The organism is Rhodococcus sp. UNC363MFTsu5.1, assembly GCF_000686785.1.
Classification (GTDB): Bacteria; Actinomycetota; Actinomycetes; order Mycobacteriales; family Mycobacteriaceae; genus Rhodococcus_G; species Rhodococcus_G maanshanensis.
Genome location: NZ_JMLO01000006.1, coordinates 1 through 51,359, shown reverse-complemented (window position 1 = coordinate 51,359; position 51,359 = coordinate 1). Strand labels below are relative to the sequence as shown.

Sequence of the window (51,359 nt, the reverse complement as noted above, 5' to 3'; positions counted from 1 at the left end):
CAGGGCCGCGACGGCGAGGATGCGCATGGGCTCACCGTAGCCCCAGATCGGCCGGGTGAGCGTCAGGCCAGTGCCCAGGCGACGAGCGCGATGGCGGGGATCGAGGCCAGGGTGGTGACGAGGGCGGTGTCCCGCGCGAGCACCGTGCCACGCTGGTAGCGGCTCGCGTACACGAACACGTTCTGCGCGGTCGGCAGCGCGGAGACGACCACGACGGCGAACAGGTCGTGGCCGTCGAGGCCGAGCAGGAAGCGGGCCATCAGGTACGCCAACACCGGTTGCACCAGGATCTTGAGCACCGAGGCGAGGGCGATCTCGCGGCGGGGACTGACGCCGCGCTGGAGCACCCGGACTCCGTACAGCGACAACCCGAAGGCCAGCAGCGCCCCAGGCACGGAGGCCCCGCCGATGATCCGGAACGGCTGGATCAGCGATTCCGGTAGCGTCCAGCCGGCGATGGCGACCACGAGTCCGGCGATCCCGGCGACCACGATGGGGTTGAGGAATGGGGTGATGAGCGTGTCGCGGATCGAGGTGCCCTTGCGGGTGGTCGCCAGGTCGAGCGCGGTCAGCGCGATCGGGGAGTACACCACGATCTGGAACAGCAGCAGCGGTGCCACGAACGACGCGTCGCCGAGCACGAACACCGAGATCGGGATGCCCAGGTTGGCGGAGTTCACGTAGGAGGCGGCCAGCGCGCCGATCGTGGATTCGGGCAGTGGCCTGCGCAGCCAGCCGAGCGCGATCGCCAGGTACACGCCGCCGACCACGAAGGCCGTGGCCGCGGCCACCGCGAGGGTGGGGGAGAAGACCGTCGCCAGATCGGCGGTGGCGAGGGTGTCGAAGAGCAGCGCGGGGGTGGCGACGAAGAACACCAACCGACCGAGCACGAACTCGCCGTGCTCGCCGAGCACCCGCGTCCGGCCCAGGATGTAGCCGATGGCGATGACGACGAAGATGACCGTGAAGCCCGCGAACACGCCCGACACTAGCTGTGACCCCGTCGGGGAAAATACTGCACTACCTGGTCTTTCTATTGAGCGGTGGAGGTGGTCCGCGCTTCGGCAACGGCGGGCGTCTGGTCGCCGGTCCCGACGTGGTCCCGACTCAGCACCGCATCGATGGCGGTCCGTGTGCGTTCATCCTCCCCTGGCCACATGTGTGCGTAGATCTCGAGGGTCGTCGAGGCAGACGCGTGGCCGAGTCGTGCCTGGACGGTCTTCACGCTCGCGCCCGAGTAGATGAGGGTCGACGCGTAGAAGTGGCGGAGGCTGTGCCAGGTCACCGCTTCATCGAGTCCGCACCGGTCGCGAAGGGACCGGACCGAGTAGGCGACCGTCGACGCGGTCCACATGCCACCGCGAGAGGTCCGGAAGATCGGCGCCGATCGATCCGCGCTTGGGCGGTCGGCCAGCTCCTCGGCGAGCACGTCGATCGCGATCTGCGGGAGCGGAAGCACGCGCTTCGACGCGGGGGTCTTCAACCGGCCCCATTCGAACGACGCCGTCCGCGCCGTCGACTGTTCGGTGATTGACGCCTCCTTGCGCAGGAAGTCGATCGACCGAATTCGCAGCCCCGCGATCTCGCCAGCACGAAGGCCCGTGGCAGCGCCCACGATGATCATGCGCGCGAGGGTCGGGTGCGCCGGAACCCAGTCCTTGCCCCCCAGCCGTCCGACTCGCGCCGCCTCGGCCATCGCGTGCACCTGGCTCGCCGTGACCAGCTCGTCGGCCGTAACTGCCCGCGCCTTCTCTCGGCGGGTCGCCCTCACGTTCTCGCAGGGCGACTTGTGGAGGAGGCCATCCGCGACAGCCATCGCCATGCAGCCCGCGAACTGCCCGGCCCAGGTGGCGACAGTGGTATCGGCCAGCCCTTCGCATCCTCGCACCCATGGCCGACCGTTCCGCAGCGCGTGATGCCACTCGCGTACATCGGAGGGCCGCAATGCTGAGATCTGCGCGCGCTCGAGGCGTCCGAGGTTCTTCCCGACGCGGGCCCGGATTCGGCGGGTTCCGTCTGATTGGGCGGCAGCCTCCCAATGTGCCCAGAGCTGGCCGACCGTGACCTCCCCCGCCTTCGGGTCGATCCAGTCGCCGACCCGCACCTCGCGCTCGCGCTCGGCAGTCCAGGCCTTCGCGTCCTTCTCGCGCTCGAAGGTCTTGCTCCGCTCGGAGCCGTCGGTCCCGACATACCGCGCGACCCAGCGGACTTTCCCGTTTCGAATGCGCTTCTGCGGCTTCATCTTCTGCCATTCCTGTCATGAATCAGCGGTCCGTCGAGCCCCTCGGGCGGAAGGGCTGCCTGGTTCGGGTCTCGAGGCGGCCACTACGGCTGCCTGCGCACCATCTCGTCGTTCAGGTACTTCCGCTCCAAAGGGGTGAGGGACTGAATCCGAACTGTGAGCATCGCGACGTCACACCACAGTTCGCCGGCCGCTTCGCTGCCGACGCGCCAGCGGGTCCAGGCCAGCGCATCGACTAGGTCCTCGATCGGGATGAGCCGGCGCGCGGCGATCTCGTCAACAGCGCGTTCTTCGCGAGCGTCGTCTGTGTCGGCCGAGCACACGGAGCCCCGCTCTTGATGGACCAGCTCGTGCGTCAGTGTTGATCGCCTGCCTGCCTGGTCAAGGTCTCGGTGGAGGTAGATCCCGTGCTGCGTCCACGCTCCCTTAAGGGTGCCGGGCAAGGGGTATCTGCATGTCACAGATACCTCGGGGTAGTGATCTCTGAGGCGTCGCCATGGGTGCCATCTGGTCAACTCGACACCCTGATCATGGCCACCGACAGCTGAATCGGTGTCATTCTCTCCCGGCTCTACCACCCCTGATCCCCTCACCGTTAGGCCCCTGACTCAGGCCCTTCGTCGTCTGGGTAGTCCTCGGGGTTTGGCGCCTTCGGTCGCAGGCTTGCCTGATCATCCGAAACTCGCCGCGCCGCAAGGAGTTCCCGCTCGTCGAATGGCGGCATTCCATCCGGGCCAAGCTTGGAATCGTCGGCAACGTCAAGGCTTCGAACGTTGTTATTTCGTGTCAAGGACGTGACGTTATCGGGATACCTGCCGGCCGCCGCGTTGCCGAGAATCATCACGACCTCGGTCATCACCTGATTCCTTGGCGGCTGGGGGATCGCTTGGATCAGGGGGGCTATCACGGCGATCCACTCCGCAACCCAGTCCGGGAAGTTGTCCATCGGGTTGGGGCCGAGGTCCAGGGCGACCATCAGCTTGCGCAGATTCGCGGCTTGCGGAATCAGCCTCCCCGACTCGATGTTGCCGACCGTCTTGAGTGAAACGCCAGACATGTCCGCGACGTCTCGCTGAGTGAGGCCCCGGGCGACTCGTGCGGGCTTGATTTTCGCGGCCCATGCGGCGCGAGCCTTCTCATCCATGCGGATTCCGAAAATGGATTCTTGCTCATCTCCATGGTTCGACATGGGTAAGAACGTACCAGTCTTACCGACTTGAGCAAAGATCTGCCCGCAACACCGGGTATGCAGTTGCTAGTTATGAGTAAGAGTGCCTACTGTCTTGCGCATGACCTACACACCGAGCACCGGGCAATCGATCCGGCACTTCCGCTCCGCTGCGGGTCTCACCATCGAACAGCTTGCCGCCTCCGCGGAGGTCAGTCCCGCGTATCTCTCGCGAGTCGAGAACGGGAAGTCGAGGCCGTCCGATCGGTGGGTCGCAGTGGTCATGACGGAGATCAGCGGCGCGCTTTCGCGCAAGGCCGAGAAGGACGCGCAATCGCTAGGCGCAACGGCATGAGCGCGGCGTACGTCTCCGTGAAGGAGCTGGCCGAGAAGTGGGGGTGCCATCCCGCGGCCATCTACAAGCAGGTGGATGGTGGCCGACTTGCAGCCCTCCGGATCGGCCAGACGATCCGGATCCCTCTCACTGCAGTCGCGGACTTCGAACGCGCCAACACCACTGGCCAGGCCGAGTCGTCGACTCGTCGACGCGCATGAAAAAGCCGCCAGCTGCGGCAACAGCTGACGGCCATCGAATCCCCACGAAAGGAATCTGATGTCGAATCCTACGGCACTCATGAACGCCCGCCTGATCGTCGGCGGCCCGACGCTGGTCGTGCTGTCCGCCGTCGACGCGCTGCTCTGTCTAGCGCAGCAGGCCGTCGCCACTCTGGTCCGTGCTCTCCTCGCGCAGCTGGCGGTGCAGGGATGAGCGCGCCCCGGGTGTTCCTCACCGCGCTGTCGATGCTGATCCTCGGCTTGACCGGCGCCGCCTGGCTGATCCAGTTGGCGGCGTCGTGAGTGCCCGCAACCTCCCTGCTGCTCGCGGCCTCGCCCCGCAGAGCGCAGGGTCGCCGGCCCCGCGCGACGGCACGGAAGCCACGGCGCGCGGGGCCACCTAATCCGCCGGTGGCGGCGAGCAGAAGTGGAATCCTGCCCGGCCCGATGCCGGAATCGCCGCCACCGGTCATCCACCACCCACACCCACATCGAACGCGGGCCGCTGTCCGTGCGCCCCGTCGTACCCAAAACCAGGAGAAATCCATGATCACCACCACTCTGCAGGGCGGGACCACCGTCCAGAAGCTCTACGAGCGTGAGGGACTCGAGCTGCCCGTGAAGCGTCCCGTTCAGCACCGCGCGGGCGTCCCGGTCCGCATCTTCCTGCTCGCCGCGACGACCGAGGCGGCGGCGGCATGAGCGCCCCCGCGATCTCCCTCGCCGGGTTCGCCGCCGCGCTCGACGAGCAGGCCGCCAGCCTCGGCGAGGCGGGCGTCGATGGCAGCGAGGACTACATGTTTCGGAGCGAGTCGCTCGCCCTCGCGAAGCTGTCCGCCGAGACCGCGCTGGCGCTGGCCGACCGGCAGGCGCAGATCGACGAGCAGGAGGCACCACCGGCGGCCGACGGCACGCTCGGCCAGGTCCGGGATTACGCGAACGCCCTCTCCGAGTGCGGCGACCAGTTCGGTCGCCACGCCGGACGGGTCATCCTCGACATCCTGGGCGGTGGCCAGTGAACGCCCGCGCGTACTGGGCGTGGCTGCGCGCCTACGTGATCAGCACGCCGATGCTGCTGAGCTACGCCATCGGCGGCGGGATGTTCGGCGCCCCGCTCTACTTCGCGGCGGGTGGTCGGTGATGGCCGCCGAGTGGCAGGAGCGCGCGAAGTGCCGCGGCCAGGACCCCGAGCGCTGGGCGACGGCGAACCTCCCGAGCGCCTCGCGCCGGGCCATGGCCGCGCTCATGCAGTGCGACGGCTGCGCGGTGTGGCGTGAGTGCGGGTTCGCGGCCCTCGAGATGACCGACTTCAACGGGATGGTTGTTGCAGGCGTCGCATTCCCCGAGGGCACCAACAAGATCCGGCACGCGCGGAAGGTTCTGCGCGTCCGGCTCGGACTGCCGGCCACTGAGCCGCGAGCGGAGATGCCAAATCACTGCGCCGACTGTGAGCGCCCGCTCGTTGCGTACAGGGCCACGAAGCTGCCGAAGGCGCACGCCCGCTACCACGGCCATGGCCTCTGTGTGGGCTGCTACAGCGCGAAGCGCCGGGGGGTGGCTGCCTGATGGACGCCGAGGACATTGCACTCACCGCGGCCGAGAACCTGGGTCAGCTCGACGGGCACGAGGGCTGGCGGCCGGTCGCTGCCGATCAGCACGCAGTCGCGCACCAGCGCGGCATCTCGAATGCGTACATCGAGGTCGTCGACCGTGAGACCGGCGAGACCGGGCAGGTCTACCTCTACGCCAGGCGGAAGCCGACCGGGCCGCCGGTGTTCGACGACGGCGCCGCTGCCGACCGGGCGCACGACGCCGCGGTGGCTGACGAACTGGGGGCGCTCTGATGTGGGGCCTGTTGACGGCCGACGTGCCGACGCAGTGGGGCACCTTCGCCACCGGCCTGGCCGTGCAGGTCATCGAGACCGACGCGGACACCCGGGTGGTCGTGCTCTCAGAGCTGCGAGCCCGCCGCCTGACGGCCCGGGTGCCCCGCGACGGCGTGCTGACGGGGGTGGCCTGATGCGCGACACCTTGTTCCCGAGCTGCGTCATCCCCGGATGCAGCAACCCGGTGTCCCGGTCGAACGAGCCATGCGGCCAGTGCAAGACCGCGTTCGGCGAGTACCTGCGCCCCGGCGGCGAGGAGCTGACCGACGAGCAGATCGAGGAGCGCGACACCGCGGTCCGTCAGACCTACGAGAGGAGGGGATTCGCGTGATCACCGATGCGCAGCGCCGACTCCTGGGCGAGCTGGCCCCGTGGCAGGTTCTTGCCCTCGCCGACGCTCCCGACTACTGGTGCCGCGAGATCCGCGACAGCCAGGGCGGCGGCACCGTTCGCGGCGAATGGCCGGACGGATCGTGCCGCCAGACCTACACGTGGGGCATTGCCGTCACCGCCGATGGCGACTACGTCCGCGCCCGCAAGAGAAGCGATCCGGCGCACGCCGCGACGCTCACCTGGGCGCAGATCGCGGGTTGGGTCGAGTCCCTCCCCACGGAGCTGCGGGCCGAGGCGCGGCGGCACCGCAAGTCAGATCCCGGCACCGGGGCCCGTGTCGCCGCGCTCATCCTGGCGCCGCCGAGCGCGGCCCCGGCGCCCAGCGAACAACTCGGTCTGTTCGAGGCGGTGGCCTGATGCCCATCACCCTCGCTCAGGCCCGCGACAACCGCGGCGAACTGGTCGCCTACCGCAGCCCTGCGACCCGCGAGATCACCGAGCACGGCCGCATCGCGGGGGTCGCGGGCCGAATGGTGCTCGTGCGCTACAGGTCCAGCCCTGACCCGATCCTGACCCACCCCGACAACCTCGAACTGATCGGAGACACGAATGCCTGATGTCGACCTCAAGCCCGGATCGCCCGAGTGGCTTCGCACGGTCACCGCGTCGAAGATCCCCGTCATCCTCGGCGTCTCGCGCTACAAGAGCCAGTACACCCTCTGGCACGAGATGGCCGGCCTGCTCGAGCCGGAGCCGATCAGCCAGCAGACGCAGGAGCTGTTCGACTACGGCCATGCCGCCGAGGTCGCGGCCGCCGAGTTCTGGAAGTGGCGCAACCCCGGATGGCGCCTGAGTCAGCGCGAGGTCCAGTACAGCCGCGACGACCTCCCGTTCCCGAACGCGGCCACGCTCGACCGCCGGGCCAGCCGCGGCCGCTCGCGGAAGGCGGTCGAGGTCAAGACTGCCGAGTCGCTCGAGGAATGGGGCGACGACGGATCCGGCGAGATGCCGGCCGACTATGCCGCGCAGGTCATCTGGCAGCAGTACCTGAGCGGGTTCACTGATCCGGCCGACCTGGTGCTGTGGCCGACCTTTGGCCGACCTCGGATCTACACCGTCGAGTTCTCCGAGGTCCGCGCTGAGGCGATCGTCGCGAAGGCCTCGGCCTGGACGGCCAGCCTCGCGGCCGGTACGCCGCCGCCGCTCGACACCACGATCAGCTGCTACGAGACCGTGCGCCGCCTGCACCCCGACATCGAGCGAGATCGCGAGGTCGAGATCTCCCCGGACCTCGCGGCCCGGTACCTGACCGCCAACGCCGATCGCAAGGTCATCGACGTCGAGGAGCGCGGCACGAAGACCGAGGTGCTCTCCGAGATGGGCCAGGCCCAGTACGCGACCTGTCAGGGCTACCGCATCGCGGACCGCCGAAACGCCAAGGGCGGCACCGTCGCCCTCTACGCCAACACGAAAACCGACTTCCTGGAAGGGATCCCCGCATGACCAGCAACGAAATCGCACCCCTGACCGAGGGTGACATTCTGCCCGCTGGCGCCAGCCTCGCTGTGACGCCGGATGCCGCGGGCGCCATTGGCCAGCTGATGCAGCACGCACAGGCGATGGACATCGCGTACAAGCTCGCCGAGAGCATGTGCAAGACAGCCCTCGTCCCGGCGATCTACCGCGGAAAGCCGGAGGACGGCACGGCCGCGATCCTCTACGGCGCCGAGCTCGGCCTGAACCCCATCCAGTCACTGCAGCAGATCTTCGTTGTGCACGGCTCGCCCGCGATCTACGCCCGCACCATGGTGGCGCTGCTCAAGACCCGTGGATTCCTCCTCGAGACCGTCGCGACCGCAGACGACTCGGTCACCGTACGCGGCACTGACCCGAGTACCGGCCAGGTCGAGGAATCCACGTGGACGTACGAGCGGGCACGCAAGGCCGGATACACCACGAACAAGAAGTACGACACCGACCCGCAGGCGATGCTCTACGCGAAGGCCGCGACCGAGGTCTGCCGAAAGATTGCGCCCGACGTGCTGCTCGGCATCGCGCACACCCGCGAGGAGCTCGAGCTCGAACCTATCCGCGCGACCGTCGAGCGGGTCACCCCGACGAAGCGCGGCGTCGCGGCGCTCGACGCGGCGCTCGGCATCGCGGCCCCGGCCGCCGATCCGGAGCCTGCCTCGGATTCAGGCGCAAAAGTGGACATCGCGCAGGCCAGCGAGCCGGAGCCCGAGGTCGCGATGGCCACCCCGGAGCAGCAGAAGCGCGTCGGCGAGCTGCTGACCGCGGAGAAGCTCGACACCCGCAAGCAGAAGCTCGACTACCTCGAGGGGCAGTTCGGGCGGAAATTCACCTCCGCAGCGAACCTCACCGCCGCCGAGGCCGATCAGCTGATCGCGTTCCTCGCGGACGCCCAGGCCGCCGACGCGCAGGCGCAGCAGTGAGCGGGGCTGACCTCGGCCCGGTGATTCACCGCGTCACGATCCCCGTCGCCGATCGGCAGCTCGTCGCGATCCATGCGGGTGGGCAGGTGCTGTCCGTCGCGCCCACCCGCGATGGCGGCAGCGACCACGTCGACCTGTGGTTCACCACGTACCCGGCCGAGGACCGCGGCGACCAGCGCTGGATCCACATCGCCGGGACCGGCCACCACCGACCGCCTGGCCGATTCGTCGGCACGGTCGTCACGCCGTCCGGCCTTGTCTGGCACGTGTTCGAGGGCGATCCCTTCCAGGCCTGAACTGACAGCCAGCAAACCCCAACCAACAGAAGGAGATTCAACGTGACCCAGCCCATGATCGACTCCGCTCGCCTGCAGTTCTCCGGCCTGTCCGCCGAGGACTTCGAGGACGTGCCCGCGATCGGCGAGCAGCGCACGTACACCATCCTCGCGACCTGCCAGTCGCACAACGAGCGCGCGATGGCGAACGAGGGCACGCGAAAGTCCGTGAACATGAAGGTCGTCCGCGTGCTGTCCGGTGTCGACCACACGATCGACGACGAGCCGGAGGAGGAGCCGAGCCTGTTCGGCTCGGACGGCGGCAGCTCGGTCGACGACGAGCCCGAATCGATCGGCGACATCATCGGCGGGGCCGAGGCGTTCCAGGGCCCGACCTTTTCCGCTGGCGACGAGTGAGTCGCTCGGCAATCGCAACGCTCGCCCCCGCGCTGGCTACGGCCAGCGCGGGGGTGGCGTTCGCGAACTTCGTGTTCACCAGCTGGGTCGTCGAGGCCCTCGAAAAGCACGCATCCCGAATGGAGGCCCGATCGTGAACGGACCCGACCCGCTCAAGGAACTGCAGGCGCTCAAGTCGAAACTCGCCCGCGCGGTCGAGCTGGCTGACGAATGGACCCGAACCGGACACAAGGTGCGCACCCGCTGCGCCCGCGACCTCTATCGAGTGCTGAAGAGCGAGGCCCGATGATCACCGTCCTCTGCTGCCGCGGCATCGGCGAGCCACTGCAGAACACCATGCTCTCGGGCGTCACGCGGCGGCTCGACCCCGCCCGGTTCCGGGCGCGTGAGGTGCCCTGGCTCGCCGAGTATGGCCCGGCACCCCGCCCCGGCGGCGCCGCGTTCGAGGCATCGCTCTCGCGCGGTAAGGCGCTGCTGCTCAATATGATCAACGACGACCCGTACCCGGTTGTGCTGCTCGGCTACTCCGGTGGGGCGGCACTGGCCGGCCACGTCGGTGCCGAGATCGGGCGCGGCCTGCACCCGGGTCTCGACGTCCGCGGCGTGGGCCTCGTCTCCGATCCGTTCCGCTCACCGCTCAACGGCGGCCCGGCCGACAGCATGGGCGTCGCCGGTGCGCGGCCTGTCCTCGCGCGGTTCCCGGTCTGGCAGGTCGCCGACCCGGCTGACGTCATCTGCTGCTGTCCGCCCGACTCGCCGCTGCGCACCTTCGCAGACCAGACCGCGGCGTTCTCGCTCGTCGACCCCGGCGCGTGGGGCATGGACCTGCTCGACCGCGCTCGGCGCACACGCTGGCAGCCCTCTGGCGGGTTCGTCTGGCAGGACCCGCTCGCCCCGTTCCGGCGCGCGGCCCAGGCCGTGCGTGACGCCGAGGGGTACCTGTTCCGCGGCGACCACACCGGCTACGGCGTACGGCGCGCGCCCGGGTCGCACCTGACCTACCTCGACCAGCTGGCCGACAACATCATGAGGAGCGTCCGATGAGCGAGACCATCGAGATCACCGCTGATGAGTACCGCACCGCCGCGAAGGTGCTTCGGACGCATGGATCACGGGAATTGGGCCGCCGCGTCGAGATTGTGACCTGGTGCGAGCGGCTGGCTGACGAAGTCGATGCCGTCCAGGCCCGGGGCGCCCTCGTCGATGAACTGTTCGCCGTGTACCGCAATGAGGTAGCCGGCCACGAGATGGACCCGGCGACCGCGACGCGGGATGGCCTTCACGCGGTTCTCGAGCACGTACAGCCGATCGCCAAATGGCTGGCCGCCGAGAAGGTCTGGGAGGCAACCCGCCTGGTTCGCCCGGTCGACATCTTCCCTGGCGACGATTCGCCGTGGTCCATCGTCCCCCTCGGCATCGCCGTCGGCCCAGTGCGGTCGATGATCGCGGCGATCGGGGGCCGATTGAATGAGCAGCTCGGCGCCGACGGGTACCGGGTGAGCATCGCACTCGACGAGCCGCACCCGCCGGGAACCTGCGGCGCGAACTCTACCGACGACCCGGCTCGCCCGTGGGCGTGCACGCTCCCCGCCGGGCACAACTGTGCGCACGAGGCGCTGACGACCGGTGGCCGCCTGTGTCGCCGTTGGGGCCGTGACTGGCCCAGCCTCGACCTGGTGCCTGGTGGTGTGATCCAGGTCAGGGATCGGTTCGGGTCCGCGTGTGACCGAAGCGACGAGCAGCCCGGCGGCTGGGCATGGATGGATGGGTCCGACCAGGGAAGGCCCGTCGCCGGGCCGTCGGCGCCATACGGCCCGTTCACCGAGGTGGTGTCCTGATGCCGCTCCCGACCTGCATCCGCTGCGGCCGCCCGATCAACGCGCACGGCCGCGTGTGCTGCGACTGCCTGCAGGCGCAGGCCCGCGAACCAAACCGAAGGAAGGAGGCACACGATGGCGCGTAGTCACGGCCGGATTCAGTTCGGTCTGTTCAACAATCGCGAGTTCCGGGCGCTGTCGCCGGGCGCTCAGCGCACGTACATGGTCCTGTTCGGGCAGAAGGACGTCAACAACGCGGGCGTCCTGCCGCTGATGCCCTCGCGGTGGGCTCGCTACTGCGAGGGCCTCACCGAGGCGGACGTCTGGGCCGATCTCGCCGAGCTGCAGGCTGCCCGGTTCATCTACTTCGACACCGATTCTGACGAGCTGCTGATCCGATCGTTCATCCGCGGCGACGGCATCGAGAAGCAGCCGAACGTGCTCAAGAACGCGCTCAAGTGCGCCGAGTTGATCGACTCTCCGCTGCTGCGCCAGGTGCTCGCGGCAGAGCTCAGGAAGCTCCGCCGGAAGGACGCGGACGCCGTCGCGGACATGATCGAACCCGACCCTTCGGGAAGGGTTTCCGAACCGTTCCCGAACCCTTCGGAAACCCTTCCCGAACCCTTGAACCCTTCGCGAACCCCTCGCGAACCCCGCGGGGTAGGGGAAGGGGAAGAGGTTCTCTTACGTACTGCAGATGAAGAGTTGGGGGGTCGCGCGCGCGTACACACGCACACGCGCGAGGCGCAACCACCCACCCCCCACTGCCCGAAGCACCCCCAGGGCACCGACGCCCCGTGCCGCGCCTGCGGCGCCGCCCGGCAGGCGCGAGAGGCGTGGGACCTCACCGAGTCCCGCCGCCGCATCGAGGTCCAGCGCGCCGAACGCGAGAAGCGCGTCGAGGCGGCCAAGCAGGCGATTGCCGCATGCGCGCTGTGCGACGACGAGGGTTACGCCGGAACCACTGTCTGCGACCACGACCCGGACGTCGCTGAGCGCAACCGCCGGGGGAGCGCGCTCGTCCGGGCCGCGCTGGCGCAGTCGAGTACCCAGAACGCGACCGAAGGAGTCGACTAGTGAGCACCATCGTCGGACTCGATCCGAGCCTCACGGCCGCTGGGATCGCCGTGATCAAGCAACCCCAGCACGCGGATACCCCGAACCGCCCCCGGCTCGTCACCGTGGGCACCAGCGGCCAGAACGGCGACACTCTGGCCGAGCGCAGCATCCGCGTCGGGCGCCAGGCTGAGAACATCCTGCGGGCCATGCCCGCGACGGTCTGCCTCGTGATGATCGAGGCACTGCCGCTCATGCCGCCGAAGCACACGAAGCTGTTCCAGGAGCGGGCCGCGCTGGTGCACCGCGTCGTTGAGTACCTCGCGAAGCGCCGAATCCCGGTCGTCGACGTCAGCGTGACCACGGTCAAGCTCTGGGCCACTGGTGACGGGCACGCATCGAAGACCGCGGTGCTCGAGTCGATGCAGGCGCTCTGGCCGCACGCCGCGATCGGCGACAACGACAACAAATCCGACGCGCTCGCGCTCGCCACAATCGGCGCGCAGCGGCTCGGGTGGTACGAGCCCGAGCTGCCGCACCACATCGAACCGCGCGTGAATTGGCCTGCGGGGGTGCGCCGATGAGCGCGATCGACTGCCACAACTGCGGCCGCGTCGTCGCCGACGGCTACGAGCTGTGCACGCTGTGCGCCGACGCGCTCCATCGAGAGCTGCTCACCGTGCCGGGTCTCGTTGCGGACCTGACCGTCACCCGGGCCCGCCTCGACCGCATGAGCCGCGGGCGGGTCGGCGGCAAGAGCTCCGAGACCGCGCTGCCTGTGCGCCTCGACCGGTTCGACGGGCTGCCGACGCAGCGATCCCTCAACCACCTGACGCTCATCGTCGGCACCTGGGCCCGCCTCGCCGCCGACCACACCGGCCAGGCCGACGACCTCGACGCCGCGCTCGACAGCCGCGGCCTGCGGCAGCTCGTGCACAACCGTCGCGACGGCAGGTTCGACCGGGCCGCCCTGGCGACCGAGGGCGCGTACGACGTCGAGTTGGCGGCCCTCTGGCTCGCGTGCTGCGGAGGCGACTTGCGTGCCGTCCCGGATGCCCGCGCCATGCACGACGAGATTGCCGACGCGCTCGCCTCCGCGCGCCGCGTCGTCGACCGACGGCCTGAGCTTGCCTACCGCGGGCAGTGCAGTGCGATCGTCGCCCAGCCCGACAGCACGCGCGGCCTGTGCGGCGCCGACCTATACGTCGAAGATGGCGACGGGTACCTCACGTGCCACTTATGCGGCGCGAGCCATGACGTGCGGACGCTGACGCGGGATGCGCTCGGCGCCATCGAGAACCGGCTCTTCACCATCGCCGAGCTCGAGCGCGTGCTGCGCGAGCTCGGCGAGCCGGTGCCGGCCGGGACGATGCGCTCATGGCTCAGTCGCGGGCAGCTACGACCTCGGGCGTGGCGGCAGGTGGATGGGAGTGAGTCGGAGTTCTGGGTTCGGCGGTCCGACCCGCCGTTGTTCCGGCTCAGCGATGTGCGAGGACTTCGTGCGGGGTGAGTGTCAGAACGGATGGAACAGATTCACAACGGTCAGTACGCCCACCAGGGCAAAGAAGGCCTGGAGAGCCACATACCCAATGTCGCCAGGGCTGGCCTGCGACAACCACTCGCGAAAGTACGCGAATCGCCCTCGACCGTGTGCGGTGTTGAGCTTCTTCAGCTTCGCCAGCTCCGTCCGAATCGAGCTATCGACTACGCGCTCGGCATCCAGTGAGGGCTCGCCGTCGGCGGTGCTCGAATCCAGTTCCGCCCGGATGTCGACCAGCATCTTTAGGTTCTCGTGGGGCGACTTGCGGCCATTTCGAGTTGCCACCAGTCCGGCGATGCCTGCAGCAATGACGACGGCGATCGGGGCGGCAATTGTCGGCCATGAGAATTGGGTAGCCGCGGCGGCTGCTTCTGCATGAATCACAGAGACATCATGCCCAACTCGCCAGAAGATCCGCCTGACTTGAAAACGTCCTGACCTGCATGCAACACTGTTCTGCAGTGGGAGCCAGTGTGTCTACTTCCTGATTCCATCATCGATCTTCATGCTCACGCCCGTTTCGGAGCTGTGTACTTGTTAACATCCGGGCGGTGATTCTCGCTCAAGTCGCTCAAGTCGCAACTGTTGCTGCAGGCCCCTGGTGGGGAACGGCCATCATTGCCGGGATAGCCACTTTGGCTGGCGGTCTGATAACTGTCTCGGTTCAGTCGATCATCGAGTGGCGCAAGGGCCGTCGGGAGCACCATCGCCGTTGGGAAGATCAGACGCTGCAAGTGTCACTAAAGTTCCTTGATGTCATGGAGTTGATGGCGCCGCACTCGCGGTATCACCCGAACGACCTCGAAGCGGTTCGACGTACCACCTTCGACGGGGCTGAAGCCATGAAGCAGGCGGAAGACCATCTACGACACCTGCGCATAGTTGCACCAAGAATGCTCTACGACCGCGCCTCTAACCTCAGCTATGCAGCATTCGCGTTCATGGTCGAACCGTTGGATGACAAGCGGTGGAACAGTCAGGTGTACAAGGACTTACGGGATGCCTACGACGAATTTTTCACCGAGATAAAGGGCAACCTGAGGACTCGCAAGGGGCGCGGTATGAAGAAGAGCGAGAAGCTCATCAACATGCGTGGGAGTGTCGGCGGACAGACTCCGACGATTAGCACGCCGACCTAGTTAGCGTCCAGGTTCACCGGCTCGGAGGTGGTTTCGGATGATGACCCCCGAGGAGCAGCTCGAAGACCTCCACTTGCAGCGCCACCGGGCGCAAGCCAACGTGATCGTGTTGACCGAGCAGATCGACTACATCCTCGACCAGATCACCGCGCGAGATCGGCGCGTCCGATGATCGGCGTCGCTTGGCTGTTCGTCACGATCATCCGGATGTTCCTCGGCTTGTCGCACTGATGCCGACCGCACCGCCCCGTGCCTGCCCGAAGTGCATGCGCGCGCACAGCAACCCGCGAGGATGCCCGCGGTGCCGTCCGGCCTGGCAAGGCTCGAGCTACGGCACGAGCGGCACGAGCCGGCGCCAGCAGCGCATGCGCGCCGAGCAGCTCGCCGCGCACCCGTTCTGCCAGTGGCCCGGGTGCCGGCGCCTCGCCGTGACCGCTGACCACATCGTCAACCTCGCGGCTGGCGGCGAGAAGTACGACCCGGCCAACCTGCAGAGCCTCTGCAAGGCCCACCACGACGCCAAGACGCAGGCCGAGGCGCAGGCCGCGCGCCGCCGCGACGATCCCGCCCCGTTCTAGGGGGTAGGGGGTCGAAATCTCTGCAGCATGAGGGGCGAAGCCCGGCGCGGTAACTCGACTTTTTCGCGCTCAGGTTCGCGCTCATGGGGGGTATCCCCACGAAGGGGGGTCATCATGCCCGGTCCCGCTGCGGCTCCGCCCGCACTCAAGCTGCTCGGCGGGCGCTCCGAGGGCCGCGACTCCGGCGGCCGCGTCGTCACGCCGCCGCCGGACTTCCGCCGCATCCCGCCGAAGCCGCCGACCTGGCTCTCGCGCGAAGCGAAGGCCGAGTGGAAGCGCATCGTCCCCGGCCTGTCTCGGCTCGACCTGACGAAGGAAGAGGACCGCGGCTCGCTGACCGCGTACTGCGAGACCTGGGCGACCTACGTCGACGCGATCCGGCAGGTCCGGCGCGACGGGATCGTCGTCGAGAACCGCTCGATTCGGAAGGACGGGACCGAGTCGATATGGAAGACAAAGAATCCCGCGATGGCGGTCGCCGAGCGCGCATCTCAGCAGCTCCGCGCGTGGGCGTCCGAGTTCGGCCTGACGCCATCCTCCGAGGGCAAGCTGTCGGCGGCGTTCGGCGCCGTCGAGGGGACACCCGATGACGAAGGCAACCCGTTCGCCTGAGCTCGAGCTGTACGACGCCGAGGAACTCGAGCGGCTGAAGATCTCGCCCGAGGTCGGCTACTACCTCGCGACGCGCGGGATCCCGCTGCCAGACTGCCCGCCGCTGATCAAGACGCCCGAGCCGCGCGAAGAGCCCGGCGCCCGGTTCGACCCGAGCCGAGTTGACGCGGTGCTCAAGGTGTTCAAGCTGCTGCGGCACACGAAGGGCCGTCTCGCAGGCCAGCCGCTGAATCCGGATCCGTGGCAGATCGCGTACATCCTCGCGCCGGTGTTCGGGTGGGTCCGGTTCGACGAGGACGTGCAGGCGTACGTGCGGATCATCCGCACCGCGTACGTTGACCTGCCGCGCAAGAACGGCAAGAGCACGCTCGCCGGTGGCATCGGCGTGTACCTCACCTGCGCCGACGGAGAGGCCGGCGCACAAGTGATCGCCGCGGCGACGCGGAAGGAACAGGCCGGGTTCGTCTTCGATCCGATCAAGCTCATTTGCGAGAAGTCGCCCGCGCTTCGGCCGTACGTGAAGACGCTCGCGTCGAAGATCGTGCACCCGAAGTCCGGCAGCTACTTCCAGGCCGTCGCGTCCGCGGGCGACGCGCAGCACGGTGCCGACCTGCATGGCGGGATCGTCGACGAGCTGCACCTGCACAAGACCTACGACCTCGTCGAGGCGATCGAGACCGGCACCGGCTCGCGGTCTCAGCCGCTGCTCGTGTTCATCACCACGGCCGACGCCGGAAAGCGGCACACGCCGTATGACCGCAAACGCACGATGGTCGAGCAGCTGGCGCGCGGCGCGCTGGCCGATCCTTCGACCTACGGCGTCGTGTTCGCCGCCCCGGCCGACATGGACCCATTCAGCGAAGAGGCGCAGCGCGCGGCGAACCCGGGCTACGGCGTCTCACCGACGCGCTCATACCTGCGCGACGCGGCCACGAAGGCGCGGAACTCCCCCGCGGATCTCGCCTCGTACCTGCGCCTGCACCTGGGCCAGCGGACGAAGCAGTCTGAGAAGTACATCGACCTCACCGCGTGGGATCGCAACGCGTCGATGATCGACGAGGCGCGGCTCGAGGGTCGGGCATGCTTCGGCGGCCTCGACCTCGCGTCGGTCTCGGACATCACGGCACTGTGCTGGCTGTTCCCTGACGCCGAGCGCGGCGGGTATGACGCGCTATGGCGGCTATGGACGCCGGAGGAAAACGTCGAGGCGCTCGACAAGCGGACCGCGGGCGAGGCCAGCGTTTGGGTGCGGAAGGGATTCCTGACCGCGACGCCCGGCAACGTCATGGACTACGACTACATCGAATCCGTCGTGAAGGCAGACGCGAAGAGGTTCGCCGTCCAGGAAGTCGCCTACGACCGCTGGAACGCCTCGCAGCTCGTGAACAACCTCGTCGCCGAGGAAATCCCAATGGTCCAAATGGGCCAGGGGTTCGCGTCGCTGTCGGCTCCGACGAAAGAGCTGCAGCGGCTCGTGCTGCTCGGCACCGAGGAGAAACCGATGCTGCGGCACGGCGGTCACCCGGTGCTGCGGTGGATGGTCGACAACCTCGCGGTCGCGATGGACGCGGCCGAGAACGTGAAGCCGGACAAGGCGAACGCCGCCGACAAGATCGACGGCGTCGCTGCACTGATCAACGCGCTCGGCCGCGCCACCGGCGGCGAAGGCCAGACCGAAAGCGCATACGACGACCACGACCTGATGGTCGTCTGACGGAGGGGATCCCATGATCGCTGTCGCGATTTCTGTCGCCGTTCTCGCCCTCGTGGCCACGGCCAGTGGCGCGGTGCTCTACGGCCGCCGACTGCGTATCCGGCGCCGCGCGCTGGTCTCGCTGAAGACGGGCAACGCAGTCTCGGGCGTGATCATCCGCGGCTCCGGCCGCTGGGTCGTCGTCGCCGATGCCATGGTGCACGACCGCGACGCGAGCGCGCCGACGCCCGCCGACGGCGAGATCTGGATCGAGCGGGCAAACGTCGACTACGTCCAGGCAATCGGGGGTGACCGATGAGCTTCGTCGTCTCCGAGGGCGCCGTTCGCGGCCTCTCGCGCCCCGACCTGCCCGGCATGCCGCGGCTGCAGATCTCCGACTCGCTGTCGATGGCGTACGAGGAGATCTGGCGCAAGCAGCCAGCGGTGCGCACCGCGGTCACATTCCTGGCCCGGAACATCGCGCAACTCGGGCTCCACTCATTCCGCCGCGAGGGTGACACGGATCGCAAGCGGCTCACTGATCACCCCCTTCCGCTGCTCATCGGCAAGCCGAACATGTGGACCACGAGATACCGGCTGATGAGCGGTCTCGTGCACGATCTCGGGATCTACGACCGGGCGTTCTGGCAGAAGGTCAAGACGTCCGACGGAGGCCTCGGCCTGATCCGGCTGCCGCCGTCGGCGGTCACACCGAAGGGCGACGACTGGCTGACCCCGCAGACGTTCGAGGTCAAGGGCAGCAAGGGCACTCGAGAGATGTCCGCCGACCAGCTCATCTACTTCCGCGGGTACGCGCCGAACGACGACTTCGGCACGTCGCCGATCGAGGCCCTTCGTCAGATCCTCGCCGAGGAGTGGCATTCGAGCCGCTCCCGCGAGCAGACGCTGCGCAACGGCGCCCGGCTCTCCGGATACCTGCAGCGGCCGACGGGCGCCCCGCGGTGGGAGTCCGAGACCCGCGATCGGTTCCGTGAGTCGTGGAGGGCGCAGTACACCGGCGACGGCCCGGCGGCCGGTGGGACGCCGATCCTCGAAGACGGGATGACGTTCAATCCCGTCTCGCAGACATCGGAGCAGCTGCAGTACGTCGAGGCGCGCAAGCTCACTCGCGAGGAGGTCGCGGCGGCGTACTTCATCCCGCCGCCCATGGTCGGCCTACTCGACAATGCGACGTTCTCGAACATCACCGAGCAACACAAGATGCTCTATCAGGACACGCTCGGCCCCTGGCTGACGATGATCGCCGACGAGCTCGCGCTGCAGCTGATCCCGGACCTGCCGGACAGCGGTCGCGTGTACGTCGAGTTCAACCTCGCAGAGAAGCTGACCGGCTCGTTCGAGACCCGGTCCGACTCGATGTTCCGGGCCGCTGGCGCGCCGTGGCTGACGGTCAACGAAATCCGGGCCATGGACAACCGACCGCCGATCGACGGCGGCGACGTCCTCGTCCGGCCCCTGAACGTCACGCAAAACGGTGACGACAAACCGATCCCGGCCGCACCGGGAGACGACCCCGCTCCCGAGGAGGGCTGATGCTCACCAAGAACGCCTTCGCCAACATCAAGGCTGGCCCGGATGACGGGCTCGCCGAGGGCGAGTTCATCGGCTACGCCAGCGTGTTCGGCAACGTCGACAGCTACGGCGACGTCGTCATGCCGGGCGCCTTCGCCGCCGACCTCGAGCGCTGGGCGGCGAAGGGTGACCCGATTCCCGCACTGTTCGGCCACAACATGAGCGACCCCGACTACAACATCGGCGAGGTGCTCGCGGCCGAGGAGGACGAGATCGGGCTCAAGGTCCACGTCCGCCTCGACCTCGAGGCCCCGAAGGCCGCCCAGGTCTACCGGCTCCTCAAGGGTCGGCGGGTCAACCAAATGTCCTTCGCGTACGACGTCATTGCTGGCGGGTACGAGAAGCGCAAGAAGGACGACAGCGAAGAGTCCGAGGAGTTCTACGCACTCCGCGAGCTCAAGCTGTACGAAGTGTCCGTGGTGCCGATCGGCGCCAATCAGGAGACCTCGATCCTCGACGTGAAGTCGATTCCCAGCGTGGCGGAACGAGTCGCCACTGACCTAAAGGCCGGCCGAGTGATCTCGGCCAAGAACGAGGGCGAGCTCCGCACCGCGCATGAAGCGCTCGGTCGCGTGCTGTCCGTCCTCGACAGCGACGAGGAGAAGGCCAGCGGTACGGGTCCGTCTCGGAAGGGCGGCACTGATCCTGCCGCCGACGAGGCCAGCCTCAATCCGTCCGTCGATCCCTCGGCAGTGCTGGATGCGCTCGCCCTCGAGATCGAGCTGAGCGCGTAAACCACCCCTCCGAGAAAGGAACTCATCACCATGATGACGAAGACGAAGCTGGCCGACCTGCAGACCGCTGCACTGAAGGCCACCGACAACGCTCGCACGATCGCCGAGAAGCAGGACGGCAGCCCGAGCGAGTGGGCCGAGCAGGTGCTCACCGACTACAACGCCGAGATGCAGAAGGCCCGCGACCTGCTCGAGCAGATCAAGGTCGGCAAGCGGGACCTCGAGATCCTCGACGAGGCAAAGGGCCTCGCCGCCGAGATCGGCACCCCCGCCGCCGCCGACCTCGACGCGCAGGGCAATCAGCCGGTCCGCGAGCGCGTGAAGTCCCTCGGCCTGCAGGTCGTCGACTCGCTCGCGTTCAAGAACGCGATGGCGCCGTTCAAGGACGGTCGGATCCCTGAGGGGTCGCGCGTCCACTCCGCGCCGATCGACGTGAAGGGCCTGTTCGTCGGCGGCACCGACACCAGCGCGGGCGCGTTCGTCGTCAACGAGCAGTCCGGCATCGTGGAGTCGCTCGGCCGCAAGCCGCTGACGATCCGCGATCTCGTCTCGGTGCGCCGCACCGGCTCCGACGCCGTCGAGTACGTGGCGCAGACGTCGCACACCAACGCCGCCGCGGTGGTCGCCGAGGCCACCAGCTCGGCCGCGCCGACCGCCCCCGGCTCCGCGGGCGCCCTGGTGCTGAACGCGAACGGCGGCTACAAGCCCGAGGGCTCGTGGGCGTACGAGCGCAAGGTCGCCAACGTCAAGACGATCGCCGAGTGGGTGCCCGCGACCAAGCGCGCCCTCGCCGACGTCGCCGCGCTCGAGGGCCTGATCAACGACGAGCTGCGCCTCGACATCGCCGAGGCCGAGGAGGCGCAGATCCTCAACGGCAACGGCACCGGCGAGAACTTCACCGGCATCAACCAGTGGTCCGGCGTGCAGACCCAGGCGTTCTCGACCGACCTGTTCGAGTCGATCCGCAAGGGCATCACCAAGGCCCGCACCGTGGGCCGTGTGAACCCGACCGCGATCGTGGTGAACCCCCTCGACGCCGAGGCGATCGACCTCGCGAAGGACCTGAACGGCGCCTACCGCTACGGCGGGCCGCAGACCCTCGGACAGCGCTCCGTGTGGAGCCTGCCTGTCGTCGAGTCCGAGACCCAGGCCGCGGGCGAGGTGCTGCTCGGCGACTTCTCGAAGGCGGTCATCTGGGATCGGGAGCAGACCTCGGTGACCGTGACCGACTCGCACGCGGATTTCTTCATCCGCAACATGGTCGCGATCCTCGCCGAGGAGCGGCTCGCCTTCGCCGTCACCCGCCCGACCGCGTTCGTCAAGGTCGACGTCACCGCCTGACCCGAGCTGACCGATTGACCGCGACCCGGTGCACCGCGCACCGGGTCGCGGTCGTTCACGGAGGAGATCACCAATGCTGAAGATCTACGCAACCGAGATCCACGGCCACGCGACCACCATCCAGCTCAGCGACGAGGACGCGGAGCGGCGCGGGCTCACCGAAGCGGACACGGTCGAAGCTCGCGAGGCAGCAGCAGCCGAGCAGGCCGAGGCCGAGCGAGCGGCGGCGGCCGAGGCTGAAGCAGCGAAGGCGGCAGCCGAGCAGGCCGACACAGAGAAGGCTGCCGCGGCCGCGAACAAGGCCAAGACGCCCGCGAACAAGGCGGCACCGGAGTGACCGCGCCGCCCGAGCCTGAGATCGTCACCCCCGAGGAGCTGGCCGCGTTCCAGGCTGAGGACGGAATCGACGAGCTCAGCCTCGCGGCGGCAATCTCGGAGGTCCGCGGCTACTGCGGATGGCACATCGCGCCGCAGCGAACCGAGGCCCTGACCCTCGACGGGCCGGGTCTCTCGCTGCTGCTGCTGCCGACGATGCAGGTCGCCGAACTCGACAAGGTCGTCGAGAACGGAGTCGAGCTCGCGGCGGGCGCGTTCGAGTGGTCAGCGAAGGGCATGCTGCGGAAGCGGTCTGGCTGGACTGACCGCTGGCGCAGCATCGAGGTCACGCTGACGCACGGCTACGCCAAGGCACCGGCCGAGCTGATCCGGCTCATCCTCGCCGCCGCGACCGCGCAGATCGACGACGGCGCAGCCGGGTCGGCCGAGAAGGTCGGCCCGTTCGAGTTCTCCGTCGCGCAGCTGCAGCCGCATCAACTCGCGATCCTCAATCGCTACCGGCTCGGCTGGGGCGCGTGATGGCCGCCGAGAAGGTGACGCGGATCCGCACAACACCCGGCGGCTGGGACTCGAACCTAGACCCGGTGCCGTCGACCGAATCGTCATTGCCGATCCGCGCACTCGGCATCGAGCCGGGCCTATCGGAAGAGCTGGCCGAGTTCGGCCGTGACGGCGAACGGATCGAGTTCACGATCTACCTGCGCCGCGGCGCGGACATCACGAACGGCGACGAGCTCATCGTTCGTGGTGACCGATTCGCGGTGCGCGTCGTCGACTGGCGATCACCAAGGACCCGCCGAGGCGGTCTGGTCGCACTCGCATCCCTCGGAAGGGGGTAGCCATGGCGAAGCCATTTCGCCTCAACCGCGCGGGGGTCGGCAAGATCCTCAAGTCGGACGAGGTCACCAGCATGGCGACCGGAGTCGCCGAGCAGGTCGGCGCCGCGGTCCGGACTCAGGTTGGCCCGGATGTCCTGGTCCGGGTCGATCCGTACACGACCGACCGAGGCGCCGCCGCGGTGGTCATCGCGGATCAGCACGGCGCCGCGATGCAGGCCAGCGACGGCGCGCTGTCGAAGGCTGCGGCCGCGGTCGGGCTCACGGTGACGTCGAAGTGAAGGCGCTCCGGAAGCCAAGGGACGCAACGGTACCGATCAAGGACTTTCTGATCGGGCGCATCGCCACGCTGCCAGCGCCCGGCGCGGCGGTCGGTCTCAGTCTGCCGCCGGACTGGACGCCGACGAGTCGGCCCGCGGTGGTCGTGTTCGACGACGGCGGGCCGCAGATATGGCCGGTGGCGACGAAGCCGCAGATCCGCGTCACTGTGTGGGCCGACGGCCGCACGCGGGCGCGGGACCTCGCGGGCATGTGTATGGGCTGGCTGCTCGCGCTGCGAGTGCCCGGCGTGAAGGTCTCTCCCGGGTCGGCGCTGATCGACGCGAGAGACCCGAAGAACGGCGGCGTCATGGCGAGCTTCACCGTCAACGCCACCGTCCGAACAACCAACTTCTGAGCGGTCACATCGTGACCCCAAACCCTGTGAGAGGGGTGCATTTTCATGGCTACAGTCAATGCTGACGCCACGCGGATCTGGGACGGGGCCGAGACCTACGTCATCCCCGTGGCCGATGTCCCGAACGGCGACATCGCGCCCTACGTCCCGGCCTCCGTCAACGCCACGATCGACCCGAAGTGGCTCTTCGTCGGCCTGCAGGACGCCGACGCCGGTGTGCCGATCACGCCTGAGCTCGAGATCGTCCACTTCGACGGGTTCGGGCACCCGCGGTACCGGTCCAAGGCGCGCCGCGGCTCGGTCACGACCGGGTTCACCGCGTTCGAAGACAACGCGGTCACGCGCAAGTTCGTACTGCCCGGCTCGGCAGGGAACCGCATCGGCGCGCCGAAGGGCACGCGGTTCTTCGTGCTGTACCGGTTCGAGGACGAGGGCTACGTTGACATTCTCGTCACGCCGCGCCCCGCGCTCTTCGAGCTGTCCTCGCACAGCGGCAAGACCGAGGCCGGGCAGGAGTCGTACGAGATGACCTGCCACCACGCCAACGACGCGAACGGCGACGTGTTCATCCGCGTCGAGACCGCGGCCACGGCGCCCGTGGATGACCTCGTCATCACCACGACGTCCCTTCCGGCGGGTGTCATCGGCACTCCGTACTCGCAGACGCTGACCGCGACCGGTGGCACCGGAGCGAAGACGTGGACCAAGACGGGCACCCTGCCCACCGGCCTGGCGCTCTCCACTGCTGGTGTCCTCTCCGGCACGCCGACCGCGGCGGGCACGCCGAGCATCACCTTCACGGTCACCGACTCGGCCACCCCAACGGCGGACACCGCCAGCAAGTCGATCACCGTCACGGTGACCGCCTGATCTCCGGCCGCCCGCGGACGTGCAGCCCGCGGGCGGCCGGTTCCACCGCTGCACCCAGCTGCACAGGAGGCATCCCATGCCCCGAGTTCCCAGCGACGCTGAGATTGCCGCGACCGCAGAGCGTCTCGGTCTCCCCGCAGTCACGCCGCGCGACCGCGCGAAGGTCGCGAAGACGATCCAGCTCGCGCCGCAGATCGATGCCGAAGACCGGGCCGCCGAAGTGTCGGCGGCCGACTTCGCCGAGTCGATCGCTGCCGCGCACACCAGCCTGCGCGACGCAGGCCTCCCCGAACACGCCGCCGCGCTCGTGGCGGCAGCAATCGCGCCCGACGTCTGGCGCACGACCCAAGGAGCTGCACATGCCCGTTGACGACTTCGAGACCTTCGCAGAGCAGGACAACGAGACCGAGGCGGCCGACGCCGGTTCCGAGATCGAGCCGAACCGGGCCGCGCGCCGCAAGAAGAACCGCGGCAAGGGTAAGGGCGCGACGATCCCCGCGAATGCCCCTGAGCCGCAGGATCATCTCGCGAAGCAGGCGGCGCGGGTCGCCGAGGCGCCCGGCACCGCGACCATCGTCCTGACCCTGTGGGGCGAGGAGATCCGGATCGAGCAATCGGAGCTCCTCAACTCGTGGGACTGGCAAGTCGGCGCGATTCAGAAGAACCTTCTGATGATGGTCAAGGGCCTACTCGGCGACCGCCGGTTCCTGTGGTTCACGACCCGCGCGCAGGCCGACGGCAAGACGCCGATCGAGGCGGCATCCGAGGTGATGGAGCTCTTCAGCAAGGCGACGGGGCTCGGCTCCGCGGGAAAATAGTCGGCCTGCTCGAGCTGCTGCAGACGAAGGGCGACCCGATCGAGGCGGACCTGCGTCGCTTCCATCGGGTCGACCTTCGTGATCTGTGGCGCCCCGACGGCGGGCCATCGCAGCTGACTCTGCGCCTGCTGTACGTCCTGATCCGGCATCTGCCAGCCGACTCCGCTCTCGCGATCGACGACAACGGCGGACGGCATCCCTGGTCGATCACCGACCACCTTCTCGCCGACCTCTGGGAGCAGAAGGCGAACGCAGGGCGTGGCCGCAATAAGCCGCGCATCCACAACCCCCGGCGCATGGAGATGGCCAAGCGTCAAAACGCCCGTAGCCGCGAGGCCAAGCGGGGCGCGTTCGAGCGCTCGAAAGCGCGACGGGCGCGGGAACTCGGCACAACCGAATAGGAGGGCTGGCCCGTGGAAACAATCGGCTGGGCAGCACTGCAGATCATCCCCGCGATGCGCGGTGTCGAAGGGCAGATGACCGGGCAGCTCGCCGGGCCGATGAAGTCGGCCGGCCAGCGGGCAGGTAAGGACGCAGGCGACGCGATCGCGGCCGGGCTCGCGGCGGCGAAGGGCGCGGTCGACAAGGCCGCGACCGACCTCGCGAAGTCGCAGGACAAGGTCGCCGACGCAGCGGGCAAGGTCCGCGTCGCCGAGGCCGCGCTGCTCGAGCTGCGCGAGAAGGGCATCACCGACGGCGCCCGGCTCACCAGGGCGACTGAGGCGCTCGAGTCCGCGCGTCGTAAGGAAGCCGCAACGACCCGCGACGCCGAGGCGGCGGCCGGAAAGCTGGCCGACGCCCAGAAGCGTGCGACCGACGCTGCTGATGACGGGGCGGGCAAGGTCTCCCGCTTCGGCGGCGCGTTCGATGGATTCGGCGGGAAGGTCAAGTCGGGCGCCGACGACCTGGGCAAGTTCGCGATCGCCGCCGCAGGTATCGGCGGCGCGGTGGCCCTCGGCATGCAGGCGTTCGACAACATGGACGTCGAGTCCAAGCTCGCCGCGCAGCTCGGCGCCACCGGCGACCTTGCGGCCAAGTACGGCGACCAGACCGGGAACCTGTGGAAGCAGGGCGTCGCCGGTTCGATGGATGAAGCTGCCGCGGCCATCGGCGCCGTTGCGACCACGTTCACTTGGGCTGGCGCCGAGGGTGAGAAGGCGACCGATCAGATCGCGGCTTCCGCGCTGAACTTCTCGAAGGTCTTCGGCACCGACGTCAACGAGGCTGTCCAGGCTACCTCGCAGCTCGTGACGAACGGGCTGGCGAAGGACAGCACCGAGGCGTTCGACCTCATGACGACCGCGTTCCAGCGCGTCTCCCCGGCGATGCGCGACGAGCTGCCAGAGATCCTCAACGAGTACGGCACCAACTTCCGGGCGCTCGGGTTCGACGGCGAAGAGGCGTTCGACGTCCTCGTAAGCGCCGCCGACAAGGGCAAGTTCGCCCTCGACAAGACCGGCGACGCGCTCAAGGAATTCACGATCCGTGGCTCCGACATGTCCAAGGCATCCGCCGAGGCGTACAAGGCGATCGGCCTCGATGCCGAAGACATGTCGAACATGGTCGCGATGGGCGGCAAGGATGCGCAGAATGCCTTGCAGGAGACCGCGAAAGGGCTTCTGAACATCGAGATGCCAGCGGATCGGGCAAACGCTGCGATCGCGCTGTTCGGCACACCGCTGGAAGACCTGTCCGTCGATCAGATCCCGATGTTCCTCGAGGGCCTGACTGGCGCCGAAGACCGAATGGCTGGCTTCGCGGGATCGTCGCAGCAGATGAGCGACACCCTCAACTCTGGCCCGAATCACGCGATGACCCAGTTGAAGAACACCATTCAAGGCGGACTGACCGACGCGCTCGGTTCTATCGCGACTTGGATGATGGACAACCAGGGGCCGACGCAGGCAATGGCCATCGCGCTCGGCCTGCTGGCGGCCGGGTTCGTCACGTACAAGGCTGTGCTCATCGGGCAGCAGGCGGCGACCGTCATCGCCACCGCGTCACAGTGGGCGCTCAACGCTGCTATGACCGCCAACCCGATCGGCGCGATCATCGTCGCCGTGACAGCGCTCGTCGCTGGTCTCGTGTGGTTCTTCACCCAGACCGAGCTCGGGCAGCAGATCGTCACCGGCGCGTGGAACGCGATCAAGGCCGGATGGGATTGGATGTGGAATGCGGTATCCGTGGGCATCGATGCCTTCGGCGCCGGGCTCGGCTGGATCGGAACGAAGGCGGGCGAGGCGAAGGACTGGGTCGTCGGCAAGTTCGACGAGCTCGTCGGGTTCGTCACCGGACTGCCGGGCCGGATCGGCTCGGCCGCGTCGGGCATGTGGGACGGCATCACGAACGCTTTCAAGTCCGCGCTGAACTGGGTCATCCAGCGCTGGAACAGTTTTCGGCTCAGTTTCGACTTCACGATTCCGGTCATCAACAAGCGGATTCAGCTGTCCCTCGACACGCCGGATCTGCCGCTACTCCGTGACGGCGGCACCATCGCGGGCCGCACCGCAGACGGGCAGCTATGGGGTCCGGGCGATGGACGCTCGGACAGCATCGTTGGCGTCAACGCCGCGGGCATCCCGGTCGTCCGGGTCGCCGACGGCGAAGGGATCGTTCGCGAAGACGTGATGAGCAACGGCGGCGCCGCGATCGTTGCGGCGCTGAACGCTGGGCAGCTCACCGGCCTCAAGGACGGCGGCGTAATCGGGAGCCTGACGTCGCTCGCAGCCGAGCGGTTCCCGGCGCTGCAGGTGACCGACACCTTGCGACCCGGGGCGAACGACTTCCACGGAGCCGGGAAGGCGGTCGACTTCTCGAACGGCTCAGGCAACACCGACGAGGAGCTCGGGTTCGCGAACTTCCTCGCCGACCACTATCAGAGTCAGTTGCGAGAGCTGATCTACGACGACCCGCGGTTCAACCGCCAGATCAAGGACGGCCAGATCGTGCCGGACTCGTTCTACGCGGCGGCCGGTGACCATACCAACCACGTGCACGCGGCGGCGGATGAGCCACTGGCCGAACCGAAGCCGCTGACGCCGGAGGTCATCACCGTCGCCCCGGGCCAGACCGGACCGGCGCCAGGGTGGGGCCCGACGGGGCCGGGCGCGTTGGGGCCGGGGACGTCGACCACGACGACCACGACGCCGACGACGGAGGTCGAAAAGACCTTCTCGGCTCGCGACCGATGGAAGTCGATGTTCACCGATGTCGCGGGCGTCTGGGCGGACGCGTCGACCGAGATCTTCGGGCTCGGCGACTGGCTCGACCTGGCCGACCGCTACACGATCAAGGCGGGCAGCACGACGAGCACCAGCACCACGGCCAACCCGGCACTGCCAGGCACCGCGGGCCAGATGCCCGGCGTCGACCTCCCCACATCCGCGATGGAGTCGGCGATCGACCCGAACGCAGCGCCCCAGGCGGGGCCGGGCGGGCGGGCCGGTGCGGACCTGTACGCCTACGAGATCGCCCGAGCCGCCAGCGAGAAGGGCCTCGGCGAAGCGGCCGCTGTGATCGGCGAGGCGACCGCTCTCGTCGAGGCGGGTGACCCGCTGAAGATGTGGGCGAACAACGCGGTGCCCGAGTCGCTGAGCTTCCCGCATGACGCGGTCGGCTCGGACTATGACTCGGTCGGGCTGTTCCAGCAGCGCAACAACGGCGCATGGGGGACGGTCGCGCAACGGATGTCTGCGTTCGACTCGGCGCTGATGTTCTTCGAGCAGTTCCCGGCCGACTGGCAGTCGATGGACCCGGGCGCCGTGGCGCAGTCTGTGCAGCGCTCCGCGTTCCCGGCGAAGTACGGCCAGATGCTCGGCCGCGGTCAGGCTCTGGTCGACGAGACGGGGCTGTTCGACAACGGCGGGTGGCTGATGCCCGGGCAGCTGGGTTTCAACGGCCTGACCGAGCCTGAGCCGATCCTCGAGGGCTCGCAGTGGCGAATCGCCGAGGCGAACATCAACAAGGTCGACGAGCTCGTCGGCGCCGGTGCCGGTGTCGGCGGTGGCGGTCCGCGCGTCCAGATCATCAACAACAACCACCAGACGATCGCCGATCAGGCGTCGTGGCAACGAGATCAGGCAGAGCGGCAGAGCATCGCCATTCTGCGGTACGGGGGTGGCAATGCTTGACATCGCGCTCATCGGAGCCAACGAGAAGAGGCTCGACCTCGTTGGGCGCAACGCCGGTCGCCAGGGTGTCATCCTGGCGGCCGGCCAGCTCAAGGGCATCTACGGTGCCCCGATCCTGGGTGACTGGCGGCGAGCCGCGCGGCAGCGTGGCGGCACGTTCAAGGGCCGCAACTACGCATGGCGCGACCTCGCGCTCGGAATGCACCTGTTCGGCGACGACAACCCGAACGGGATCGAGTGGCTCGACAGCCTGCTCGACCAGATGATCACCGACACCCCGGACGAGTGGGATCCGAACGAGCAGCTCGCGCGGCTCGTCATCAAGTCGAAGCGGGACACGCGGCGGCTGTTCATCCAGCGGCACGACGACACGGATTTTGATCCCGAGTTCGACCCGACCATGGAGGACGAGCAGTACGAGAACCCGATCTACAAGGTCCGGGCCGGGATGCCCTTCTGGGAGGGCCGCGAGAAGCTCACGTTCTTCGAGGGCTCCGGCACCTCGGGGTCTGGGTTCATCGAGGTCTCGAATCCGTCGCCGCTGGTGATGTTTCAGGCATGGTCGCTGACCCGGGCGCAGTGGAACATCCCGGATCCGTCGTGGATCGGACCGAAGGGCAGGCGCGTGCCGGGCGGCGAGTTCGGCAACCGCGTCGTCGAGCTCCTGCCGATCGACTCCGCGCACGCCGGTGCCCGCATCAACTACGACCCGATGCGGCTGATGCTCGAATCCTGGTCCGGGACCAACCTTCTCGGCGAGAACGGCGGCCGAGATTTCTTCATGCACAAAATTCCGCCGTACACGCCGAAGACCCTGCTGCCGATCTCGTACACCGGCGCACCGTCCGGCGTCGGTGCGCGTGCCGAGCTACGCCAACCGCGTCTCTGGCCGAAACCGTGGGGAGGTGAACTGATTTGACCGCAACCGTCGACTTCAGCCTGAGTCTCGCCGAGCAATGCGCGGCGATTTGGGAGGCCACCGACCGGGCGCACGACGACCTTGAGCGCATGCGCCGCGTGCCGCCGCTGGTCCGGCTCTGGACCGGCGGCAACGCCGACCTCGCGCACCTCGTCGAGTGCGAGAACAAGGCGCGATGGGAAGACCCGGACAACGACACCGGGCCGGGCGTCCTGAAGATGGACTTCTCGCTTCCGCAGGCTCAGTGGCTCAACGACATGTATGGCCGCATCAAGCGCGGCGAGAAGCGCAACGTGCTCGTCTCGATGGACTACATGGGCAACCGATGGTCAGGCCTGCTCGAAGAGGTCTCGGTCGACACCGACGAGCTCGGCTACTCGGAACTGACCGCGACGTTCCTCTCTGATTTCGAGCAGCTGAAGACAAAACTGCTGTGGGCCACGCCGACCATGCCCGCAATCTTCCAGCCGATCAAGGTCTTTGGGCTTGCGGGCCCGGCTCCATGGGTCTGCGAGGCCGCGCTCCACATCAACCTCGTTCGCGAGAACTCCTCGCTGCTGACGTTCCCCGATGACCCGATGAATCCCTCGTCGTGGTGGACCGGCTACGACATGGCGAATTGGACCGTCGTCGTGAAGCCGACCAGCTTCATGGAGTGGATGTCCAGGGGCGTCCCCTGGGCGATCCTGACGTCACGGTTCAAGTACTGGCACGAGGCCGCGCAGAGCATCCTCGCGGATGCCGAGCTCTCGCTGCGGTGGCGCCGGTGGTTTACCGGCGACCCGCCGCCGTGGCCCGGCGCGAAGGTCCGCCACGGCGCTCTCGTCGTGTGGATCGAGGACAAGTCCGGCGTCGAGGCGGGCACTGCCAACGGCGGCACGCTGTTCGACGGCCTGTTCCGCACGATCCGCCAGTACACCGAGGACTTCGTCGAGAACCTCGAGGAGCAGATCACCGACATGCCGGTGGTCGCCGACTACCGGATCCCCGGCAAGCGACTGACCGACGCGCGGGTTCCGTACGTCTATTACCCGCCGGACAGCCCGGGCGTGCGCAGGTCGAGCTTCAAGCAGCGACCGGCGCGCGCGGTGCAGCTGGTCACCGGCGGCCACTCGATGCCCGGCGTCAACGAGACCATGAGCGCGCTCACGCAGGGAATCTTCGACATCGTCGGCAACGCTCTGCAGATCGGCTCGATCGGCGGCTCGATTGACGCGATGCTGAAACCGTTCTACGAGGACTGCGTAGCCGGAGACACGATCATCCACGGGCCGGACGGCGACGAGCGTATCGACGTCCTCGCGGCACGCGGGCGACCGTTCCGCGTCTGGTCGCTGACGCCCGACGGGCACAGGGTGCCTGCGACGGCGATCCTTGCCTTCAAGAAGGGCCGGACCGAGCTGTTCGAGTACGTCCTCGACGACGGCCGAGCGATCAAGGCCACGCACCAGCACCGCTTTCTGACCCGCGAAGGGTTCATGCGGGGGTCAGCGGTCGTCGTCGGAACGGAGATCGCGACGGTCGATCACGATGACCTGCCCCGGCGGGCGATCGAGGTCGCAGCGGTCAAGGTCGAGGATGCCCAGTACGAGAACCTCCGCGAGACGTCCGCGCTCACCTTCCGCAAGGTCGTGTCAGTGCAGTCGGTCGGCATTGACGACTTCTACGACATGCATGTCCCAGGATGGGAGAACTACTCGGCCAACGGTTTCTGGAACCACAACACGATCCTCGCGTGGATCGCGGTAAAGCTGTTCCAGCGCGCCCAGGTCTCGGGCGACTTCCGCTACTTCGAGTACTTCATCGCCAGCGCCGGGAAGGCGTACACCCTCGATTCGCTGATGGTGCTGCGCGCGGGCGCGTTCGAGACGCGAACGATCTTCTCTGGCTCGATGGAGATCACCAACGCCGCGCCGTACGCGATTGGCGCGTCCGGCGTCGGGCACTTCGACAAGGGCGACCGCGTCGCGACGCGGATCCCGGGCGACCTGACCCGGCGCATTCACGTCGAGCGCGTCTCGAAGACCGTCCTCGAGTGGGATCCCGACAAGTTCCCCGAGTACGAGATCGTGCTCGGCGGCGAACGGCTGCAAGAGGATCCGCTCGCGCGGCTGATGCGCCATATCGACAAAGCTCGATCTGACCTCAAGGAAGCGGGGGTGTTCTGATGCAGCCCGACGATATTCCGCAGCGCGCGAACTGCGACCTCGACGACCCGGAAGAGATGTTCTGGTGGATGTTCGTCAGCCTGCCCGAGCTCAAGGGCGCGCTCGCGATGCTGCCGTTCGCGTACTACCGGCTCGCATCGAAACGCATGCACGACTGCGGCGCCCGGCTCAAGTGCGACAACTGCGGCCACATGGCCGAGCCGACGATCAAGCTGCGGCTGCCGCAGACCGAGGCGCACTGGATGACCGGCGCAGGCAAATGGGTGCCGATCGACGAGCCGGACCCCGGGGAGCTCACCGAGGACGAGCTCGTTCGGAAGATGCCGCCGGAACTGCGGTCTCGACTCGATGCTGCGCTCGACAGAGTCCGCGCCGAGGAAGCCATGCAGCACAACACAAACGAGGAGAACCGATGACTCAGAAGCAGTTGCCCTATGACCGCAACATCGTGCCGCAGGAGACGGGCTACAACTGCGGTCCGGCGTCGGCGCAGATCGTCCTCAACTCCCGCGGCATCCGCGTCGACGAGACGCAGCTGGCCCGCGAGATCGGCACCACGTGGAACGGAACCGACTTCGTCGGCCTGATCGAGCGGGTGCTCGACGAGCGCGTGCCCGAGGCCCGGTACACGTCGGTGCAGATGCCGAACGACCCGCCGACCGGCGCGCAGTGCAATCGCCTGTGGCGAGACATCCTCCGGTCGATCGACGGCGGATATGGCGTCATCGTGAACATCGTTGCGCCGCCGTCGAACTACCCGCGAGGCGTAAACGGATCCGTGTCGCCCGCATACGGCGGCGGCACCGTCTACCACTACATGACCGTCATGGGCTACGACGACGCCACCCGTGCCGTCTGGATCGCCGATTCCGGCTTCCGCCCATTCGGCTACTGGATGAGCTTCGACCAGCTCACCACCCTGATCCCACCGAAGGGCTACGCGTACGCCGACGTAGACCCCGCACCCAACCAGGAGGACGACATGACCCAGCAGCAGTTCGACACCCTCAACGGCAAGCTCGACGCGATCCTCCGGCAGCTCGGCCCATGGGGTCAGCTCGGCACCAACGACGAGGGGGAGCCGCTGACCCTCGTCGATGCGCTCGCAAAGCACACCGCGGGCGGTACCAAGTGATGTGGACCAAGGGGTTCTGGCAGGACGCGTCCGAGCGCGCAATGAAGACCGGCGCGCAGGTGCTTCTCGCGCTGCTGACCGTCGGCACGACCGTCCTGGACCTCGACTGGGGTTCCGCGCTGTCGGTATCCGGCACGGCGGCGATGGTGTCGATCCTGACGTCCATCGTGTCGGCAGGCTTCGGCGATCCCAACTCGCCATCCCTGCTTCCTTCTCGCAGCGAGGGGTAGCGGGTGGCGTGGCTCCCCGCGCTGCTCGCCGCGCTCGGCGTCATTCTCGGCGCTGGCCTCGGCGCGCTCGTGGGAGGACTCTTCGTGCGCCGCCGGAACAACTCCGAGGCGGGAAAGTTGGACTCCGAGGCGGGCAAGCTCGGGGCCGAGGCGGCACAGATCATCGCCAACGCCGCGGCCGGGCTCGTCGCACCTCTCGGTGAGCGCGTCGGGGTGCTCGAGCGGCAAGTCGCAGCACTCGAAACGGAGAACGCCGCGACGGCCGCGTCGTTGGCGAACTCGATCCGCGAGGGCGAGCACACCCGATCGCTACTCGACTCGGCGGTCGGCTTCATTCGCACATTGATGACGTGGATCGAACGGCATGTACCCGGCGTACTGGCGCCTGAGATTCCTCCCGAGTTGCGAGATGAGGTGCGATCCGATGGCTGACTCTCTCCCCGAACGCACACCGGCGGGCACGCTCAACGGCCTCGGCGGCATCGCGGCGTGGTCACAGAAGACCGAAGCGCAGTATCGGTCCGAGCAGCGCGGACGCATCGAGGTGAAGGCCAACCCGATCGCCGCGTTCGTCGGCAGCATCACGAACGCGCTGCTCGGCATCTTCAATCCGAACGGTCACTTCGCCGGAATCGGACAGTGGGCGCAGGCGAAGCAGGAGGACATTGCCACCCTGCAGGACAAGACGCAGAAGCTCGAGGGCGTCGTCGGCTACTGCCACACGTATTCGCTCGGCGGCTCATCGAACGCGATCGCGGGCGACATCCGCATTCCGATCGACAGACAGATCGGCCCGATCGTTGGCGCCACGATCGCGAACGGCGCGATCTACCTGAGCAGCAAAGGTCTCTGGGTCGCCGATGCGCAGCTGTCGGCCGAGGGATACACATCCCTCGGTTCGACGTACATGAACATTCAGATCCGCGTCTACGCCCCGAACGGGACGCTGCACGCGCAGCGGATCGCGGAGGCCGACACGAGCAGCCGAGAGTCCCTGGTCGTCCATGTGCCGTTTGTGGTCCCGTCCGCGGGCTACTACGTCGAACTGTGGGGCAATGCAGCGTTCGGTCGCGGCAGCCGCGGCGGAAGCGTCTGGAACGGCATGTCAGTCGAGAAGCGAAGCACGGAGACATCGTGACCAAAGAATCCCCGATGAGGAGCATCGACGTCTCGACCATGACCGACGACGAGATCGTCGCTCACGCACACGAACTCATCGCAGAAGCGCGCGTGCCCGACGCCGATCCGGCACCGCTGATCGCCGCACTACGCAACGCCTCGGCCCGCGCGCAAGCACTCGAGGACCCCTACTGGCGGGACCTGACGAACAAAGCCGCGGCCGAGCACCGCGAAGACACCTGGGAGGCGCCATGACCATCATCACCGAGGACTTCGCCGACGCGGCACTCGCCGCAGACGAGGTGCGAGCGTCGTTCTACGGCGTGCCGCTCCGCGTCCAATCTGACGGGACGGGGGTGATCACTCCGACGCCTGTCGTCGTCTACTCCGTCGGCGGAACGATCACCTCGCCCCAGCTGGACCCCGGCCCGATGCGCGTCGAGATCGACGCCGAGGGCTGGTACCAGGTCTACGACGTGATGATCCCCGAGACGGGCACGCATCGACTCTTCGAGCTCGAAGAGATCATCATCGCCGAGCACAAGGTGATCGTGAAGGGCGACAAGGGCGACGTCGGCGCGGGAGTGAATCTCGCTGGCACCGTGGCGAACTACGTCGAACTGGCGGCCATCTCCCTCGGCCCGGCCGACGCGGGCACCGCGTACGTCAACAACGACGACGGCCTGCTCTACGTCTGGTCGGGCAGCGCGTGGCCGGCCAACGGCGCTGGCGCCCCATTCCGAGGGCTCCGAGGCAAGTCCCTCGCGTCGGTCGCGATCCAGGGGAACAAGCTGCTGTTCGGCCTCGATGACTCGACAGCGCTCGGCTCAGTCACTGTCCCGGCGCTGGCGCAGGCCGCGACGGATGCGACGGCCGCGAACGCAGCGAAGACCGCCGCTCAGGGCGCGCAGGCGGCAGCGGAGACCGCGGCCGCGAACGCGGATGCAGATCGGATCGCGGCCGAGTCGTCGAAGACCGCGGCCGCCGGTTCCGCCAGTGCGGCAGCCGGGTCGGCGACGGCGGCGGACTCGTCGAAGACCGCCGCGGCCGGGTCGGCGACGGCGGCGGCGGGCTCAGCGACGGCGGCGGCCGCATCGCAAGGCGCGGTGGACACTGCCAAGAGTCAGGTCGACACGGCCCTCGCTGCCGCGCAGGGGGCGCGCGATGACGCCCTCGATCACAAGGTCGCCGCGGAGACCAGCGCCAACACTGCGACCGTGAAGGCGAACGCCGCGGCGCAGTCGGCTGTCGACGCCGACGCGGCCCGGGTGCTCGCCCAGCAGGCCGCCGCGGATGCCCAGAGCGCTGGCGGCGTCGCGACGACTCGCAAGGTCGAGGGCACGGGCGACCTCGTCGGCGGTGGCGACCTGTCCGCGGACCGCACGCTCGATCTGACCTCCGCGGCGAAGGTGAAGCTCGAGAAGGGCGGCACGTCATCGCAGCCCGGTCACACGCACGCGGTGACGGACGTTGTCGGCCTGGCTGAGGAACTGGGCTCAGCGTTGATGGCCAAGGCCGACCTCATCGACGGCAAGATCCCGACCTCGCAGATCCCGGCCATCGCCACCACCGCGACCATCGTCGTGGCGACCGCGGCCGCGCGGCTCGCGCTGACCGCCGCGCAGGTGCAATCCGACGACCGTGTCGTGCAGACGAACAACCCTGGCCGGGGCACCTACTTCCTGACCGGCACCGACCGGACCCAGGAATCGTCGTGGACGCTCGCGGTCGCGCCTACCGACGTCGTGCAATCGGTGAACGGGCAGAGCGGCGTCGTGGTGCTCGGCAAGGGCGACGTAGGGCTCGGCAACGCCGACAACACGTCCGACGCGAACAAGCCCGTGAGCACAGCCCAGGCGACCGCCCTCGCGGGCAAGGTCGCCAACGCAGCAGGCAAGACCATCACCATCTGGGAGGGCACCCAGGCCGCCTACGACGCGCTGCCCTCGGCAACGAAGAACGCCGTCGGCTTCATCGGGCACATCCGCTGATGGGCATCCAGATCGGCACAGGCAGTGCGGCGGACACGCTGAAGAAGGTCATGGTCGGCACCGGGTCTGCTGCGGTCGCAGTGCGGAAGATCATGGTTGGCACCGGCTCGGCCGCCATCCAGGTCTGGGCCGACACGGTCCCGATGGGCATGGACAAGTCCGGCAACCAGTCAGGGATCGCTCGGTCCGTCTGGACCCTGGTCACAGGCTGGGGAGTCCGAGCGGGGCGCCCCGACACGGTTATCGCGTCGAACGGACTGCAGGTCAAGGCAGGTACCTACGACATCGATGGATTGATCACGTACGTGAGCAACGACCGTCGCCGGTGGGTCCGGGTCTATCAGAACTCGACTCTCCTGTGGGAGGTGAGCATCGGCGGCACATTCGTGACCAGCATCCCCATCACGGGCGCCGGGCTGAGCTCGGTGGCGTGCGGGGAAGGTGATCTCCTGACGGTGGAGGTCATGAACGACGGCGGCACCGACGCAGTCGCTGGCGGCACGAATACCTACCTGACCGCCACGCCGGTGTAGGGAACCGCGCCGCGGCCCGGTGCGTCCAACCCTGCATGAGTCCAGTCGAGCTCGTCCTGCTCGCGGAGCTGCACGCCGACGGTGACCCCGTCGTGCTCACCGCGGCCCGGCGTGACCCTGAGTGTGCTCGGGTGCTTACCGCACTCGATATGGTTACTGCTGCGCTACAACTGTTGCAGCGCACCAGGTAGGCCTTCACGATCACTCGGACGTGCGATCATCGTGCTCATGTCGACCGAGAAGTCTGAGCCTAAGTCCGTGTTCGTGATCTCGCAGATTGGTAGTCCGGGTACCGAGGTTCACGCGGAGGCGCTATTGACCCTGAACTACGTGATCAGGAAGGCGCTTCCGAAGCCTGAATGGGACGTCGTCAGGGCCGATGAGGAGGCCTCGCCGGATTCGATTGGTCAGAAGGTCATTGACCGCGTGATTACGTCTGATCTGATTGTCGCCGACCTGACTGGTCACAACCCGAACGTGTTCTACGAGCTCGCAGTTGCGCATTGCTTCAAGAAGCCGGTGGTGTTGCTCAATGGTGATGGGAAGCAGATTCCATTCGACATTACGGACCAACGAGCGATTCGCTACACACTTTCGGATCCCGCTTCCGTAGATGCGGCCCAGAAGAACCTGTTGAGGTCTGCGATTGCAGCGTTGGACAAGCCCGAGGCTCTGGTGACGCCCCTGACACAGTACGAGGCGGTCCAGGCGATCTCACAGAAGGCGGCAGATGGCGACCCGTCTGCGTTGGCCGACATTCTCGAGAATTTCGGCGGGAGGCTCGCCCAAATCGAGCGTAACCAGCGTGATCAAGGTCAGATGCTCGCCGCGAGTTCTGCTCCGTCCAGGCCGCCTCTGCGCCTTCGCAATGAGTCGGCTCGGTTCCTCGAAACGGATATTGATCGCTTGAATTTCGAAATCCATAGCCTTCGTCGACAGGCCGACTCGGATCGCAATACCCTCACCGCAGAGGAATACGTGGCCCTCGAGGCGGACATCAAGGCACTTAAGGACCGCCGCAGCACGCTCATTCGGGAACTTAAGAACGAGCAGGGCATGACGGTTGACCGGGTCAACGTGGGCTGAGAGGCCGTGGCGCGGGCCGGCGCTTCCCTCGCCGGCCCGCGCAACCGACCCTAGCAACTATCGAACGGCTGTGCGAATAGATCTAGTCTGAAGGCATGGCTGTGCACGTCGAGCCCGCGCCGACCCACTGCCCGAACGGGCACCGTCTCGGCCCGCGGCGGTGCCTGGTCGGCTGGGAGCAATGCGGGTGCGCCGATGCCCGCCGCGGTGGGCACCGAACCCACTTCTGCCGCACGTGCGGGGTCACCATCCGGACGCCGCCGTGCGCCGGGCCGCGGCCGCAGGGCGCGCGGTGGAACGTGGAGTAGGAGACGGCCGTGCTGGCGTGGGTGCGGCTCGCGTCACGTCGATATGAGAATGGGCCTCGCCGCCCGCGGGTGGGGGGGCGGCGAGGCCCCGCCGCTGGATGAGAGCCGGTGCGGCGAGGTAGAACGGTAGGCGGCCCCCGCGCTGAGCCGCCGCGATACTCAGCAAGTTCTCAGGAAGCACCCCGCGGCGGACGGCAGGGGTTGGGAGCTGGCGGCCCCGTCGACGGGTTCGCCTTCCGTTACCGCTCGGTATGGCTCTGGGAGATGTGTTCCCGTAGGCGGTGCAGGAACCTCTCGCGATGTCCGCGGAGCAGCTCCGCCTCGGCTGCATCGATGGCTTCCTCGTGTTGCTCGACTCGGCGTAGTTCGAGTGCGCGTGTGACGCGCGCCGGGGCGGTCTGGTCGCGCAGTCGGCAGGCTCGAGTGGTGGCCGACTCGTCATGGAGTAGGTGGGCGGCCGCGCGATCGCAGTCGATGAGGATTCGCTCGTATCCCAGACGCAGCGCGGACTCTTCGGGGAGTCGCACGATGGCGACATCCTCGATCAGCTGCGGCGGGAGGCGTGCGAGCCGGTAGTTGAATCGGGCCATCGCCAGAGGGAGGCCGAGCACGTGCTTGATCGTATCGGTGGCGCGGTGAGAGAAAAGGCCTCGCCACCCACCCCTTGCGATGTGTGGCGAGGCCTCCGCGCCGCTGGCTGGGACCGGTGCGGCGAGGCAGAAGGGTAGGCGACCTACCTCACGGCGCGCGACGATACTCAGTGAATTCTCAGAAAGCGCGTCGCGGGCGGCGAACGCCGCTCCCGCCGCTCTTGCGACCGCCGCGAGCGCAGGTGCAGCCTGGTTCCCGGGCCACGCGTGCGCGGCGCTAACCCTTCGGTCGTGCGCGCCTTTCGAGAGGCCGCCGGCGTACGTCACGGGCGTCGACGGCCTCGCCCATGAAACGAGCCCCGCCGGATTTCACGCATCCGGCGGGGCTCGTGTGCCACACACAGGGGGATGGGAGTGGCACATTCAGGAAGTCGAGGATCCAGGGCATCACGTTACCGCCGTGCGCCGGAGCGCGGCCGCAAGGTGCGCGGTGGAACACTTGGCTTGGGTAGCGTCGCGCCTATGCAGATTGCCCTACTCTCCGGAGCCTTTGCGTTGACTGGTGTGCTGATTGCTCAGTGCATCGTGCTCCTCCTGGCCCGGAGGACTGACCGTCGACGATCCGATCCGGAACTGCTCAAGCAGTGCGCGAAGTTCAGCTCAGCCGCAGGCAGGTTCAAACGAGACATCTCGACCAAGCCTCGCGAAGACTGGGACTTTGGCGCCCTAGACATGCTCGAAGATGCATCGGACAGTATCGACATCATCGGCACTCCCGAGATTGAACGCGCAGCCGAACGACTGATCGGCTATGTGCCGCTCGTATTGGAGCCTGAGGTCTATGGCGTTGACCCGAAAGATGCTCGCCGCGGGATCTATGATGCTCATCGAGAGTTCACCGGCGCGGTGCGAAAGTACTTCCACAAGCCGCCCAAGGTGTACATGGCAGTTCCAATAATCGAACGCCCGAATTCGTCTGGTCAGAAGCAGCTTCAGGCTGACTAGGCCTCGAGCAGATCCGTCCGTGCGCCGCGGCCCGGCCGGTGCGCGTTCCATTCGTCGATCGTCTCGGGCAGCCAGCCGCGCGTGGTGCCGCGCGGCAGGCTCCCGTCTTCGTTGACCGGCCCGACGATGACGTCCGGTTCGGGCAGCTTGTACCGGCTCAGTGCGCCAGGCTCCACGCCGATCCGCTCGGCGAACTGGGCTCGGGACAGGTAGACGCGCGGCTTACGCATGGCGGTGGCGCAGCCGGTTCGTGGCCATGTAGCCGACGATCCCAGTCCACACGAGCCAGAGCGGCCACGGGGCCGACACGATGAGCAGCACGCCCGCCGTGCCGATCGTGGCCACGACGTCGTAGTTCCTTCTGAGCATTGGTTTCTCCTTGCCCGGTTGTTCTCTATGGTGGACTCTTGAGGGGGACCGGGGCGCCTCTTACGCCCCGGTCCCGTCTCAGGTCAGCGTTTCCGCTGGCGGTGTTTCGGCTGCCGCTTGGGCTTGACCTTGCGATTCTGGATCACGGTCACGATGTTCGCGATCAGCGACGCCGTCGCGATGATCAGGCCCCAGTGGCTTTCTTTCATCCGCACCTCCTCTCTGTTGTTGTACCCATGACTTTACATCATGAAGAATCAAGGTTCAACACTTTGAGAGTGTAAAGTTCGGCGCGAGATGTGATGTGCTGCAATGAGAAATGCCCCGGCCGGTGGCCGGGTCGTCGTCACTGTCCGGCTAGCCGGAAATGACTTCCCAGCGCGCCTGCTCGGCTTCCGCGGACGGGAGCCCGTTCCAGAGGTGCATCTTGAACGTGCCGTCCTTCACCTTGACGTCATTGACGGCCTCACCGCCCTCGATCTGATAGCTCTCGACCCACATCGCTTCTGTGGTGGCTCCGAGGGGCGAGGCCTTCACGGCCTTCGCGAAGTCGGTGGCGAGCGGGCGAAGCTGGTCGGCTGTCGTGACGTCCGGTGCGCAGACGTCGACCGCGACGCCGACGCCGCCGTCCATCGTCGTGACCCTGCCCGCGACGATCGTCGCCCCGTTCGGCAACGAAACGGGCGTGACGGCGGCTGCGAGGTCTGCGTTCTCGATTGGCTTCGCCGTCGGGCACGCGGAGGGCGGTGCGGTGGCGTCGCTGGTGCTCGACGAGCAGCCGGCAAGCAGGAGCGCGGCCGGAAGGGCAAGAGCTGCGAGGGTTCGCTTCATGCCCGTATCCCTACCAGACGAGACCCGGTGAAGCGGGAACGATCGAGCCGGTCCCGGTCTGGTCCCGACTCAGCGGCGGTAGCGCTCCAACTGGGGCGAACCATGCAAGCCATCAAACATACGTTGAACTGCGGATACGGTCGGGCGGCAGCGTGCGCCGGGTCATCGCCAAGATGACCGTGAAGCCCGCGAACACACCTGACACCCCGCGGACCTCCTCGTAGAACCCGCAAGAGTCTAGTCGCTAGCCAGGCGAAGAACTCCGGTGCGCCTCGAGGGCCCGGCCAGGGAGTGCATCATTGATCCACCCGTCGAGAGGAGTGCCGACCATGCGAGCCTTCCGTGTCGCGCGCAGAGGAGCCGTGGCGGTGGTGATCCTGGCCGGCCTGGTCGCCTGCTCCTCGGACGGCGGCGGGACCGCGGTGCCCGAGCCGTCGGCGGCGCGGTCGTCCCCCGCGGCGACGTCCGAGGCGACCCCCTCCGCGGCCCCCGGCCCGCAGCCCGCCGACTCGTACACCGCGACCACGAGCAGGTCGACCGGCGACACCGGGCGCGTCCAGTACGACGTCACGCTCCCGCGGATCGAGGGCGGGAATCCCGCGGTGGCCGCCGAGTTCAACGAATCCGTCGCGGCGGCGTTGCAGGACCAGATCGACGGTCCCGGCGACGAACGGTTCACGCTGACGGGCAGGGAGGCGTTCGCCCGGGTCGGGGGACGGGTGGTCAGCGGCCTGCTGGTGACCTCGTGGAATGCCAACCCGCCTGGGGCGCACCCCACCCCGCTGGTCGCCACGGTGGTCGTCGGCGCGGACGATGCCGAGCCGATCACGCTGTCGGCGCTGTTCCCCGACCTGCAGGCCGGGCTGAGCCGGCTCTCCGAGGAGTCCGCGCGGCTGCTGCCGGCCACCGCGGCCGGAGCCGAATTCGAGCGCGAGGGGATCGAGCCGACCGAGCTCAACTTCGCGAACTGGCTGCCGACGCCCGCAGGCATGGAGATCCATTTCTCGGACTACCAGGTGGGCCCGCACGCGATCGGGCTCGTGGTGATCACGGTGCCGTGGGACCGGCTGGCCGATGTCATCGCGCCGGAGCAACTCGAGGTGGTCCGCAGCTGACCGTCGAGTGTGCGGTTGTCGGGGCAAACGCCGAGAGGGAGCGTGGGTAGCTGCACACTCGGCGAGGCGCCCGGGAACGCAGAAGGCCGCGCAGTCCTTGCGGACTGCGCGGCCTCGGCTTCTGCGCTGACTACCGGCTGGTGCTGGTGAACGGCAGCAGGGCCATCTCGCGGGCGTTCTTCACCGCGACGGCCACCTGGCGCTGCTGCTGCGGGGTCAGGCCCGTGACGCGACGGCTGCGGATCTTGCCGCGGTCGGAGATGAACGTGCGGAGCAGGTTCACGTCCTTGTAGTCGACGTGCGTGATCTTCGCCGCGAAGAGCGGGTTCTTCTTGGGCTTGCGACCCGCGTCAGCGCCGCGCGGCTTCTTGGACGGGGCTCTCTTGACTGCCATTGCTTCCCTTACGGCTCGAATTACCAGCTGGACTTGCGGACGCCTGGCAGTTCCCCACGATGGGCCATTTCGCGCACACGCACACGAGACAGGCCGAACTTCCGTAGGTGACCTCGCGGACGTCCGTCCGCAGCGTCACGATTTCGCAATCGTACCGGACTCGCATCGCGTGGCAGACGCTGCAGGGCGGCGCGGGCGCTCGCACGCTCCTCGGCGCTGTTCGACGGTCGCCGGATGATCTCCTTCAGCTCGGCCCTGCGCTCCGCGAACCGGGCGACCACGAGCTTGCGCTGCTCGTTCCTTGCGATCTTGGACTTCTTGGCCATGCCTAGCGCTCTTCCCTGAAATCGACGTGCCTGCGGACCACCGGGTCGTACTTGCGGAGCACCATCCGGTCCGGGTCGTTGCGGCGGTTCTTGCGGGTCACGTAGGTGTATCCGGTGCCTGCGGTGGACTTGAGCTTCACGATCGGACGGATCTCATTGCGTGCCATCAGACCTTTCCTCCCCGTGCGCGGATCCGGGCCACGACGGCCTCGATGCCGTCCCTGTCGATGGTCTTGATGCCCTTTGCGGAGACGGTCAGCGTGATGCGCCTGCCCTCGCCGGCCAGGTAATACGTCTTCTTCTGGATGTTCGGGTCCCACCGGCGGTTGGTCCGCGTGTGGGAGTGGGACACGGACTTACCGAAACCCGGTTTGCGTCCGGTCACCTGGCAGTGCGCCGACATGGCGTTCCTCCTGAGCCCTCTCGCATAGAGATGACAATCATTTTCGACAACAGCGTGAGTTCACTGTAGCGTTGCCAGCAGCTAATGACAATCGTTATCGAAAGAGGTGTTGAGGTGAGTGATCGGCGGACGCCGCTCGTTCTGGTGTCGGGGTGGTCGGACGCCGTCGACGCCACCACGCGTGCCCTGCTGGGCGAAGGGACGGTGCTGGTCCATCACGACCTCGGGCACCTGCGCGAGGGCGTCCTGCGCCGCACGGTCACCGGGACAGACGGCATCGCCAGGACCCACATCCTCGAGCTCGCCCACGGCTGCGTCTCCTGCACGCTCCGCGAGGACCTGCTGCCGCTGCTGCGCCGCCTGCACGCCCGCAGCTCGGTCCGGCGGATCGTGCTGCACCTCGACCGGGCGCTCGAACCCGAGGCGCTGTGCTGGGCGATCGAGCACGTCGCGGTCGCGGGCGTGGTCGGGCAGATCGACGGCGCGGCATCGCGCGACGTGCGGGTCGAGGCCGTGATCACCTGCGTCGACGCCGCCACCTGGCTCGACGACGCGACCGGCGACGACGGACTGGAGGAGAGGGGATTGACGGCGGGCGGCGACGACGAGCGCACCGTCGCGCAGCTGGTCGTCGGGCAGGTGGACTACGCGGACGCCCTCGTCGTCTCCGGCAGCGCGGCGGACGGCTGGGCGCAGGCGAAGCTGCACGCCGTGCTGGCCCGGCTCGCGCCGTCGGCGCCGATCGACTGGGTGGCCGATGGCGGCGCGGTCGAGGCCGAGCGGCTGCTGGCGCGGATTCCCGCGGGCGCCAGGCGCGGTGAGGTCGGCGACGCGCACTCGGCCCTGCTGCGTGGGCAACCGCCGCTCGCCCCGGATTGTGGCGTCGCGATGGTCGAGTTCACCGCGAATCGCCCGTTCCACCCGGAGCGCCTGCACGAGGCCGTCGACGTGCTGCTCGACGGCGTGGTCACCGCGCGCGGCCGGCTGTGGCTGGCCACCCAGCCCGAGCACGTGTGCTGGCTCGAATCCGCAGGCGGCGGGTTGCGGGTCGCGTCCGCCGGTCGCTGGCTCGCGGCCATGACCCCGCAGGAGCAGGAGACGGTACCGACCGCGCGCCGCGCCCTTGCCGCGCTGCGCTGGGACGAGCGGTTCGGCGACCGCGACACCTCGCTGGTGGTGCTCGTGCACGCGGCGGACCCGGACGACATCGACCGGGCCCTGCGGTGGGCCCTGGTCACCGACGAGGAGCTGGGGCATGAGCCCGACTGGGCGAGCTGGCCGGACCCGTTCGGGCAGTGGCACCTCGACCCCTGCGAGGACGCGGGCACCGACGTCGGGCCAGGACAGCAGGCAATCGACTCGCTACCCGGCGAGACCAACAGAGAGGATCGCGCATGAAGAACGGTATCCACCCCGACTACCACCCGGTGGTCTTCCAGGACTCGGCCACGGGGTCGACGTTCCTGACCAGGTCCACCATCGTCAGCGACCGCAGCATCGACTGGGAGGACGGCAACCGCTACCCCCTCGTCGTCGTCGACGTGACCAACGAGTCGCACCCCTTCTGGACCGGGGCCGCCCGGCTGATGGACACCGCGGGCCGCGTCGAGAAGTTCGAGCGCCGGTACGGCAAGCGCGCGCGCTGACCACCACACCCCGACCCAACAGGAGGAGCAGGAAATGGCAGTCCCGAAGCGACGCATGTCGCGCTCGAACACCCGCAGCCGCCGAGCCCAGTGGAAGGCCACAGCGCCGGATCTGGTCGAGGTGACCGTCGGCGGGGTGACCCACCGGGTACCGCGGCGACTGGTCCGCGCGGTCCGGCTCGGGCTCTACGAACCCGGCGGGCGCTGACCCGATGGCCGTCGGCCGGTCCGGGACCGGCTGACGGCTGACCGCCTTCCGCCGTGGCACCCTGGACCGGTGCTGCTCAAGGTGCTGGAGTTGATCGGCGTCGTGGCGTTCGCGGCCTCCGGCGCCCTCGTCGGCGTCAGCAAGCGCCTCGACATCTTCGGGGTCTGTCTGCTCGGGGTGTTCACCGCCATCGGCGGCGGTGTCATCCGCGACGTGCTCCTCGGCATCCACCCGCCGACCGCGCTGAACACCTGGCCGACGTTCACCACCGCGCTCGTCACCTCGGTGATCGTGTTCTTCCTGCACCCGGCCGTTTCCAAGCTGCGCCGCGAGATCCTGGTGCTCGACGCGCTCGGCATGGGGCTGTTCGCGAGCAGCGGGGCGGTCATCGCGTTCGCCGCGGGTGCAAGCGATCAGGCCGCGTGCCTGATCGGGGCGACCACCGCGATCGGCGGCGGCGTGCTGCGCGACATGCTCGTCAACGAGCTGCCGCTGTTGCTGCACCGCGACCTGTACGCGGTGCCCGCGCTGATCGGGTCCACCGTGACGGTGGCGTGCCTGGAGCTCGGGCTCTCGTCCGACCTCGGGCTCGTGGTGGGCACGGTGTCGGCCTCGACGGTGCGGCTGCTCGCCCTGTGGCGGCACTGGAACCTGCCCGGCCCCCGGATATCCGAGAGCTGAGAGGTCACGATTGACCGTCGCCGCTCAGACCCCTCTCAGCGTGATCTCAGTTCGTGGGGTCAAACTGTGACCATGCGCATCCTGGTGGTCGACGACGACCGTGCCGTGCGGGAATCCCTCCGCCGCTCCCTGACCTTCAACAGCTACACCGTCGACCTCGCCGTCGACGGCGTCGACGCGCTCGAGAAGGTCGCGGCGGCGCGGCCCGACGCGCTGGTGCTGGACGTGATGATGCCGCGCCTCGACGGGCTCGAGGTGTGCCGCCGACTGCGCAGCACCGGTGACGACCTGCCGATCCTCGTGCTGACCGCACGGGACTCGGTGTCGGAGCGGGTCGCGGGCCTCGATGCGGGGGCCGACGACTACCTGCCCAAGCCGTTCGCGCTCGAGGAGTTGCTCGCCAGGCTGCGGGCCCTGCTGCGCCGCGCCGCGCCTGATGTGGGCGCCGAATCGGAGGCGATGGCGTTCGAGGACCTCACGCTGGACCCGGTCACCCGCGAGGTCACCAGGGCCGGTCGCTCGATCAGCCTCACCCGCACCGAGTTCTCGCTGCTCGAGATGTTGATGGCGAATCCGCGCCGCGTGCTCACCCGCAGCCGCATCCTCGAGGAGGTATGGGGCTACGACTTCCCGACCTCGGGCAACGCACTGGAGGTGTATGTGGGCTATCTGCGGCGAAAGACCGAGGCGGAGGGGGAATCCCGCCTCATCCACACCGTTCGCGGTGTCGGCTACGTGCTCCGGGAGACGCCTCCGTGATGGTTGCCCCCTTCGGTCGGAACGGCGCCGCCACGAACGGCACCGGCGCCAATGGTGAGCCGACGCCGATGCCCGAGATGCGACCACCGATGCCGCTGACCCGGTCGGTGTCGCTGCGGTGGCGCGTCACGCTGCTCGCGGCCTCGGTGGTGGCAATCGCGGTGGCGGTCATGGCCATCGCCGCGTACGCGGTGGTCTCGCGCGCGCTCTACGCCGAGGTCGACTCGCAGCTGCGCACCCGCTCGGCCACCCTCATCGACAACAACCTCGACGCGATGGACTTCCGGTACATCTCGCTGGCGACCTTCTACTCCAACGACATCAGCGTCGCGCTGATCTTCCCGGACCAGAACGTCTACATGCCGCCCGGCTCCAACGCGCCGATCGGCGATGCCGAGATGTCGGTGGCCAGGGGCGAACACGACACCGCCCTGCGCACCGTCGACGGCCAGCGGGTGCTGACCCAGAAGACCAATCTCGGCAGCACCCTGGTGATCGCGCAACGCCTCGCCACGACCGGGGAGGTGCTCGACCGGCTCGCGTGGGTGCTCTTCGTCGTCGGCGGGTGTGGGGTCGGACTCGCCGCCCTCGCCGGAATGGCAGTGGGCCGAACCGGATTACGGCCGATCGCGCGTCTGACCGCGGCCGCCGAACGGGTCGCCAAAACCGATGACCTCACCCCGATCCCGGTCACCGGCAACGACGAGTTGGCCCGGTTGACCGTGTCGTTCAACACGATGCTGCGGGCCCTCGCCGAGTCGCGAGACCGGCAGAGCCGGCTGGTCGCGGACGCAGGCCACGAGCTGCGCACGCCGCTGACCTCGCTCCGCACCAACATGGAATTGCTCATCGCCGCGGGGCGGCCAGGGGCGCCGCAGATCCCGGACGAGGACATGGCGGAGCTGCGCGCCGACGTGGTCGCACAGATCGAGGAGCTCTCCACCCTGGTGGGCGACCTCGTCGATCTCGCCCGCGAGGACGCACCCGAGACCGTGCACGAGCGGATCGACCTCAGCGACACCGTGGAACGCTCGCTCGAGCGGGTCCGCAGGCGGCGCAACGAGGTCGACTTCGAGGCGCAGACGATCCCGTGGTTCGTCTACGGCGACGGTGCAGGCCTCGCGCGGGCGGTGCTGAACGTACTCGACAACGCGGCCAAGTGGAGTCCGCCCGGCCAGGCGGTCCAGGTCCGGATGAAGCAGCTCGACAGCGGCCGTCTCGCGCTGACCGTCGCCGACGCGGGCCCCGGCATCCCGGAGGAGGACCGGCAGCTGGTGTTCGAGCGGTTCCACCGGTCGACCGCCGCCCGTTCGATGCCCGGATCCGGGCTTGGCCTGGCCATCGTCCGGCAGGTCGTGGTCAAACACGGTGGCACGGTCGAGGCGGGCCGGTCCGAGCTCGGGGGTGCGCTCATCACGATCGTGCTGCCGGGAGAGGGCGAGTTCGTGCCGGGAGGACAGGCGACCGGAAGGGTCTCGGCAAACTGACAGCCTGATCTCAGCACCCTCTCAGACCGCTCGTGCACAGTCGTCAGTAACGAGATCGAACACAGTGCGCCGAGGGCGCGCAGGGGAGAAACGGATACCAACCGCGATGACCGACGACCACAGCAGTCAGCCGAATCAGCCGCAGCCGGGCCATGAGCCGGCACCGTCGCAGCCCAGTCACCAGTCGACCGCCCCGACCGTCGGAATGCCGCAGGCAGGCCACGAGCAGGCGTCGGCCGAGGCGACCGCGGCGTACCCGCAGTACCAGCAGCCCTACCAGCAGCAGGGGTACGCGCAGGCTCCGTACGGCGCATACCGGCCGACCGAGCAGTACCCGACGGCCGGGGCTGGCGCCGCCGCTCCGATCGCGGACCCGGCCACCGCGCCTGGTGCGGCCACGGCCGTCAAGCCGCGGCCCTCCCGCGTCGCCCTCGCCACGGGCGCTATCGCGCTCGCCCTGGTCAGCGGCGGTATCGGCGGGATCGCCGGTGCCTGGGCCGCGGGCGACAACGCCGGGCCGGTCACGAACTCGCTGAACGCTCCGAAGGCCAGCGCCAAGCCGGCGGCCAACGCGCCCGCTGGCTCCGTGCAGGCGGTGGCTCAGAAGGTGCTGCCGAGCGTGGTGCAGATCCAGGTCGCGGGCAGGCAGGCCGAGGGCGAGGGCTCGGGCGTCATCCTGTCCTCGGACGGGCTGATCCTGACCAACAACCACGTCGCGTCGGGCGCGGGCCCGGACGGCAAGATCATGGTCGCGTTCTCCGACGGATCGACCGCCGCGGCCAAGCTGATCGGCACGGACCCGATGTCGGACCTCGCGGTGATCAAGGTCGAGGGCAAGAACGACCTGACCCCGATCGAACTGGGCAACTCCGCCGACCTCCAGGTCGGTCAGGGCGTCGTGGCGATCGGATCGCCGCTCGGGCTGGCGGGCACCGTCACCAGCGGCATCATCTCCTCGCTGAACCGGCCGGTGTCCACCAGCGGGGAAGCGGCCAACCAGAGCACGGTCATCGACGCCATCCAGACCGACGCGGCGATCAACCCCGGCAACTCCGGCGGTGCGCTCGTCGACATGGAGGGCAGGCTGATCGGCATCAACACGGCGATCGCCACCCTCGGCGGCGCCCAGGCAGGCGGCCAGCAGAGCGGCTCGATCGGCCTCGGGTTCGCGATCCCGGTCGACCAGGCCCGGCGCATCGCCGATGAGCTGAGCAAGACCGGCAAGGCCTCGCAGGCGATCATCGGTGTCACGGTCGCCTCCAAGGACGATTCGCACGGGGCCGGCGTCAAGGACGTCTCGCCGGGCGGGCCTGCCGAGAAGGCCGGGATCCCAGGGGGCGCGGTGATCACCAGGGTCGACGATCGCGTCATCGACAGCGGTGACGCCCTGATCGCGGCGATCCGTTCGCACGCACCGGGGGACAAGGTGAAGATCACCTACACCGACGCCAAGGGGCTCGGCGAGAAGACCGTCGAGGTCACCCTCGGCACCGCGCCGACGCAGGGCGGTCGCTGATGTACCCGACGAACGGCCGTGCCGACAGGCACGGCCGTTCGTCCGTCGTGGTCCGTCGGATTCACGGGCGGTCGGGGCCGACCGTGGTGCCGGGCACTACCGTAGGAGTCATGGACATCGAAGCCACACTTGCCGGGCGGGCCCTCGTCGTGATCGTCGACGACCGCGCCGCCCACGGTGCAGAGGTCGACGCGATCGGACCGCTGGTCACGGAACTGCTCGGAGAGGCGGGCTTCCTCGTCGACGCGACCGTCGCGGTGTCCGCGGACGAGGTGGAGATCCGCAATGCGCTCAACACCGCGGTGATCGGCGGCGTGGACCTGGTCATCTCCGTTGGTGGAACCGGGGTCTCGCCCCGCGACGTCACCCCCGATGCCACCGCGGCGGTACTCGACCGCGAGATCCCGGGGATCAGCGAGGCGCTGCGCTCGTCGGGCCTGGCGGCAGGCGCGCTCGACGCCGGGCTGTCCAGGGGACTCGTCGGGGTCTCCGGCAGTACCCTCGTGGTGAACCTGGCATCGTCCCGAGCGGCCATTCGCGACGGGATGGCCACGCTCAGCCCGCTCGCCGGTCACGTGATCGGGGAGCTCTCCGGGATAGAGGACTAGTCATCGCCGACCGCGCCGAGAACGCACCCAGCCGGGACCCGATCGATCGGGCCCGGCTGGCGCGTATCTTCGGCGATGTCCTGCCCGAGACCACCAGGGACGAACGTTCCCACGGTTCGGCCGAGGAGTCCTCGTCGGCCGACGATTGGCTGCGGCGACAGGTTCCCCCGCACCACGGTTGATCCCCTTTGTCCGATTTCGAAAAATCGGCGAAGGAAGCCGCGACATTGACGGTGATGAAACGCTGGGTGAACAGCTGCCCCCGCGGAATTGTCAACCCTTCCGCGCAGGTGTCTCCGAATTGCGAAACGCAATCTTGATGAAGTGATGCGGCTCACCCGGTTTTCCGGTTCCCAATACGTTGCCATGCTGGTCAGGCGTGGTTAGTCTCCTCCGCGAGTCAGTACAGGAACAGTGTCGGCGGAGCTCAGAAATGCGCGTCTGCCGGGACCTTTTCCCTCGAATTCGGGGGAAATATCTCCGGCGAATCTCAGCCCCGCATTGATCACCTCGAGTTCACCTCGTGGTCACCATTGTTGGCAATACTTCGCCGGGCCGTATGGACCACTCATCAGCCTCGGCGGTCGAGGTTGAGAAGTAGCAGAACCTTTGAGGGGAACGAATGAGCGAGAACCGCAAGTCCGGCCTGCGCCGTGGCGCCCGCATCGCAGGCGCAGGCGCCGCTGCGGCGGTGGCGATCGGCCTGATGTCGACCGGTGCGGCGAGTGCCGACACCCTCGTGCCGCTGCCCGACGGGCAGAAGGCCGGACCGGGAGCGGTCGTCTCCCGCACCGGCGAGAGCGCCCTGATCTCCCCGTCGCTGGCCGCCAACGG

Annotated in this window: 78 protein-coding genes and 1 pseudogene (1 of these 79 running past the window's edge); 64 read left to right on the top strand and 15 right to left on the bottom strand. The window is 68.1% G+C overall.

What is annotated here, in order from left to right:
• The 5 genes from BR31_RS0110020 to BR31_RS28130 all read right to left on the bottom strand — a co-directional run.
• Nucleotides 1–27 carry the 5' end (the start) of a hypothetical protein gene (locus BR31_RS0110020; RefSeq protein ID WP_027500835.1) on the bottom strand. 444 nt of this gene lie to the left of the window's left edge, so 27 of the gene's 471 nt are visible here — the first part of the coding sequence; it begins with the start codon at nt 25–27; the stop codon falls past the left edge of the window.
• 35 nt (nt 28–62) lie between these two features.
• Nucleotides 63–989 (bottom strand): AEC family transporter, encoded by a 927-nt coding sequence (locus tag BR31_RS0110015; protein ID WP_027500834.1) that lies wholly within the window; start codon nt 987–989, stop codon nt 63–65.
• A gap of 44 nt (nt 990–1,033) precedes the next feature.
• Entirely contained in the window at nt 1,034–2,242 is a 1,209-nt protein-coding gene (locus tag BR31_RS30570) for a tyrosine-type recombinase/integrase (RefSeq protein ID WP_051637272.1), read from the bottom strand.
• A gap of 83 nt (nt 2,243–2,325) precedes the next feature.
• Nucleotides 2,326–2,565 carry a hypothetical protein gene (locus BR31_RS32130; RefSeq protein WP_231496428.1) on the bottom strand — a complete coding sequence of 80 codons (240 nt, stop codon included), beginning with the start codon at nt 2,563–2,565 and terminating at the stop codon, nt 2,326–2,328.
• Between the two features lie 272 nt (nt 2,566–2,837).
• Nucleotides 2,838–3,431, bottom strand: a complete 594-nt coding sequence (locus tag BR31_RS28130; protein ID WP_081830400.1) for a helix-turn-helix domain-containing protein — start codon at nt 3,429–3,431, stop codon at nt 2,838–2,840.
• 100 nt (nt 3,432–3,531) lie between these two features.
• Here BR31_RS28130 and BR31_RS28125 point away from each other — a divergent pair, with 100 nt between their 5' ends.
• The 23 genes from BR31_RS28125 (at nt 3,532) to BR31_RS0109885 (ending at nt 13,712) form a co-directional block, all read left to right on the top strand.
• A complete protein-coding gene (locus tag BR31_RS28125) occupies nt 3,532–3,765 on the top strand; it encodes a helix-turn-helix domain-containing protein (protein ID WP_037176170.1) in 234 nt (77 codons plus the stop codon).
• A complete protein-coding gene (locus BR31_RS28120) occupies nt 3,762–3,965 on the top strand; it encodes a helix-turn-helix domain-containing protein (RefSeq protein WP_037176168.1) in 204 nt (67 codons plus the stop codon). The genes BR31_RS28125 and BR31_RS28120 overlap by 4 nt, the downstream gene beginning before the upstream one ends.
• Before the next feature lie 58 nt (nt 3,966–4,023).
• A complete protein-coding gene (locus BR31_RS31490; RefSeq protein WP_156042429.1) occupies nt 4,024–4,179 on the top strand; it encodes a hypothetical protein in 156 nt (51 codons plus the stop codon).
• A 332-nt stretch (nt 4,180–4,511) separates the two neighbouring features.
• Nucleotides 4,512–4,667: a hypothetical protein gene (locus BR31_RS31485; RefSeq protein ID WP_156042428.1), complete on the top strand. Its 156-nt coding sequence runs from the start codon at nt 4,512–4,514 to the stop codon at nt 4,665–4,667.
• Nucleotides 4,664–4,984, top strand: coding sequence for a hypothetical protein (locus tag BR31_RS31845; RefSeq protein ID WP_027500832.1), 321 nt, complete (start codon nt 4,664–4,666; stop codon nt 4,982–4,984). Before BR31_RS31485 ends, BR31_RS31845 begins: the two co-directional genes overlap by 4 nt.
• The gene (locus BR31_RS32405) at nt 4,981–5,106 is read left to right on the top strand and encodes a hypothetical protein (RefSeq protein WP_269321337.1); all 126 of its coding nucleotides are present in this window, start codon (nt 4,981–4,983) and stop codon (nt 5,104–5,106) included. Before BR31_RS31845 ends, BR31_RS32405 begins: the two co-directional genes overlap by 4 nt.
• Nucleotides 5,106–5,531 carry a WhiB family transcriptional regulator gene (locus BR31_RS31840; protein WP_197023585.1) on the top strand — a complete coding sequence of 142 codons (426 nt, stop codon included), beginning with the start codon at nt 5,106–5,108 and terminating at the stop codon, nt 5,529–5,531. Before BR31_RS32405 ends, BR31_RS31840 begins: the two co-directional genes overlap by 1 nt.
• Entirely contained in the window at nt 5,531–5,809 is a 279-nt protein-coding gene (locus BR31_RS0109960) for a hypothetical protein (protein WP_027500830.1), read from the top strand. Before BR31_RS31840 ends, BR31_RS0109960 begins: the two co-directional genes overlap by 1 nt.
• Nucleotides 5,809–5,985, top strand: coding sequence for a hypothetical protein (locus BR31_RS31480; protein ID WP_156042427.1), 177 nt, complete (start codon nt 5,809–5,811; stop codon nt 5,983–5,985). The genes BR31_RS0109960 and BR31_RS31480 overlap by 1 nt, the downstream gene beginning before the upstream one ends.
• Nucleotides 5,985–6,182: a hypothetical protein gene (locus BR31_RS28115; RefSeq protein ID WP_051637271.1), complete on the top strand. Its 198-nt coding sequence runs from the start codon at nt 5,985–5,987 to the stop codon at nt 6,180–6,182. Before BR31_RS31480 ends, BR31_RS28115 begins: the two co-directional genes overlap by 1 nt.
• A complete protein-coding gene (locus BR31_RS0109945) occupies nt 6,179–6,601 on the top strand; it encodes a hypothetical protein (protein WP_231496427.1) in 423 nt (140 codons plus the stop codon). Before BR31_RS28115 ends, BR31_RS0109945 begins: the two co-directional genes overlap by 4 nt.
• The gene (locus BR31_RS0109940; protein ID WP_027500828.1) at nt 6,601–6,801 is read left to right on the top strand and encodes a hypothetical protein; all 201 of its coding nucleotides are present in this window, start codon (nt 6,601–6,603) and stop codon (nt 6,799–6,801) included. Before BR31_RS0109945 ends, BR31_RS0109940 begins: the two co-directional genes overlap by 1 nt.
• A complete protein-coding gene (locus tag BR31_RS0109935) occupies nt 6,794–7,687 on the top strand; it encodes a YqaJ viral recombinase family protein (RefSeq protein ID WP_027500827.1) in 894 nt (297 codons plus the stop codon). Before BR31_RS0109940 ends, BR31_RS0109935 begins: the two co-directional genes overlap by 8 nt.
• The gene (locus tag BR31_RS30565) at nt 7,684–8,637 is read left to right on the top strand and encodes a hypothetical protein (protein WP_051637270.1); all 954 of its coding nucleotides are present in this window, start codon (nt 7,684–7,686) and stop codon (nt 8,635–8,637) included. The genes BR31_RS0109935 and BR31_RS30565 overlap by 4 nt, the downstream gene beginning before the upstream one ends.
• Entirely contained in the window at nt 8,634–8,933 is a 300-nt protein-coding gene (locus tag BR31_RS0109925; protein ID WP_027500826.1) for a DUF7352 domain-containing protein, read from the top strand. Before BR31_RS30565 ends, BR31_RS0109925 begins: the two co-directional genes overlap by 4 nt.
• A 42-nt stretch (nt 8,934–8,975) precedes the next feature.
• Complete coding sequence (locus BR31_RS0109920) at nt 8,976–9,329, top strand: hypothetical protein (protein ID WP_156042426.1); 354 nt, start codon at nt 8,976–8,978, stop codon at nt 9,327–9,329.
• Nucleotides 9,326–9,466 carry a hypothetical protein gene (locus BR31_RS31475; RefSeq protein ID WP_156042425.1) on the top strand — a complete coding sequence of 47 codons (141 nt, stop codon included), beginning with the start codon at nt 9,326–9,328 and terminating at the stop codon, nt 9,464–9,466. Before BR31_RS0109920 ends, BR31_RS31475 begins: the two co-directional genes overlap by 4 nt.
• Nucleotides 9,463–9,618 (top strand): hypothetical protein, encoded by a 156-nt coding sequence (locus tag BR31_RS31470; RefSeq protein WP_156042424.1) that lies wholly within the window; start codon nt 9,463–9,465, stop codon nt 9,616–9,618. Before BR31_RS31475 ends, BR31_RS31470 begins: the two co-directional genes overlap by 4 nt.
• Complete coding sequence (locus BR31_RS0109905; RefSeq protein ID WP_027500824.1) at nt 9,615–10,373, top strand: hypothetical protein; 759 nt, start codon at nt 9,615–9,617, stop codon at nt 10,371–10,373. The genes BR31_RS31470 and BR31_RS0109905 overlap by 4 nt, the downstream gene beginning before the upstream one ends.
• Nucleotides 10,370–11,167, top strand: coding sequence for a hypothetical protein (locus BR31_RS0109900; RefSeq protein ID WP_027500823.1), 798 nt, complete (start codon nt 10,370–10,372; stop codon nt 11,165–11,167). Before BR31_RS0109905 ends, BR31_RS0109900 begins: the two co-directional genes overlap by 4 nt.
• Before the next feature lie 114 nt (nt 11,168–11,281).
• The gene (locus BR31_RS28105; protein WP_051637269.1) at nt 11,282–12,223 is read left to right on the top strand and encodes a hypothetical protein; all 942 of its coding nucleotides are present in this window, start codon (nt 11,282–11,284) and stop codon (nt 12,221–12,223) included.
• A complete protein-coding gene (locus BR31_RS30560) occupies nt 12,223–12,786 on the top strand; it encodes a crossover junction endodeoxyribonuclease RuvC (protein ID WP_027500822.1) in 564 nt (187 codons plus the stop codon). The genes BR31_RS28105 and BR31_RS30560 overlap by 1 nt, the downstream gene beginning before the upstream one ends.
• Complete coding sequence (locus tag BR31_RS0109885; protein ID WP_027500821.1) at nt 12,783–13,712, top strand: hypothetical protein; 930 nt, start codon at nt 12,783–12,785, stop codon at nt 13,710–13,712. The genes BR31_RS30560 and BR31_RS0109885 overlap by 4 nt, the downstream gene beginning before the upstream one ends.
• A gap of 3 nt (nt 13,713–13,715) precedes the next feature.
• Here BR31_RS0109885 and BR31_RS31465 read toward each other — a convergent pair whose 3' ends face one another.
• Nucleotides 13,716–14,126, bottom strand: coding sequence for a hypothetical protein (locus tag BR31_RS31465; protein WP_156042423.1), 411 nt, complete (start codon nt 14,124–14,126; stop codon nt 13,716–13,718).
• 167 nt (nt 14,127–14,293) lie between these two features.
• On the opposite strand from BR31_RS31465, the gene BR31_RS31460 reads away from it, so the two are divergent.
• The 30 genes from BR31_RS31460 (at nt 14,294) to BR31_RS31450 (ending at nt 38,587) form a co-directional block, all read left to right on the top strand.
• The gene (locus BR31_RS31460; protein WP_156042422.1) at nt 14,294–14,881 is read left to right on the top strand and encodes a hypothetical protein; all 588 of its coding nucleotides are present in this window, start codon (nt 14,294–14,296) and stop codon (nt 14,879–14,881) included.
• Between the two features lie 37 nt (nt 14,882–14,918).
• Nucleotides 14,919–15,053 (top strand): hypothetical protein, encoded by a 135-nt coding sequence (locus BR31_RS32400; protein WP_269321336.1) that lies wholly within the window; start codon nt 14,919–14,921, stop codon nt 15,051–15,053.
• Nucleotides 15,054–15,111: 58 nt separating this feature from the next.
• On the top strand, nt 15,112–15,459 hold the full coding sequence (locus BR31_RS32535; protein WP_027500818.1) for an HNH endonuclease signature motif containing protein: 348 nt from the start codon (nt 15,112–15,114) through the stop codon (nt 15,457–15,459).
• Between the two features lie 114 nt (nt 15,460–15,573).
• Nucleotides 15,574–16,071, top strand: a complete 498-nt coding sequence (locus tag BR31_RS0109860) for a phage terminase small subunit P27 family (RefSeq protein WP_027500817.1) — start codon at nt 15,574–15,576, stop codon at nt 16,069–16,071.
• Entirely contained in the window at nt 16,046–17,785 is a 1,740-nt protein-coding gene (locus BR31_RS0109855) for a terminase large subunit (protein WP_051637267.1), read from the top strand. Before BR31_RS0109860 ends, BR31_RS0109855 begins: the two co-directional genes overlap by 26 nt.
• Before the next feature lie 13 nt (nt 17,786–17,798).
• Nucleotides 17,799–18,083 carry a hypothetical protein gene (locus BR31_RS0109850; protein ID WP_051637266.1) on the top strand — a complete coding sequence of 95 codons (285 nt, stop codon included), beginning with the start codon at nt 17,799–17,801 and terminating at the stop codon, nt 18,081–18,083.
• Nucleotides 18,080–19,318, top strand: a complete 1,239-nt coding sequence (locus BR31_RS0109845; RefSeq protein WP_027500814.1) for a phage portal protein — start codon at nt 18,080–18,082, stop codon at nt 19,316–19,318. Before BR31_RS0109850 ends, BR31_RS0109845 begins: the two co-directional genes overlap by 4 nt.
• Entirely contained in the window at nt 19,318–20,091 is a 774-nt protein-coding gene (locus tag BR31_RS0109840; RefSeq protein WP_027500813.1) for an HK97 family phage prohead protease, read from the top strand. The genes BR31_RS0109845 and BR31_RS0109840 overlap by 1 nt, the downstream gene beginning before the upstream one ends.
• A gap of 30 nt (nt 20,092–20,121) precedes the next feature.
• Nucleotides 20,122–21,432, top strand: a complete 1,311-nt coding sequence (locus tag BR31_RS0109835; RefSeq protein ID WP_027500812.1) for a phage major capsid protein — start codon at nt 20,122–20,124, stop codon at nt 21,430–21,432.
• A 73-nt stretch (nt 21,433–21,505) separates the two neighbouring features.
• Complete coding sequence (locus BR31_RS0109830) at nt 21,506–21,769, top strand: hypothetical protein (RefSeq protein WP_027500811.1); 264 nt, start codon at nt 21,506–21,508, stop codon at nt 21,767–21,769.
• Complete coding sequence (locus BR31_RS30555) at nt 21,766–22,287, top strand: hypothetical protein (protein ID WP_051637265.1); 522 nt, start codon at nt 21,766–21,768, stop codon at nt 22,285–22,287. The genes BR31_RS0109830 and BR31_RS30555 overlap by 4 nt, the downstream gene beginning before the upstream one ends.
• A complete protein-coding gene (locus BR31_RS0109820; RefSeq protein WP_027500810.1) occupies nt 22,287–22,607 on the top strand; it encodes a hypothetical protein in 321 nt (106 codons plus the stop codon). The genes BR31_RS30555 and BR31_RS0109820 overlap by 1 nt, the downstream gene beginning before the upstream one ends.
• A gap of 2 nt (nt 22,608–22,609) precedes the next feature.
• Nucleotides 22,610–22,885: a hypothetical protein gene (locus BR31_RS0109815; protein WP_027500809.1), complete on the top strand. Its 276-nt coding sequence runs from the start codon at nt 22,610–22,612 to the stop codon at nt 22,883–22,885.
• Nucleotides 22,882–23,280, top strand: coding sequence for a hypothetical protein (locus BR31_RS0109810; RefSeq protein WP_027500808.1), 399 nt, complete (start codon nt 22,882–22,884; stop codon nt 23,278–23,280). The genes BR31_RS0109815 and BR31_RS0109810 overlap by 4 nt, the downstream gene beginning before the upstream one ends.
• A gap of 45 nt (nt 23,281–23,325) precedes the next feature.
• Nucleotides 23,326–24,150: an Ig domain-containing protein gene (locus tag BR31_RS28085; protein WP_051637264.1), complete on the top strand. Its 825-nt coding sequence runs from the start codon at nt 23,326–23,328 to the stop codon at nt 24,148–24,150.
• A gap of 76 nt (nt 24,151–24,226) precedes the next feature.
• Complete coding sequence (locus BR31_RS0109800; protein ID WP_027500807.1) at nt 24,227–24,520, top strand: hypothetical protein; 294 nt, start codon at nt 24,227–24,229, stop codon at nt 24,518–24,520.
• Complete coding sequence (locus tag BR31_RS0109795) at nt 24,510–24,968, top strand: hypothetical protein (RefSeq protein ID WP_027500806.1); 459 nt, start codon at nt 24,510–24,512, stop codon at nt 24,966–24,968. The genes BR31_RS0109800 and BR31_RS0109795 overlap by 11 nt, the downstream gene beginning before the upstream one ends.
• 413 nt (nt 24,969–25,381) lie before the next feature.
• A complete protein-coding gene (locus BR31_RS30550) occupies nt 25,382–29,098 on the top strand; it encodes a phage tail tape measure protein (RefSeq protein WP_027500805.1) in 3,717 nt (1,238 codons plus the stop codon).
• On the top strand, nt 29,085–30,017 hold the full coding sequence (locus tag BR31_RS0109785) for a hypothetical protein (protein WP_156042420.1): 933 nt from the start codon (nt 29,085–29,087) through the stop codon (nt 30,015–30,017). Before BR31_RS30550 ends, BR31_RS0109785 begins: the two co-directional genes overlap by 14 nt.
• A complete protein-coding gene (locus tag BR31_RS30545) occupies nt 30,014–32,185 on the top strand; it encodes a Gp37-like protein (RefSeq protein WP_051637263.1) in 2,172 nt (723 codons plus the stop codon). Before BR31_RS0109785 ends, BR31_RS30545 begins: the two co-directional genes overlap by 4 nt.
• Nucleotides 32,185–32,601 (top strand): phage gene 29 protein family protein, encoded by a 417-nt coding sequence (locus tag BR31_RS0109775; RefSeq protein ID WP_037176165.1) that lies wholly within the window; start codon nt 32,185–32,187, stop codon nt 32,599–32,601. The genes BR31_RS30545 and BR31_RS0109775 overlap by 1 nt, the downstream gene beginning before the upstream one ends.
• Nucleotides 32,598–33,320 carry a C39 family peptidase gene (locus tag BR31_RS28070; protein WP_081830398.1) on the top strand — a complete coding sequence of 241 codons (723 nt, stop codon included), beginning with the start codon at nt 32,598–32,600 and terminating at the stop codon, nt 33,318–33,320. Before BR31_RS0109775 ends, BR31_RS28070 begins: the two co-directional genes overlap by 4 nt.
• On the top strand, nt 33,320–33,550 hold the full coding sequence (locus tag BR31_RS0109765; RefSeq protein WP_027500802.1) for a holin: 231 nt from the start codon (nt 33,320–33,322) through the stop codon (nt 33,548–33,550). The genes BR31_RS28070 and BR31_RS0109765 overlap by 1 nt, the downstream gene beginning before the upstream one ends.
• A 3-nt stretch (nt 33,551–33,553) precedes the next feature.
• Nucleotides 33,554–33,982 carry a hypothetical protein gene (locus BR31_RS0109760; RefSeq protein ID WP_027500801.1) on the top strand — a complete coding sequence of 143 codons (429 nt, stop codon included), beginning with the start codon at nt 33,554–33,556 and terminating at the stop codon, nt 33,980–33,982.
• Nucleotides 33,975–34,688 (top strand): hypothetical protein, encoded by a 714-nt coding sequence (locus tag BR31_RS0109755; protein ID WP_027500800.1) that lies wholly within the window; start codon nt 33,975–33,977, stop codon nt 34,686–34,688. The genes BR31_RS0109760 and BR31_RS0109755 overlap by 8 nt, the downstream gene beginning before the upstream one ends.
• Nucleotides 34,685–34,924 carry a hypothetical protein gene (locus BR31_RS0109750; RefSeq protein WP_027500799.1) on the top strand — a complete coding sequence of 80 codons (240 nt, stop codon included), beginning with the start codon at nt 34,685–34,687 and terminating at the stop codon, nt 34,922–34,924. Before BR31_RS0109755 ends, BR31_RS0109750 begins: the two co-directional genes overlap by 4 nt.
• A complete protein-coding gene (locus tag BR31_RS30540) occupies nt 34,921–36,660 on the top strand; it encodes a hypothetical protein (protein WP_051637262.1) in 1,740 nt (579 codons plus the stop codon). Before BR31_RS0109750 ends, BR31_RS30540 begins: the two co-directional genes overlap by 4 nt.
• Nucleotides 36,660–37,193: a hypothetical protein gene (locus tag BR31_RS0109735; RefSeq protein ID WP_027500798.1), complete on the top strand. Its 534-nt coding sequence runs from the start codon at nt 36,660–36,662 to the stop codon at nt 37,191–37,193. Before BR31_RS30540 ends, BR31_RS0109735 begins: the two co-directional genes overlap by 1 nt.
• A gap of 228 nt (nt 37,194–37,421) precedes the next feature.
• Nucleotides 37,422–38,279, top strand: a complete 858-nt coding sequence (locus BR31_RS30535) for a hypothetical protein (RefSeq protein ID WP_156042419.1) — start codon at nt 37,422–37,424, stop codon at nt 38,277–38,279.
• A 95-nt stretch (nt 38,280–38,374) separates the two neighbouring features.
• On the top strand, nt 38,375–38,587 hold the full coding sequence (locus BR31_RS31450; RefSeq protein WP_156042418.1) for a hypothetical protein: 213 nt from the start codon (nt 38,375–38,377) through the stop codon (nt 38,585–38,587).
• A 239-nt stretch (nt 38,588–38,826) separates the two neighbouring features.
• On the opposite strand, the gene BR31_RS28055 is transcribed toward BR31_RS31450, so the two are convergent.
• The gene (locus BR31_RS28055; protein WP_231496425.1) at nt 38,827–39,198 is read right to left on the bottom strand and encodes a hypothetical protein; all 372 of its coding nucleotides are present in this window, start codon (nt 39,196–39,198) and stop codon (nt 38,827–38,829) included.
• A gap of 501 nt (nt 39,199–39,699) precedes the next feature.
• On the opposite strand from BR31_RS28055, the gene BR31_RS0109715 reads away from it, so the two are divergent.
• Entirely contained in the window at nt 39,700–40,182 is a 483-nt protein-coding gene (locus BR31_RS0109715; RefSeq protein WP_027500796.1) for a hypothetical protein, read from the top strand.
• Here BR31_RS0109715 and BR31_RS0109710 read toward each other — a convergent pair.
• From BR31_RS0109710 to BR31_RS0109695, 4 genes are all read right to left on the bottom strand, one after another.
• Nucleotides 40,179–40,412 carry a hypothetical protein gene (locus tag BR31_RS0109710; RefSeq protein ID WP_037176162.1) on the bottom strand — a complete coding sequence of 78 codons (234 nt, stop codon included), beginning with the start codon at nt 40,410–40,412 and terminating at the stop codon, nt 40,179–40,181. The genes BR31_RS0109715 and BR31_RS0109710 overlap by 4 nt on opposite strands.
• The gene (locus BR31_RS31835) at nt 40,405–40,551 is read right to left on the bottom strand and encodes a hypothetical protein (protein WP_197023584.1); all 147 of its coding nucleotides are present in this window, start codon (nt 40,549–40,551) and stop codon (nt 40,405–40,407) included. The genes BR31_RS0109710 and BR31_RS31835 overlap by 8 nt, the downstream gene beginning before the upstream one ends.
• 83 nt (nt 40,552–40,634) lie before the next feature.
• Nucleotides 40,635–40,760, bottom strand: a complete 126-nt coding sequence (locus BR31_RS32395) for a hypothetical protein (RefSeq protein WP_269321335.1) — start codon at nt 40,758–40,760, stop codon at nt 40,635–40,637.
• A 148-nt stretch (nt 40,761–40,908) separates the two neighbouring features.
• The gene (locus BR31_RS0109695; RefSeq protein WP_027500794.1) at nt 40,909–41,382 is read right to left on the bottom strand and encodes a hypothetical protein; all 474 of its coding nucleotides are present in this window, start codon (nt 41,380–41,382) and stop codon (nt 40,909–40,911) included.
• A 329-nt stretch (nt 41,383–41,711) separates the two neighbouring features.
• On the opposite strand from BR31_RS0109695, the gene BR31_RS0109690 reads away from it, so the two are divergent.
• Complete coding sequence (locus BR31_RS0109690) at nt 41,712–42,497, top strand: RsiV family protein (RefSeq protein WP_027500793.1); 786 nt, start codon at nt 41,712–41,714, stop codon at nt 42,495–42,497.
• Between the two features lie 130 nt (nt 42,498–42,627).
• On the opposite strand, the gene rpsR is transcribed toward BR31_RS0109690, so the two are convergent.
• Genes rpsR through rpmB form a run of 4 tightly spaced genes read right to left on the bottom strand, consistent with a single transcriptional unit; the run spans nt 42,628 to nt 43,620 of the window.
• A complete protein-coding gene (gene rpsR, locus BR31_RS0109685; RefSeq protein WP_027500792.1) occupies nt 42,628–42,891 on the bottom strand; it encodes a 30S ribosomal protein S18 in 264 nt (87 codons plus the stop codon).
• Between the two features lie 20 nt (nt 42,892–42,911).
• A complete protein-coding gene (gene rpsN / locus BR31_RS0109680; RefSeq protein WP_027500791.1) occupies nt 42,912–43,217 on the bottom strand; it encodes a 30S ribosomal protein S14 in 306 nt (101 codons plus the stop codon).
• A 2-nt stretch (nt 43,218–43,219) separates the two neighbouring features.
• A complete protein-coding gene (rpmG, locus tag BR31_RS0109675; protein WP_027500790.1) occupies nt 43,220–43,384 on the bottom strand; it encodes a 50S ribosomal protein L33 in 165 nt (54 codons plus the stop codon).
• Nucleotides 43,384–43,620 (bottom strand): 50S ribosomal protein L28, encoded by a 237-nt coding sequence (rpmB, locus tag BR31_RS0109670; protein WP_027500789.1) that lies wholly within the window; start codon nt 43,618–43,620, stop codon nt 43,384–43,386. Before rpmB ends, rpmG begins: the two co-directional genes overlap by 1 nt.
• An 84-nt stretch (nt 43,621–43,704) precedes the next feature.
• Between rpmB and mrf the strand changes: the two genes are divergently transcribed.
• The 9 genes and pseudogenes from mrf to BR31_RS0109625 all read left to right on the top strand — a co-directional run.
• Complete coding sequence (mrf, locus tag BR31_RS0109665; protein ID WP_081830397.1) at nt 43,705–45,018, top strand: ribosome hibernation factor-recruiting GTPase MRF; 1,314 nt, start codon at nt 43,705–43,707, stop codon at nt 45,016–45,018.
• Nucleotides 45,015–45,266 carry a type B 50S ribosomal protein L31 gene (locus tag BR31_RS0109660; protein WP_027500787.1) on the top strand — a complete coding sequence of 84 codons (252 nt, stop codon included), beginning with the start codon at nt 45,015–45,017 and terminating at the stop codon, nt 45,264–45,266. Before mrf ends, BR31_RS0109660 begins: the two co-directional genes overlap by 4 nt.
• A 34-nt stretch (nt 45,267–45,300) precedes the next feature.
• Nucleotides 45,301–45,474: a 50S ribosomal protein L32 gene (gene rpmF / locus BR31_RS0109655; protein WP_027500786.1), complete on the top strand. Its 174-nt coding sequence runs from the start codon at nt 45,301–45,303 to the stop codon at nt 45,472–45,474.
• Nucleotides 45,475–45,543: 69 nt separating this feature from the next.
• Nucleotides 45,544–46,155: a trimeric intracellular cation channel family protein gene (locus BR31_RS0109650; RefSeq protein WP_027500785.1), complete on the top strand. Its 612-nt coding sequence runs from the start codon at nt 45,544–45,546 to the stop codon at nt 46,153–46,155.
• A 72-nt stretch (nt 46,156–46,227) separates the two neighbouring features.
• The gene (locus BR31_RS0109645) at nt 46,228–46,914 is read left to right on the top strand and encodes a response regulator transcription factor (RefSeq protein ID WP_027500784.1); all 687 of its coding nucleotides are present in this window, start codon (nt 46,228–46,230) and stop codon (nt 46,912–46,914) included.
• Complete coding sequence (locus tag BR31_RS0109640) at nt 46,914–48,401, top strand: HAMP domain-containing sensor histidine kinase (protein WP_027500783.1); 1,488 nt, start codon at nt 46,914–46,916, stop codon at nt 48,399–48,401. The genes BR31_RS0109645 and BR31_RS0109640 overlap by 1 nt, the downstream gene beginning before the upstream one ends.
• 106 nt (nt 48,402–48,507) lie before the next feature.
• A complete protein-coding gene (locus tag BR31_RS0109635; protein WP_027500782.1) occupies nt 48,508–49,917 on the top strand; it encodes a S1C family serine protease in 1,410 nt (469 codons plus the stop codon).
• A gap of 110 nt (nt 49,918–50,027) precedes the next feature.
• A complete protein-coding gene (locus BR31_RS0109630) occupies nt 50,028–50,525 on the top strand; it encodes a MogA/MoaB family molybdenum cofactor biosynthesis protein (protein WP_037176160.1) in 498 nt (165 codons plus the stop codon).
• 622 nt (nt 50,526–51,147) lie between these two features.
• Nucleotides 51,148–51,359 (top strand): annotated as a pseudogene (locus BR31_RS0109625) (MspA family porin); the annotation flags it as partial.

What these genes read in the sequence shown, in the direction of transcription:
- rpmG (WP_027500790.1), bottom strand. Translation starts at nt 43,384, where the DNA reads ATGGCACGCAATGAGATCCGTCCGATCGTGAAGCTCAAGTCCACCGCA.
- BR31_RS30570 (WP_051637272.1), bottom strand. Translation starts at nt 2,242, where the DNA reads ATGAAGCCGCAGAAGCGCATTCGAAACGGGAAAGTCCGCTGGGTCGCG.
- BR31_RS31480 (WP_156042427.1), top strand. Translation starts at nt 5,809, where the DNA reads ATGTGGGGCCTGTTGACGGCCGACGTGCCGACGCAGTGGGGCACCTTC.
- BR31_RS32400 (WP_269321336.1), top strand. Translation starts at nt 14,919, where the DNA reads ATGATGACCCCCGAGGAGCAGCTCGAAGACCTCCACTTGCAGCGCCAC.
- BR31_RS31840 (WP_197023585.1), top strand. Translation starts at nt 5,106, where the DNA reads ATGGCCGCCGAGTGGCAGGAGCGCGCGAAGTGCCGCGGCCAGGACCCC.
- BR31_RS0109935 (WP_027500827.1), top strand. Translation starts at nt 6,794, where the DNA reads ATGCCTGATGTCGACCTCAAGCCCGGATCGCCCGAGTGGCTTCGCACG.
- mrf (WP_081830397.1), top strand. Translation starts at nt 43,705, where the DNA reads ATGACAATCGTTATCGAAAGAGGTGTTGAGGTGAGTGATCGGCGGACG.
- BR31_RS0109860 (WP_027500817.1), top strand. Translation starts at nt 15,574, where the DNA reads ATGCCCGGTCCCGCTGCGGCTCCGCCCGCACTCAAGCTGCTCGGCGGG.
- BR31_RS0109830 (WP_027500811.1), top strand. Translation starts at nt 21,506, where the DNA reads ATGCTGAAGATCTACGCAACCGAGATCCACGGCCACGCGACCACCATC.
- BR31_RS0109795 (WP_027500806.1), top strand. Translation starts at nt 24,510, where the DNA reads ATGCCCGTTGACGACTTCGAGACCTTCGCAGAGCAGGACAACGAGACC.
- BR31_RS28130 (WP_081830400.1), bottom strand. Translation starts at nt 3,431, where the DNA reads ATGTCGAACCATGGAGATGAGCAAGAATCCATTTTCGGAATCCGCATG.
- BR31_RS0109690 (WP_027500793.1), top strand. Translation starts at nt 41,712, where the DNA reads ATGCGAGCCTTCCGTGTCGCGCGCAGAGGAGCCGTGGCGGTGGTGATC.
- BR31_RS31490 (WP_156042429.1), top strand. Translation starts at nt 4,024, where the DNA reads ATGTCGAATCCTACGGCACTCATGAACGCCCGCCTGATCGTCGGCGGC.
- BR31_RS0109715 (WP_027500796.1), top strand. Translation starts at nt 39,700, where the DNA reads ATGCAGATTGCCCTACTCTCCGGAGCCTTTGCGTTGACTGGTGTGCTG.
- BR31_RS0109645 (WP_027500784.1), top strand. Translation starts at nt 46,228, where the DNA reads ATGCGCATCCTGGTGGTCGACGACGACCGTGCCGTGCGGGAATCCCTC.
- BR31_RS31845 (WP_027500832.1), top strand. Translation starts at nt 4,664, where the DNA reads ATGAGCGCCCCCGCGATCTCCCTCGCCGGGTTCGCCGCCGCGCTCGAC.
- BR31_RS0109660 (WP_027500787.1), top strand. Translation starts at nt 45,015, where the DNA reads ATGAAGAACGGTATCCACCCCGACTACCACCCGGTGGTCTTCCAGGAC.
- BR31_RS28125 (WP_037176170.1), top strand. Translation starts at nt 3,532, where the DNA reads ATGACCTACACACCGAGCACCGGGCAATCGATCCGGCACTTCCGCTCC.
- BR31_RS0109635 (WP_027500782.1), top strand. Translation starts at nt 48,508, where the DNA reads ATGACCGACGACCACAGCAGTCAGCCGAATCAGCCGCAGCCGGGCCAT.
- BR31_RS31485 (WP_156042428.1), top strand. Translation starts at nt 4,512, where the DNA reads ATGATCACCACCACTCTGCAGGGCGGGACCACCGTCCAGAAGCTCTAC.
- BR31_RS0109735 (WP_027500798.1), top strand. Translation starts at nt 36,660, where the DNA reads ATGGGCATCCAGATCGGCACAGGCAGTGCGGCGGACACGCTGAAGAAG.
- BR31_RS0109775 (WP_037176165.1), top strand. Translation starts at nt 32,185, where the DNA reads ATGCAGCCCGACGATATTCCGCAGCGCGCGAACTGCGACCTCGACGAC.
- BR31_RS31835 (WP_197023584.1), bottom strand. Translation starts at nt 40,551, where the DNA reads ATGCTCAGAAGGAACTACGACGTCGTGGCCACGATCGGCACGGCGGGC.
- BR31_RS0109900 (WP_027500823.1), top strand. Translation starts at nt 10,370, where the DNA reads ATGAGCGAGACCATCGAGATCACCGCTGATGAGTACCGCACCGCCGCG.
- BR31_RS30540 (WP_051637262.1), top strand. Translation starts at nt 34,921, where the DNA reads ATGACCATCATCACCGAGGACTTCGCCGACGCGGCACTCGCCGCAGAC.
- BR31_RS32395 (WP_269321335.1), bottom strand. Translation starts at nt 40,760, where the DNA reads ATGAAAGAAAGCCACTGGGGCCTGATCATCGCGACGGCGTCGCTGATC.
- BR31_RS0109820 (WP_027500810.1), top strand. Translation starts at nt 22,287, where the DNA reads ATGGCCGCCGAGAAGGTGACGCGGATCCGCACAACACCCGGCGGCTGG.
- BR31_RS0109765 (WP_027500802.1), top strand. Translation starts at nt 33,320, where the DNA reads ATGTGGACCAAGGGGTTCTGGCAGGACGCGTCCGAGCGCGCAATGAAG.
- BR31_RS0109755 (WP_027500800.1), top strand. Translation starts at nt 33,975, where the DNA reads ATGGCTGACTCTCTCCCCGAACGCACACCGGCGGGCACGCTCAACGGC.
- BR31_RS0109885 (WP_027500821.1), top strand. Translation starts at nt 12,783, where the DNA reads ATGAGCGCGATCGACTGCCACAACTGCGGCCGCGTCGTCGCCGACGGC.
- BR31_RS0109630 (WP_037176160.1), top strand. Translation starts at nt 50,028, where the DNA reads ATGGACATCGAAGCCACACTTGCCGGGCGGGCCCTCGTCGTGATCGTC.
- BR31_RS0109710 (WP_037176162.1), bottom strand. Translation starts at nt 40,412, where the DNA reads ATGCGTAAGCCGCGCGTCTACCTGTCCCGAGCCCAGTTCGCCGAGCGG.
- BR31_RS0109815 (WP_027500809.1), top strand. Translation starts at nt 22,610, where the DNA reads ATGGCGAAGCCATTTCGCCTCAACCGCGCGGGGGTCGGCAAGATCCTC.
- BR31_RS0109845 (WP_027500814.1), top strand. Translation starts at nt 18,080, where the DNA reads ATGAGCTTCGTCGTCTCCGAGGGCGCCGTTCGCGGCCTCTCGCGCCCC.
- BR31_RS0109850 (WP_051637266.1), top strand. Translation starts at nt 17,799, where the DNA reads ATGATCGCTGTCGCGATTTCTGTCGCCGTTCTCGCCCTCGTGGCCACG.
- BR31_RS0109800 (WP_027500807.1), top strand. Translation starts at nt 24,227, where the DNA reads ATGCCCCGAGTTCCCAGCGACGCTGAGATTGCCGCGACCGCAGAGCGT.
- BR31_RS0109840 (WP_027500813.1), top strand. Translation starts at nt 19,318, where the DNA reads ATGCTCACCAAGAACGCCTTCGCCAACATCAAGGCTGGCCCGGATGAC.
- BR31_RS0109855 (WP_051637267.1), top strand. Translation starts at nt 16,046, where the DNA reads ATGACGAAGGCAACCCGTTCGCCTGAGCTCGAGCTGTACGACGCCGAG.
- BR31_RS28120 (WP_037176168.1), top strand. Translation starts at nt 3,762, where the DNA reads ATGAGCGCGGCGTACGTCTCCGTGAAGGAGCTGGCCGAGAAGTGGGGG.
- BR31_RS28085 (WP_051637264.1), top strand. Translation starts at nt 23,326, where the DNA reads ATGGCTACAGTCAATGCTGACGCCACGCGGATCTGGGACGGGGCCGAG.
- BR31_RS28105 (WP_051637269.1), top strand. Translation starts at nt 11,282, where the DNA reads ATGGCGCGTAGTCACGGCCGGATTCAGTTCGGTCTGTTCAACAATCGC.
- BR31_RS0109835 (WP_027500812.1), top strand. Translation starts at nt 20,122, where the DNA reads ATGATGACGAAGACGAAGCTGGCCGACCTGCAGACCGCTGCACTGAAG.
- rpsR (WP_027500792.1), bottom strand. Translation starts at nt 42,891, where the DNA reads ATGGCAGTCAAGAGAGCCCCGTCCAAGAAGCCGCGCGGCGCTGACGCG.
- BR31_RS0109695 (WP_027500794.1), bottom strand. Translation starts at nt 41,382, where the DNA reads ATGAAGCGAACCCTCGCAGCTCTTGCCCTTCCGGCCGCGCTCCTGCTT.
- BR31_RS30535 (WP_156042419.1), top strand. Translation starts at nt 37,422, where the DNA reads ATGTCGACCGAGAAGTCTGAGCCTAAGTCCGTGTTCGTGATCTCGCAG.
- BR31_RS0109940 (WP_027500828.1), top strand. Translation starts at nt 6,601, where the DNA reads ATGCCCATCACCCTCGCTCAGGCCCGCGACAACCGCGGCGAACTGGTC.
- BR31_RS0109640 (WP_027500783.1), top strand. Translation starts at nt 46,914, where the DNA reads ATGGTTGCCCCCTTCGGTCGGAACGGCGCCGCCACGAACGGCACCGGC.
- rpsN (WP_027500791.1), bottom strand. Translation starts at nt 43,217, where the DNA reads ATGGCCAAGAAGTCCAAGATCGCAAGGAACGAGCAGCGCAAGCTCGTG.
- rpmF (WP_027500786.1), top strand. Translation starts at nt 45,301, where the DNA reads ATGGCAGTCCCGAAGCGACGCATGTCGCGCTCGAACACCCGCAGCCGC.
- BR31_RS0109905 (WP_027500824.1), top strand. Translation starts at nt 9,615, where the DNA reads ATGATCACCGTCCTCTGCTGCCGCGGCATCGGCGAGCCACTGCAGAAC.
- BR31_RS31450 (WP_156042418.1), top strand. Translation starts at nt 38,375, where the DNA reads ATGGCTGTGCACGTCGAGCCCGCGCCGACCCACTGCCCGAACGGGCAC.
- BR31_RS28115 (WP_051637271.1), top strand. Translation starts at nt 5,985, where the DNA reads ATGCGCGACACCTTGTTCCCGAGCTGCGTCATCCCCGGATGCAGCAAC.
- rpmB (WP_027500789.1), bottom strand. Translation starts at nt 43,620, where the DNA reads ATGTCGGCGCACTGCCAGGTGACCGGACGCAAACCGGGTTTCGGTAAG.
- BR31_RS28070 (WP_081830398.1), top strand. Translation starts at nt 32,598, where the DNA reads ATGACTCAGAAGCAGTTGCCCTATGACCGCAACATCGTGCCGCAGGAG.
- BR31_RS32535 (WP_027500818.1), top strand. Translation starts at nt 15,112, where the DNA reads ATGCCGACCGCACCGCCCCGTGCCTGCCCGAAGTGCATGCGCGCGCAC.
- BR31_RS0109960 (WP_027500830.1), top strand. Translation starts at nt 5,531, where the DNA reads ATGGACGCCGAGGACATTGCACTCACCGCGGCCGAGAACCTGGGTCAG.
- BR31_RS30565 (WP_051637270.1), top strand. Translation starts at nt 7,684, where the DNA reads ATGACCAGCAACGAAATCGCACCCCTGACCGAGGGTGACATTCTGCCC.